Origin of the sequence: Pararhizobium antarcticum, assembly GCF_001885585.1 — a bacterium.
GTDB lineage: Bacteria > Pseudomonadota > Alphaproteobacteria > Rhizobiales > Rhizobiaceae > Pararhizobium > Pararhizobium antarcticum.
The window spans coordinates 1-57,671 of record NZ_LSRP01000001.1 but is presented as its reverse complement, the minus strand read 5'-3'; the positions used below and the strand labels follow the sequence as shown (position 1 = coordinate 57,671).

Genomic DNA, 57,671 nt, shown 5'->3' with positions numbered 1-57,671 from the left:
TCCCGACGAAGGGCGCGTGTCCGCATCGCCTGATAGTGTGAAGAAGCTGAAGACGCTGGGTTTCGACGTTGTCGTTGAAGCGGGCGCAGGACTGCTGTCTCGCGTCCCGGACGCAGCTTTCGAGAGCGCCGGTGCAAGGATTGGCACTGCTGCCGATGCAAAATCTGCCGACGTTGTCTTGCGGGTCCGTCGTCCGGTGGCTGCCGAGACCGCCAGCTACAAGTCCGGTGCCATCGTCATTGCCATCATGGATCCCTACGGGAACGAAGCTGCTCTGGCTGAGATGGCGTCGGCCGGCCTCACTGCCTTTGCGATGGAATTGATGCCGCGCATCACCCGTGCCCAGTCGATGGACGTGCTGTCGAGCCAGGCGAACCTTGCCGGCTACCAGGCGGTGATCGACGCCGCCGCCGAATTCGATCGTGCCATGCCGATGATGATGACGGCGGCCGGCACTGTGCCCGCTGCCAAGGTCTTCGTCATGGGCGCCGGTGTTGCCGGCCTCCAGGCGATCGCAACTGCCCGCCGTCTTGGTGCCGTGGTTACCGCCACGGACGTTCGTCCGGCTTCCAAGGAGCAGGTCGCCTCGCTCGGTGCCAAGTTTATCGCCGTCGAGGACGACGAGTTCAAGGCCGCGGAAACATCGGGCGGCTATGCCAAGCCGATGTCCGAAGCCTATCAGGCCAAGCAGGCTGTGCTGACCGCCGAGCACCTTGCCAAGCAGGATATTGTCATCACCACGGCGCTGATCCCGGGCCGCCCGGCGCCGCGGTTGATCACCCGCGAAATGCTGAAGGCCATGAAGCCAGGTTCGATTGCGGTGGACCTTGCCGTCGAGCGTGGTGGCAATATCGAAGGTGCCGTTGCCGGCTCCGTCGTTGAGGTCGAAGGCGTCAAGGTCGTCGGTTACAACAATGTGCCCGGCCGGATCGCCACCAGCGCCTCGTCGCTCTACGCCAAGAACCTCGTGACCTTCCTCGAGACCATGGTCAGCAAGGAAACCGGCATGCTTGCCCTCAACATCGAGGACGAACTGGTCAAGGCGACGATGCTGACGCATGGCGGCACGGTCGTGCATCCGAATTTTGCGCCGGCGCCGGTCGTAGCAACAGCAACAGCTTAAGAATTTGAAAGGGTGATGTTCGGACTTCGGGGAGAAGTGCGACCGCCCATGGGAGATGTTTGATGGCCAATGACCTACTCGACAAGGCGATCGGCGACCTCGACCGGGCGGTCGAAGCAGTTCGCACGGCAGCCGAATATGTGCCGGAGGCAGCCGGTGCTGCTGTCCACGGGCTGTCCGGCGGCGCCATCGACCCTTTCGTTTTTCAACTGGCGATCTTTGTGCTGTCGATCTTCGTCGGCTACTACGTCGTCTGGTCGGTGACGCCGGCGCTCCACACCCCGCTGATGGCGGTCACCAACGCGATTTCATCGGTCATCGTCGTCGGCGCGCTGCTGGCTGTCGGCATATCGGCCTCCGGTCTTGCCACCGGTTTCGGCTTCGTCGCACTGGTGCTGGCGTCGGTGAATATCTTCGGCGGTTTTCTCGTCACCCAGCGCATGCTTGCCATGTACAAGAAAAAAGAAAAGTGAGGGCTTGAGCCGATGTCACCCAATATCGCAGCCTTCCTCTATCTCATCTCCGGCGTGCTGTTCATCATGGCGCTGCGCGGTCTTTCCCATCCAACCACGTCGCGCCGCGGCAATATTCTCGGCATGACAGGCATGGGCATTGCCATCGTCACGACGTTGCTGCTGGCCATGCCGTCTTTCGGCGGCCTCATGCTGATCCTGCTGGGCCTTGCCATCGGCGGCGGGGCAGGGGCCTATATCGCCCGTTCGATCCCGATGACGTCAATGCCGCAACTGGTTGCCGGCTTTCATTCGCTGGTCGGCCTTGCCGCTGTTCTGGTTGCTGCTTCTGCGCTCTACACACCGTCCTCTTTCGGCATCGGCGAGATCGGTTCGATCCATGCCGTGGCCCTGGTGGAGATGGCGCTTGGCGTGGCCATCGGCGCAATCACCTTTACCGGCTCGATCGTCGCCTTCCTGAAACTCGACGGCCGCATGTCCGGCAAGCCGATCATGCTGCCGTTCCGCCATGCCATCAATATCGCGCTTCTGACCCTGATCGTCATCTTCATCGTCGGACTTGCTGGGTCCGAAAGCCATTTTTCCTTCTGGGCGATTGTCGTGCTGGCGCTTGCGCTCGGCGTTCTTCTGATCGTGCCGATCGGTGGAGCGGACATGCCGGTCGTGGTGTCTATGCTCAATTCCTATTCCGGTTGGGCTGCGGCCGCGCTCGGCTTCACGCTCGGCAATCTGGCACTGATCATCACCGGTGCGCTGGTCGGCTCGTCAGGCGCGATCCTGTCCTACATCATGTGCAAAGGCATGAACCGTTCCTTCATCTCGGTTATCCTGGGTGGTTTCGGCGGTGATGCCGGCGTGGCAACCAGTGATGACGGCGTGCAGCGCACGGTCAAACAGGGCTCGGCAGACGATGCCGCCTTCCTGATGGCCAACGCCTCCAAGGTGATCATCGTGCCCGGATACGGCATGGCGGTGGCGCAGGCACAGCATGCCGTTCGCGAACTTGCCGATGCCCTCAAGAAGAACGGTGTCGAGGTGAAATACGCCATTCATCCGGTTGCCGGCCGCATGCCGGGCCACATGAACGTGCTGCTCGCCGAAGCCAACGTGCCCTATGACGAGGTCTTCGAACTTGAGGACATCAACTCCGAATTCGCGCAGGCCGATGTCGCCTATGTCATCGGTGCCAACGACGTTACCAATCCGGCGGCGCGCGACGACAAGACCTCGCCGATCTATGGCATGCCGATCCTCGACGTCGACAAGGCCAAGACCTGCCTGTTCGTCAAGCGGTCGCTCGGCTCCGGCTATGCCGGCATCGACAACACGCTGTTCTACAAGGATGGCACAATGATGCTGCTCGGGGATGCCAAGAAGATGACCGACGACATCGTCAAGGCCATGGCCCATTAAATACGTGCCGTTCGGCTCATACGAAAACGCCCGCTGGAGTGATCCGGCGGGCGTATTTGTTTGTCTGATTTCGATGGGACGCGTTTGCGTCAACCTGTCGCTTTGACCCGGGCGAGGCCGGCGCGGGCCGGCTCGTATTTGGTGTCGAGCGACAAGGCATGACCATAGGACTTCGCCGCCTTGGCCTTCTCGCCGCGCCGTTCGTAGACCAGCCCCTGGTTGGCCCAGGATTCTGCGATCTTGCCGTTCAGATTGATGGCAGTGTTGAAGTCGGCAAAGGCGTTGTCGTCGTCGCCCTGCGCCACATAGGAAATGCCCCGGCCGTTATAGGGTTCCGGTGAGCTCGGCGAAAGCGAGATCGCGGTCGAGAAATCCTCGATCGCCTGTCCATGCTGGTTGCGGGTCTGATAGATCAGGCCACGATTGTGGTAGGCGCGCGGGTCGGTCGTGTCGAGCTCGATCGCCTTGTTGAAATCGGCAAAGGCCCGGTCGAGCTGGCCTGCCTGCCGATAGAGATTGCCCCGGCCGATATAGGCGACGTCGTAGCGCGGGTTCAACTGAAGCGCCATGTTGTAGTCGTTTGCGGCCTCAGCCTGGTTGCCGATGTTGCGCTGGACCAGCGCGCGGTTGGCATAGGCCTGGTAGAAGCGCGGATTGAGCTGGATCGCCTGGTTGAAGTCCGCCAGCGCCCTGCGGAATTCACCGGCGCGGCCATAGGCAGACCCACGGACATTGTAGCCCTCTGGATCGCTCGGATTGGCGGCAATCACGCTGGTGAGCGAGGCAATGTTTCCTTCGGATCCCTGGGCGCGTTCGACGCGGATCATGTCTTCCGATGTATCGGTCTGGCATCCCGACAGGGTGAGTGCCGCCGCGATGGCAAGCAGCGATGCAAAACCCCGGCCCTGTGTGTTCAGACGGCGCATGCCGTTGCCAATCTGGCTCGATATGCCCGAAGTCGTTGCAGCAAATGTCAAGATTGATCCCTCGATACAGCGATGCGTCCAGGCCGTTTCGGACGCTATAGCATGAATATGCGTTGTTTGCCTGCTCGGAAACGCCTGAGCCACCGAAAGGAAGCACGAGGCGCCGTATATTTTTCGGATCATCTCCGTCCGGTGCCACCGGGCTTTCAGCTTTACGCGGCAGTCGTTGCGTCAAGCTGGAAATGGCGGCAGCGACTGTGTCGCCTCCGCCGGACTATACATCTGAACGAGTCGAAAAAACGACCAATCAGCGTGTAGCAGCTGCTGCAGGGCGGGTAGTAACGATGCCACTTTCGCGCTGGGCGCGCTTGCGGGCCAGCTTGCGAACGCGGCTGACGCCTTCGGCCTTTTCGCGGGCGCGCTTTTCGGACGGCTTCTCGAAGTAGTCGCGCATCCTCATTTCACGGAAAATGCCTTCGCGCTGCATCTTCTTCTTGAGCGCGCGAAGCGCTTGATCAACGTTATTGTCGCGGACTAGTACCTGCACCTGAATTCCGTTCCTTTGTTTCGTGTGCCGGCCCCTGGAGCAAGCTCAACGAGGCAACAGAAATGACGTTCGCGGAGCCATGGGCTTTACGATTGCGGCAGCGCTTAGCAGGTCGCGGCTTCAAAGTCCAGCTGGGAGTTTTCCGGGGCTGCCCGAAATTTGCGTTGCAGGCATGTTTCGTCATGGCTGCACGCTTCAACGTCATTTGGTTCGGCAGCACAGGTGGCGATGCTTTATAGTGTCTGCGACCGGATGCAAGTCGTTCGGTCGATGCAAATTGCGATCATGTCGCAAGTCGTGCAGGTCGCGGCGGATTGCGTCGCAAAAGAAACGTTGCTTCGCTCGGGGATTTGCGATTTCTAGCGGCGACACGGAAGTTCACCGGAATACGGAGTGAAGGCGAATGCGCAAATATTCGGTTTTTGCTGTCGCTCGCGAGGCGATGCGCGGCCACAGGGGATGGGAGGCACAATGGACCTCTCCCGAGCCGCGCAAGGCGTATGATGTCATCATCATCGGCGCCGGCGGTCATGGTCTGGGAACGGCCTATTACCTTGCCAAGGAGCATGGCATCACCAATATCGCGGTGCTTGAAAAAGGCTGGCTCGGTGGGGGCAACACCGGCCGCAACACGACGATTATTCGCTCCAACTATCTCTATGACGAAAGCGCGGGGATCTACGACCACGCGCTGAAGATGTGGGATGGCCTCAGTCAGGACCTCAACTACAACGTCATGTATTCGGCCCGCGGCGTGATGATGCTGTCGCACAACATCCATGACCAGCAGGTGTTCAAGCGCCATATCCATGCCAACCGGCTGAACGGCATTGACAATGAATGGCTGACGCCGGAGCAGGCGCAGGAATTCTGCCCGCCGCTCGATATTTCACGCTCGGCCCGTTACCCGATCAACGGCGCTGCGCTGCAGCGTCGCGGCGGCACGGCGCGCCATGATGCCGTCGCCTGGGGTTATGCCCGTGCGGCTGCGGATCGCGGCGTGCACATCATCCAGAATTGCGAAGTCACTGGTATCCGCCGCAATCCCGACGGTTCCGTCGCCGGTGTCGATACCAATCGCGGCCAGATCAATGCCAAGAAGGTCGGCGTCGTTGCGGCCGGTCATACCTCGGTGCTGATGGAAATGGCCGGCGTGCGCATGCCGCTGGTGAGCTATCCGCTGCAGGCGCTGGTGTCGGAGCCGGTCAAACCGATCTTCCCCTGCGTCGTGATGTCCAATACCGTTCACGCCTATATCTCGCAGTCCGACAAGGGCGAGCTCGTCATCGGCGCCGGAACCGACCAGTATTCGTCCTACTCGCAAACCGGCGGCCTGCAGATCATCACGCATACGCTGGATGCGATCTGCGAGCTCTTCCCGATCTTCCGCCGCATGAAGATGATGCGCTCCTGGGGCGGCATCGTCGACGTGACGCCGGACCGTTCGCCGATCCTCGCAAAGACCCCTGTGCAGGGGCTCTACGTCAATTGCGGCTGGGGCACCGGCGGCTTCAAGGCAACGCCGGGCTCGGCGAATGTCTTCGCGCACACCATCGCCAATGACGCGCCGCACAAGATCAACGCGCCGTTCACGCTGGAACGCTTTCGTTCGGGCCGCCTGATCGACGAAGCGGCCGCTGCCGCCGTCGCGCATTGAAGGGGAAAACAAGATGCTTTTGATCTATTGCCCCTATTGCGAGGAAGAGCGCTCCGAGCTCGAGTTTCGCCAGGCCGGCGACGCCCATATCGCGCGCCCGCGCAACATGACTGAAATGTCGGACGCGGATTTCGAGGCCTTTTTCTTCCTGCGTGACAACGTCAAGGGCCTGACCTTCGAACGCTGGCGCCATCTGAACGGCTGTGGCCGGTTCTTCAATGCCGCCCGCGACACCGTCAGCGACAAGTTCCTGACAACCTACAAGGCCGGCCTGCCGCGCCCGGATATCAGCGCTCTGCGCCCGGCTGCATCGTCGCCTGTCGGAACCGCCCCTGTCGAAACTTATGAAGCCACGGAGGCAGACGCGAAATGAGCGGCGCCAATCGCATTCCCGGTGCAGGCCGTCTCACCCCTGCCAAAACCGCCCGTTTCTTTTTCGACGGCAAGAGTTATGCAGCGCTTGAAGGCGACACGGTTGCCTCGGCGCTGCTGGCCAACGGCGTTCATCTCGTCGGCCGCTCGTTCAAATATCACCGCCCGCGCGGCATTGTTTCCGCCGGTGCCGAAGAGCCGAATGCGCTGATCGGGGTCGAACGTGACGCCGCGCGCAAGCAGCCCAACGTGCGCGCCACCGTGCAGGACGTGTTCGACGGCATGAAGGTCGTGTCGCAGAACCGCTGGCCGTCGCTTGCCTTCGATGTCGGCGCCGTCAACAACCTTCTGGCCCCGTTCTTTGCCGCCGGCTTCTACTACAAGACCTTCATGTGGCCGAAGCAGGCCTGGAAACATGTCTACGAGCCGCAGATCCGCGCGGCCGCCGGCCTCGGCGTTTCCCCGACCGAAGACGATACAGATCATTATTCCAGCCGCTACGCCCATTGCGACGTGCTGGTCATCGGCGCCGGCCTTGCGGGTCTATCGGCAGCCCTTGCTGCGGCCAAGACCGGTGCGCGCGTCATCATCTGCGACGAACAGCCGGAAGTCGGCGGTGCGTTGCACTATGACAAGAGCGTGACCATCGACGGTCTCGACGGCTTTACCTGGGCGCAGGCGACCGCTGCCAACCTCAAGCGCATGACAAACGTCAAGGTTCTGCCGCGCACCACTGCGTTTGGCTATTACGCCCAGAACTTCGTCGGCCTGAACGAGCGCGTCACCGAGCATCTGGCCAAGCCTGACAAGAAGCTGCCGCGCGAACGCCTTTGGCAGGTGCGGGCCAAGCGCGTGATCATTGCCACGGGCGCCATCGAGCGTCACATGGTTTTCGCCAACAATGACCGTCCCGGCATCATGCTGGCCTCGGCGGCGCGCACCTTCCTCAATCATTTCGGTGTCACCGTCGGCAAGAAGATCGGTGTCTACACGGCCAATGATTCCGCCTATGAGGCGGCTTTCGACCTCAAGCGCGCCGGCGTGACGATTGCCGCCATTGTCGACAGCCGCGAAAAGCCCGGCGAGGGGGTTCTCGCTGAGGCGCGCGCGCTCGGCATCGAGGTGCTGACCGGCCATGGCGTTGTCAATACCTCCGGTAATCTGCGGGTGTCCTCCATGTCCGTCGCCCGAAATGGCGGCGGGGCTGCGCGCTCGATCGCGATCGACGCGCTTCTGATGTCGGCCGGGTGGACGCCCTCCGTACACATGTTCTCGCAGTCACGCGGCAAGGTCGCCTATGATACCGAGACGCAGCGCTTCCTGCCCGGCGCCTACGCGCAGGATTGCCTGTCGGTCGGCGCCTGCAACGGCACCAATGATTTGCAGGCCACCATCGAGGAATCGCTGGCGGCCGGCGAACTGACCGCCAGGGCGTCCGGATATTCGGCTTCCGAGAAGCTCGAACTGCAGGGTCACAACGCCTTCAACTGGACCGGCGGCATGGCCGGAGCAGCCGAAGGGGCCGGTCCCGACACGACCGTCAAGGCCTTCATCGATTTCCAGAATGACGTCTGCGCCAAGGATATCCGTCTGGCCGTGCGCGAAGGCATGCACTCGATCGAGCATATCAAGCGCTTCACCACCAATGGCATGGCGACAGACCAGGGCAAGCTGTCCAACATCCATGGACTGGCGATTGCTGCCGAAACGCTCGGCCGCGAAATTCCGAAGGTGGGTCTCACGACCTTCCGCGCACCCTATACGCCGGTGACCTTCGGCACGCTGATCAACCATTCGCGTGGGGAACTGTTCGACCCGACCCGCAAGACACCGATGCACGCATTGGAAGAAGCGCAGGGTGCTGTGTTCGAGGATGTCGGCCAGTGGAAACGCGCCTGGTATTATGCCAGGGCAGGCGAGGACATGCACCAGGCTGTTAACCGCGAGTGCAAGACGGTACGCGATGTCGCCGGCATGTTCGATGCCTCGACGCTCGGCAAGATCGAGGTCGTCGGCCCGGATGCAGCTCAGTTCCTCAACCTGATTTACACCAACAGCTGGGATACGCTGAAGCCTGGCCGCTGCCGCTATGGCATCATGCTGCGCGAAGACGGCTTCGTCTATGATGACGGTGTCGTCGGGCGTCTGGCCGACGACCGCTTCCACGTGACCACGACGACCGGCGGTGCCGCCCGTGTCATGAACCACATGGAAGACTATCTGCAGACCGAATTCCCGCATCTGGACGTCTGGCTGACGTCGGCCACCGAACAATGGGCGGTCATTGCCATCCAGGGTCCGAAGGCCCGCGAGATCATCGCGCCGCTGGTGGACGGCATCGACCTGTCGAACGAGGCCTTCCCGCATATGAGCGTGCGCGAAGGCAAGATCTGCGGCGTGCCGACACGGCTGTTCCGCATGTCGTTCACCGGCGAACTGGGTTTCGAAGTCAACGTTCCCGCCGATTTTGGCCCGGCGGTCTGGGAAGCGATCCGCGCCCAGGCCGAGCCGCTCGGCGCCTGCGCCTACGGCACCGAAACAATGCACGTTCTGCGCGCCGAAAAGGGCTACATCATCGTCGGTCAGGACACGGACGGCACGGTGACGCCTGATGATGCTTCGCTCGGATGGGCTGTCGGCAAGAAGAAGCCGGACTTTGTCGGTATTCGCGGTCTACGCCGTCCGGATCTCGTCGCCGATGGCCGCAAGCAGCTTGTCGGCCTCCTGACCAAGGATCCGAAGGTGGTGCTGGAGGAAGGCGCGCAGATCGTTGCCGATCCGAACCAGACTGTGCCGATGACGATGATCGGTCATGTCACCTCCGCCTACTGGTCGGAAAATTGCGGCCGCTCGATCGCGCTGGCGCTCGTTGCCGGCGGCAAGGCGCGCATCGGTGAAACGCTTTACGTGCCCATGCCGGACCGGACGATTGCCGTCGAAGTCAGCGACATGGTGTTCTTTGACAAGGAAGGAGGACGTCTCCATGTCTGAACTTTTGAGGTCTGAACTTTTGGGGTCTGATCTTTCGCACGCCCGCACGCTGGCTCTCGCGGGCCGTCATGGTGGGTTGGGTGCCGCGGCACTGACGCCGGCCGCACCGGCGACGCGGCTTTCGCTGCGCGCCAAGCCCGATGCCGTCGAGACGCTGTCGGCGGCGCTCGGCATCTCGCTGCCGACCAGGCCAAAGACATCAGCGTCTTCGAACGGCCGTCATGCGCTCTGGCTTGGCCCGGACGAATGGCTTGTGATCGACGAGACCGAGGCCGACCTGATGGCGGCGGCGGCTTCAAGCAATGTGCTGCATTCGGCAACCGACGTGTCCCACCGCAACACCGCCATCCTCGTCAAGGGTTTCGGTGCCGAAGTGGCTGTTAATGGCGGCTGCCCGCAGGACCTGACACTCGCGGCCTTCCCGATCAATGCCTGCTCGCGCACGATTTTCGGCAAGGCCGAGATCGTTCTCCTGCGCACCGCAGACGACGCCTTCCGGATCGAATGCTGGCGCTCGTTCTCGCCTTATGTTTTCGGCTTGCTGAGTGAAGCGGCCGAGGATGCAGGGAACTAAGAGGCGTGGGGCTTGTGGTGTTGGCCTGAGGCTGCTGACAAACCCTGGAATACCCTGTTGACCGATGTCAACTTCAGATGCCGCCTTCCTCGCCCCTGTGGCGGGGACCGAGCGACCCGGCGTGCTTCGGGTCAAAGGGCTCCTTCGCCCAAGGATCTGGGCGGCCGGGTTCCTGTGACAAGCACAGGAATGACGGAGAGCGGGGACGCTCTCTTACCCGAAATGCCTATTTAGAAAAATGAAATGCTGTTGTGGCAAATTGGCCGAATGTGAAGGCTGATTTGCAAATGCGATGCGCGCTGAGTGCTGGTGTCTTTGTTGCAGATCCGTTTCGCCAGGCAATTTGGGAAGGCGGTTCCTTGTTTACGCAGCAGCAATTGAGTTCCATCCTTTCCTCACTTCCCGATCCTGCGTTCATATTGACGCGCAGTGGCCGCTACGCCGCGATATTCGGAGGGAAAGACCTCAGGCATTATCACGATGGGAGTGGTCTTGTCGGACGGACAATGTTTGACGTGCTGAAACAGGAAAAGGCTGAGTGGTTCGCTGCTGAAATTGAAAAAGCGCTGAACAGCGGTGTCCTTCACATCGTCGAATACGAACTCAGCGGTAATGACGTCAAAGGAGCCGGAGAGGGCCCTGGTCATTCCATCTGGTTTGAAGGTCGTGTTCAGGCGCTCAGTTTTGAGGTCGAGGGTGAAGCGGCCGTTGTCTGGGTTGCGAGCAATATCACCAACAAGAATGAGATCCAGCAAGAGCTTCGCCAATTAAGCGAGACGGATGCTCTGACCGGGCTGTACAATCGAAGGAAGCTTATTGAGACCCTGGATCAGCGGTTGGCGATCTTTGAACGGGAGAGGTCGCAGACCTCCATACTCGTCTTTGATGTCGACAATTTCAAACGGCTGAACGACGAGATGGGGCACCATGCAGGCGACAAGGCGCTTGTGGAAATTGCGCGCCTCTGCCGGCAGCATTTGCGCCAAAGCGATGTGATTGCCCGTTTCGGTGGGGACGAATTCGTGGTTGTCATGCCGGGCACGCTTTGTCGCGATGCATTGGAAATCGCCGACAAGCTGCGCGAAAGTGTGCCGACCATCCTCAGGGAAAGCCTGCATTACGAAGCGACGATCAGCGGCGGTGTTAGCCAATTCGGTCAGCCGGATCGCCTTTCCAGCGATATACTCAAACGCGCTGACGAGGGGTTGTATATGTCCAAGAGGGCTGGTCGCAACCGGGTGTCGGCTCTGTAAATACCGGTCGGTAGAAGCGCTGCCAATGGAGAACGCTTTACGCGACAGCACTCACTGCATCAGGCAGAAGTGAACCACTTTCCAGCCTCTTCAAGCATCCTCCGGCCGGTCCTTCGGATCGAACTGGATAATCGTCAGCCAGCTGGCGGTCAGCGCCGGTTTGCGTTCGTTTTCGATGTCGACGGTGACGTCGTAGGTGACCATCAGCATGCCGGCGCCGCGGAAGCGGGCTTGGGCGAGGGTGAAGCGACCGCGGACTTTTGCGCCGCTCTTCACCGGCGTCATGAAGCGCACCTTGTCGAAGCCGTAATTGATCCCCATCGTCTGTTCCCGCACCTTGGGCAGGCAGTTGTAGTTCATGGCCGACAGCAGCGAGAGCGACAGGAAACCGTGGGCAATTGTGCCGCCGAACGGTGTTTCGGCCGCGGCGCGCGCAGGATCGGTGTGGATGAACTGGTGGTCGTCGGTGGCGTCGGCGAAGCTGTCGATGGTGTTTTGCGACACAGTGATCCAGTCGGAGATGCCGATCTCCTGGCCGACCAGATCCTTGACATCAGATAGCGAAATTTCACGCGGCATTCTGTTTCCCCGAAGCTGAAAGACCAAGCCTCCCAGCTTGTTTATAGGCGTGGCAGTCCATAAACGGCAATCGGCAAGCGCCTGGCCATTCAGGATATTTCGACATGGAAGCCCACGGAGCGTGCTGCAAGCATATGCGGGCCTGCATCTGCCGTTTCCAGAAGGCCTTGCCAGCCCTTGCCTTGCGGCAGCCGGACGGGATGCGGCGCATGGCTGCGGTTGATGAGGATGGCAAGCCGCGTCGGTTGACCAGTCTGCCGGTCCGTCGTTGCCAGCAGCATCGCCAGCGTGTCCGTCGCGGGGCTCTCCCAGTCCTGCACGCTCATCGGATGGCCATCCAGCGTCATCCAGGCAATGTCTTTGTCTCCGGTGAAGAAGGCGGACTGGCGGAAGACGTCGAAGCGCTTGCGGATTTCGGCGAGCGCCGCCGTATGGGCGATCAGGCTGTCGTCGAGGGCCGCCCAGTCGACCCAGGTGATGGCATTGTCCTGGCAATAGGCATTGTTGTTGCCGCGCTGGCTGCGCCCGCCCTCGTCTCCGGCCGTCAGCATGATCGCACCACGGGTGGCAAACAGGGTGGACAATAGCCCCATGACGTCGCGGCGACGGGCGTCCAGAACGGCATGGTCCTCGGTCACACCCTCGACGCCGTTGTTCCAGGACTGGTTGTCGCCGTGGCCATCGCGATTGTCTTCGCCATTCGCCTCATTGTGCTTGCCGGCATAGGAAACGAGATCCATCAGCGTAAAGCCATCATGGGCGGCGATGAAGTTGACGCTGCGGGTCGTTTTGCCGTCATGGCGTGAAAAGATGTCGGAGGAACCGGCAAGCGCTGTCGCCAGCGCACCGACGATATGACGGTCGCCGCGCCAGGTGCGGCGCAGGTCGTCGCGGGCGCGGTCGTTCCATTCGAGAAAGGCCAGCGGGAAATTACCGAGTTGATAGCCGCCGGGACCGATGTCCCAAGGTTCGGCGATCAGAATGCGATCGGCAAGCACGGGATCGGCCAGCATCTCCTGCAGCAACAGGGCATCGCGGCTGAAGCCGTTCATGTCGCGCCCGAGGATCGAGCCGAGATCGAAGCGGAAGCCGTCGATACCGGCCACCTGGACGAAATGCTTCAGGCTGTCGAGGATCAACCGGCGCACCACGGGATGGTCGCAGGCAATGGTGTTGCCACAACCGGTGTCGTTGATCAGGTTTCCCGGATGGTCCGTGGCATGGCGATAATAGGTCAGGTTGTCGATGCCGCGCATGGAGACGGTGGCGCCCATCCGGTCGCTCTCGCCGGAATGGTTGAAAACGAGGTCGAGAATGGTTCCGATGCCTTCCTTGTGCAGCGTCGCTACCGTATCGCGCAGTTCGGCAATGCCGCCGGGCACGAGGCGGGGATCAAGCGCCATGAAGGCGATCGGGTTGTAACCCCAGCCATTGGTCAGTCCGAGCGGCGGAAGGTGGCGCTCGTCGATCCAGGCGGTGATCGGCATGAGTTCGACGCAGCTGACGCCGATGCGCTTCAGGTGGGCGATGATCGAGGGGTGTGAAAGGGCGCCGACCGTGCCGCGTGCGGCTTCGGGGATATCGGGATGCAGCATGGTGAAGGGCCGCACGGCGACCTCGTAGATCAGGCCGCTCGTGTCGAAGATCGGTGGGCTCGCGGGCACCGGTGCCGTGGCAACAACGACCGCCTTCGGCACGAGATCGGCCGTATTGACGCCGAAGACGGATAGCTGTGGATCATGGCGGAAGGGGCGGTCGAGCTCCCTTGCATAGGGGTCGACCAGCAGTTTTGCGGGATCGAACCAAAGGCCCTGATCGGGATCATAGAGGCCGTCGGCGCGAAAGCCGTAGCGGGTGCCGACCGGTGCGTCGCTCAGAAGCAGGCTGTGGACATCGCCGCTGCGCACCATCGGCAACCGGCGCAACTGCTCATGTCCCTCGCTGTCGAAGAGGCAAAGGTCGATGCGCGCGGCATGGCGCGACCAGATCGAAAACAGCGTGCCCTGCGGGGTGAGTGTCGCGCCGAGCGAGGGAAGGGTGGAGGACTGCATCAAGAAGGCACCTTTCGGACGGGCGGAGTGTTACTTGAAGGATGAGCGTGTCGTATCAGTCTGGTTTGACAGAGATTTGTCCCTGCTTTGGAATATGTTGCAAGCGGATTGTTTTATCCCCGCCTTGAGATCTTTGATCGCGCAAAAGCGGCTTTGCTTTAAAACGAGCCTGTATCTTTCGCCCGGCGGAACATGCCCGCGCGCCGCGCTTCGTTTAAGGCGAGAGGGAAACAATTTTCTATCCGCCCATCGGGCAAGGGCTTACGTCTATCCCCAACCCGGATGTTTTTTTGACGGAAGGTCAAGGAGGCTGGTCTCCGTGCAGACACTGCGTATCAGCCAATCAGTGCCAATCCACCCTGTCGACCAATGTCTCTCTCGATTTCTCCGACCAAACTATCGAGAGCCGGATTTCGCGACCTGCGTGCCCGCCGTACCACGTAGGCCAAGGATGGCGGAGCAGGCAAACAGTCGTTCAGTATCTGCATCTCGCCTCGGATATGGCGGTCATTCAGCAACGCCACACCCATTGTCGCGTTGACGGCGGAGACAATTCCAGCCGCACTTGAACACTCGAAGACCGTTTCGAGAACGGCGTTGTCCTGGCCGATGTCGAGCGCCCACTGTCGATAGAAACAATCGTCATCAAACGACAAAAAAGGAATTGGTTCACCTTGCCGGATTATCAATTCGGGATGCTTCACCCAGTGAAGATCCTCTCTGTAGAGGACTACGTCGTTGGGTCGCACCTCGTGGCTGAAGACCTGGACGATTGCGGCATCAAGCTCTCCGCGCTCCAACATGGCGCGGAGAACCAGGCTCATGCGGACTTTGGTCCGAACCGCGACATTTGGGTGAAGCCGCCTGAAGCGGCCGAAAATGCGAGCGAGATCGGTACATGCAGTGTCTTCGGTGAGCCCCAGGAGAATTCTTCCCGCGAGCGGCGTTTTCGACAGACTTAACAGCGCCTCGTCGTGCAGCCCCAGGATGCGGCTCGCGTAGTCCAGCAGGTCTTCGCCAGCAGCCGTGAACATGGGTCCGCCCGATTTGCGTCCGAGCAATTCGCAGTCGAGGCTGACTTCGAGCCGCTTGATTTTATGGCTGACGGCGGACTGGGAGAGACCAAGGGCTGCGGCCGCTCTGGTAATTCCGCCATGCTGGCGGATTGCGGAAAGCGCCCGTAGGGCGTCGATTTCGAGGCGGCGGCTGTTCAGCTCGTTCATGGTCATATCCGTCAAATTGTCCTTGGAGCGAACCTGCCACGAACCATGTCGATCATGACAAGGATTTAACAATTTTCATGCCTTCATCGATATTTGTCATGTGCGATTTCTGCGCTTTGCCTTTAGCGGTAGATTCCATTCCGCACGACAGAGCCCAAATGACAGAACCCCTTCGTCCGTCCGTCACAGCCCAACACCATCCTCTGTTGTGGCCATTTCTTGCCACCCTCCTCATCATCGGATGGAGTTCGGGCTTCGTCGGCATCCGCTATGCCAACCAGGAGGCGAGCGTTATGCTTTTGCTGTTCTGGCGGACATTGCTGTCAGGTCTGATCCTCCTGCCATTCGCATTGGCCATCGGACCAAGGATATCGATGCGTGCGGTCAGAGATCAGGCGCTGTTCGGCGTCATGGCCGTTTTCCTTTATCTGGGAGGCTTCGCGCTGGCGATCGAGCAAAAGGTACCGACGGGGCTCGTGGCCCTGATCTCCGACCTTCTTCCGCTGGCCATTGCCGCCCTTTCCCAGCCCGTCCTCGGTGAGCGACTGACGAAACGGCAATGGCTCGGTACCGCGGTTGCCGTCGTTGGCGTCCTGATCGTGTCCTTCGACAGCCTCGGTTTCGGCACCGCTCCTGTCTGGGCCTACGGTTTGACGGTCGGTTCGATGCTGGTTTTCGCCGTCGCCTCGGTCCTGCACAGGAAACGCAAGACGCAGCATATGCCCGTTCACCAGAGCCTTTGCATCCAGACCCTGACGGGTTCGGTTCTCTTCGGCCTATGCGCCCTGACGCAGGGCAGCCTTGCTCCACCGATGACCCGGGACTTTGCGATCGGGATGGTCTGGCTGGTGCTGATCGCAACGTTTCTCGCCTATGCGGTCTACTATACCAGTCTCCGGTTGTTTCCCGTGGCCAAGGTGAGCGCTGCCATCTACCTCAGCCCACCCGTAACGATGCTGTGGGCATGGATGTTGTTTTCGGAGCCTCTGACCGTCGCGATGTTTGCCGGCTTGGCGATAACCCTGGTGGGCGTATGGGTGACGTCACGCGGCTGATGAACCCAGTGGCCACAACCTCTGTAACACGCGCAGAAAAGAACCGCGTGGGCGGGCACATCGGTGATTTTAAATCTCAAGCATTGGTGGCGGTGCGCCCCGAGAGGTTTTCAATCTGGATACTGTAGAAAACGGGATGCATATCCGCGCTTTCGGTCGCGCCAGCATCGGGTTTGTAGGCGCCGGGTTCCCACCAATTGCCATGCTCCTGCAGCAGCGACCAGGCCTGCATATGCTGGCCATGCCATTTTTCGTCGTCAGGCAGTTCCTGAAAAAGCCCTTCAAGCAACACGCTCTGCCATTCCTCGTCCGTTACCAGCGTCTCAAGCTGGACACAGGCGTGCGGGTTTGCGCGAAGGCAATCGATCTTCTTGCCGGGCAGGGAGAAACTGTAGAAGGCTCCGTCGCGGAAGACGTAACGGATCGGAACGACATAGGGCCTGTCTTTGGCGATGCAGCCCAGATGCGCGAAACGGTTGTTCGTCAGCATCCGCTGGCATTCCGCTCTCGTCATGTCCCGAACAATCATCTGGCGCTCCTGTTTCCCGTTCTGGGCAAATGCTCCGGAGATCCGGAGATTTGCAGCGCGGCAGATAGCTTTGCGCCTTCTGGCGGCATCTGGCAAATGCGCAGACGCCGGGATGCGCGATGCTTCCGGCGCAACGGTGATGCCGCGCGCCGGAGGCCGTCGTTGCATCAGGTGATGACGCTGGGTTCCGTGCGTCCGGTCCGCGTCTTGATGCCGGCGATTTCGTCGGCAACGGTGATGAGGTCTGCCAAGGCCGCCTGCGTCTCGAAGTGGTGACGGTCGGCGTCGGGCTCGTAACGCTCGATATAGACGCGCAAGGTGGCACCCGATGTGCCGGTGCCGGACAGGCGGAACACGACACGCGAGCCCCCCTCGAACAGGATGCGGATGCCCTGATTGTTGCTCACCGATTTGTCGACCGGATCGAGGTAGGAAAAGTCGTCGGCGGTCTCGACCGTGAGTGCGCCGAAGCTTTTGCCCGGCAGCGTCGCGAGCTGGTCGCGCAGCGCTGTCATCAGGCCGTTCGCGGCATCCGAATCGACTTCCTCATAGTCATGACGCGAATAGTAGTTGCGGCCATAGGTGGTCCAATGCTGGCGGGCGATGTCGATGACGCTTTCCATGCGCACGGCCAGAATGTTGAGCCAGAGCAGGACTGCCCAGAGGCCGTCCTTTTCGCGCACATGGCTGGAGCCGGTGCCGGCACTTTCCTCGCCGCAGATCGTCACGCGGCCGTCATCCATCAGATTGCCGAAGAATTTCCAGCCGGTCGGCGTTTCATACATGCCGATGCCGAGCTTTTCCGCCACCTTGTCGGCTGCAGCACTTGTTGGCATCGAGCGGGCGATGCCGGCAAGACCCTTGGAATAACCGGGCGCCAGGCTGGCATTGGCGGCGAGCATGGCAAGGCTGTCGGAGGGCGTCACGAAGATGCCCTTGCCGATGATCAGGTTGCGGTCGCCATCACCATCCGAAGCGGCGCCGAAGTCCGGCGCATCCTCGCCCATCATCTCCTCATAGAGGGCGCGGGCATGGACAAGGTTGGGGTCGGGATGATGGCCGCCGAAATCCGGAAGCGGAATGAAATTCAGCACCGAGCCCTTGGCGGCGCCGAGCCGGTTCTCGAGGATTTCCTTGGCATAGGGGCCTGTCACCGCGCTCATGGCGTCGAAGACAATGCGGAAACCGCCGCCGATCAGGTTGCGGATCGCCTTGAAGTCGAACAGCTTTTCCATCAGCTCGGCATAATCGGCGACCGGGTCGATGACCACGACCTCCATGCCGGCAACGTCCTGGCTGCCTTCGCTGTCGAGATTGACGTCGGCAACCACGGCGATCCTGTAGCTGTCGATCGTCTTCGTGCGGGCATAGATCGCATCCGTGACCTTTTCAGGTGCGGGGCCGCCATTGCCGATATTGTACTTGATGCCGAAATCTTCGGTCGGGCCACCGGGATTGTGGCTGGCCGACAGGATGATGCCACCGAAGGCCTTGTACTTGCGGATGACGTTGGACGCAGCCGGCGTCGAGAGGATGCCACCGCGGCCGACCAGCACGCGGCCGAAGCCATTGGCCGCCGCCATCTTGATAACGAGCTGGATGACTTCGCGGTTGTAGTAGCGGCCGTCGCCGCCGACCACGAGGGTTTCGCCGCGAAAGCCTTCGAGGCTGTCGAAGATCGCCTGGATGAAGTTCTCGGCATAATTCGCCTGCTGGAAGACCGGGACCTTTTTTCGAAGGCCCGACGTGCCGGGTTTCTGGTCGCCAAACGGCGTGGTCGCAACGGTTTTGCTCATACTATCAGCCTTTCACAAGAAGTCCGGAATAGAGGGCGGCATAACGCTCGGCGCTCTTGTCCCAGGAAACATCGGATTTCATTCCCTGCGCCTGCAGGCGCGCCCAGGCTTTCGGCTCCTTATAGAGCGCAAAGACACGGCGCAGCGCAAGCCGCAATCCGTCCGCAGTCACCGGGGAAAACTGGAAGCCTGTGGCTACGCGGGCGGCGAGCGCCGCCTCGTTGGCGTCGATGATCGTATCGGCAAGCCCGCCGGTGCGCGCCACCACCGGCACACAGCCATACCGCAGGCCGTAGAGCTGGGTCAGGCCGCAGGGCTCGAAGCGGGACGGAATGAGGATGGCATCGGAACCGGCCTGCAGCAGGTGCGAGAGCGGCTCGTCATAGCCGACCACGATACCGACGCGCCCGGGGTGGCGGGCCGCCGCAGACAGGAATGCATTTTCAAGAACCGGATCGCCGGAGCCGAGCACGGCAAGCTTGCCGCCATTTTCGACAATGTCGTCGATTGCTTCTGCAAGCACGTCCATGCCCTTTTGCCACGTCAGGCGGCTGACGACGCTGAAGATGGGGCCGGGCGCTGCATCGAAGCCAAACCGTTTCGACAAGGCGAGTTTGTTTTCCGCACGACGCTTCATCTTGTCGGCGCTGTAGGGGGCGGCGATATTCGGGTCCGTGCGCGGATCCCAGATGTCGGCGTCGATGCCGTTGACGATGCCCTTCAGGCCGGAAAGCCGGGCGGCAAGCAGGCCTTCGAGCCCCATGCCGAATTCCGGGGTGAGGATTTCCTGGGCATAGGAAGGGCTGACAGTTGTGATCGCGGTTGCAGCCTGCAGGCCGCCCTTGAGAAAGCCGACATCGCCGTAGTATTCGACATAGTCGACGGTGAAGGCTTCCGGCGGCAGAGCCAGTTCCGGAAAGACCGTCGGACCGAACTGTCCCTGGAAGGCAATGTTGTGGATGGTCAGCACGGTCGGCATGCCGGAAGCCGGTCCGAAGCGCATGTAGACCGGCGTCAGCGCCGCCTGCCAGTCATGGACATGCACGAGATCGGGTGTCCAGTCGGGCAGGAGCCCGCCGGCAATTTCGGCGGCGGCCAGCGAGAGTGCCGCGAAGCGTCGAAAATTGTCGGGATAATCTAACCCGGCCTTGTCGACATAGGGACCGCCGTCACGATCGAACAGGGCCGGGGCGTCGAGCACGAGGATGTCGAGGCCGTGATGATCGACGGCGAGGATTGATGCCGGATGCCCGAAGAGATTGTCGAACCCGCCGATCCGCGTCGCCTTGCCGATCTTCTGCAGGACTATGGGATAACCCGGCAACAGCGTTCGCATCCGGATGCCATGGGGTTTCAGTGCCAAGGGAAGGGCGCCCGCCACGTCGGCGAGCCCCCCTGTCTTGATCAGCGGAAAGACCTCGGATGCAACCGACAGGATTTCCATGTCAGAGACCCAGTCTGTCGATCATCTGCTGGGTGATCAGGCAGATACCGTTTTCCGAGCGCCGGAAGCGCTTGGCATCGAACTCCGGATCATCGCCGACGACGAGCCCCTCCGGGATGATGACACGGCTGTCGATGACAACGTTCTTCAACTGAGCATGCCGGCCGATCTTCACGTCCGGCAGGATCACGGCACCGTCGAGGCGGGAATAGGAATTGACCCGCACACCGGTGAACAGAAGGCTGCGGTTGAGCGCTGCACCGGAGATGATGCAATCGCCTGACACAAGTGAGGAGGTCGCGGAACCGCGGCGGTTTTCATCGTCATGGACGAATTTTGCCGGCGGCTTGATCTCGGCAAAGGTCCAGATCGGCCATGTCGAATCGTAGATGTCCAGTTCCGGCGTTACATGGGTCAGGTCGATATTGGCCTGCCAGTAGGCGTCGATGGTGCCGACGTCGCGCCAGTAGGCCTCGCGCTCGAAATCGGAGCGGACGCAGGACTGGGTGAAGCGGTGTGCAACCGCTTTGCCGTGGTCGACGATATAGGGGATGATGTCCTTGCCGAAATCGCGGCTGGAGTTCGGATCTGCGGCGTCGCGGCGCAGAAGTTCCATCAGGAATTTCGTGTGGAAGACATAGATGCCCATCGAGGCGAGCGCCATGTCGGGATTGCCGGGAATGCCGGGCGGATCGGCAGGCTTTTCGACGAAGGCGATGACGCCGTCCTTTTCGTCGACATGCATGACGCCGAAGCCGACAGCCTCCATGCGCGGCACTTCGAGGCAGCCGATGGTGACGTCGGCGCCCGAATCGACGTGCTGCTGCAGCATCAGTTCGTAATCCATCTTGTAGATATGGTCGCCGGCCAGGATCACCATGTATTCGACGCCATAGTCCTCGATGATGTCGATGTTCTGGTAGACCGCGTCGGCTGTGCCTTCATACCACTGGGTCTCGGACACCCGCTGCGAGGCAGGCAGGATGTCGAAGCTTTCATTGCGTTCCGGACGGAAGAAGTTCCAGCCACGCTGCAGGTGGCGGATCAGCGAATGCGCCTTGTACTGCGTCGCCACGCCCATGCGGCGGATGCCGGAATTGAGCGCGTTCGACAGTGCGAAGTCGATGATTCTGGCCTTGCCGCCGAAATGCACGGCCGGTTTGGCACGGCGGTCGGTCAGTTCTTTGAGGCGGCTTCCGCGGCCGCCGGCCAGTACATAGGCCATCGCGTCACGGGCGAGCGGCTGTATTCGTTTTTCCATGGTCTTCCTCCCGATAGAATGTTCCCGAAGCGAAAACGAGGCCGGTCCGGCATCGTTCCGTCCAACGTCTTTTCGCACGTGTCCGTGCCTAGTCCTGTTCCAGCATCAAGGTTGCCAAAGGTGGCAACATGATCGAAGCGGATATGCCCCCCGTACTGTTTCTGCTTGCCTTGACGATGCCTCCATTGCCCTTGCCGCTACCGCCATAGATCTCGGCGTCGCTGTTGAGGATTTCCTTCCACCGCCCCTCCACAGGCAGCGGTATGGAATAGTTCTCGCGATAAACAGGCGTGAAATTGCTGATCACGGCAACCATTTTCTCGCCTGGTGCCTTGCGCAGGAAGGCAAAGACGGAATTCTCGCTGTCGTCTGCGATCAGCCATTCGAAGCCTTCGCCCTCGCAGTCGCGGCCATGCAGAGCGGCCTTGTTGCGGTAGGTGCCGTTGAGGTCGCGCACCAGCCGGCGCATGCCCTCGTGCAGCGGGTATTCGAGCAGGTTCCAGTCGAGCGACCGGTCTTCCGCCCATTCCCGCCACTGGGCGAATTCCTGGCCCATGAACAAAAGCTTCTTGCCCGGATAGCCCCACATGAAGCCGTAATAGGCCCGCAGATTGGCAAATTTCTGCCAGTCGTCGCCGGCCATCTTGGCCACCAGCGAGCCCTTGCCGTGCACCACTTCATCGTGGGAGAGCGGCAGAACGAAATTCTCGCTGAAGGCATAGATCAGCCCGAAGGTCATGTCGCTGTGGTGGTGTTTGCGGTGGATCGGCTCGCGCGCGAAATACTGCAGGGTGTCGTGCATGAAGCCCATGTTCCACTTGAAGCCGAAGCCGAGGCCGCCGGCGTGCACGGGCGCCGATACTTTCGGCCAGGACGTGGATTCCTCGGCGATCGTCAGGATGCCGGGATGGCTGCCATAGACTTCCGTGTTCATGGTCTGCAGGAAGCGCACCGCGTCCAGATTCTCGTTGCCGCCATACTCGTTCGGAACCCATTCGCCATGCTTGCGCGAATAGTCGAGGTAGAGCATCGAAGCGACTGCATCGACGCGCAAACCGTCAAGATGGAATTTTTCGGCCCAGTAGAGGGCGTTGTTGACGAGATAGGAAAACACTTCGGCGCGGCCGAAATTGTAGATCGCGGTGTTCCAGTCCGGGTGGAAACCCTGGCGCGGATCTTCATGCTCGTAGAGCGCCGTACCGTCGAACCATCCCAGGCCATGCGCGTCCGTCGGGAAATGGGCCGGCACCCAGTCGAGGATGACACCGAGGCCGACCTTGTGGGCGCCGTTGACGAAGCGGGCAAAGCCTTCCGGTTCGCCGAAACGGGCTGTCGGTGCATAAAGACCAGTCGTCTGGTAGCCCCAGGACGGATCGAACGGATATTCGGTGATCGGCAGGAATTCGATATGGGTGAAGCCCATGTCGATGCAGTAGGGGATCAGCCGTTCGGCCATTTCATCCCAGGACAGCATGTCGCCATTGTCGCGGCGTTGCCAGGAGGCCGCGTGCACTTCGTAGATGGAGATCGGCTGGCGGCGTGCATCGACACTCGCCCAATGGGCACGGTGCGCCTCGTCCTCCCAGACCTGCGCGATTTCGCCTGTCGTCTTCGAGCCGTTGTTTGGGCGCAGCTCCGAACGGCGTGCGAAGGGATCGGCTTTCAGCGGCAGCAATTCGCCGTTTTTGCCGATGATCTCGTATTTATAGATCATGTCGTCCTGGACGCCAGGCAGGAAGATTTCCCAGATCCCGGTATCGGACCGCAAGCGCATGACATGGCGGCGGCCATCCCACGCGTTGAACTCGCCGACCACGGAGACGCGCTGCGCATTCGGAGCCCAGACGGCGAAATGGAAGCCATCGGCGCCGTCGTGCTTGATGGGATGGGCGCCGAGTTTGTCGAACAGCCGCAGATGCGAGCCTTCGCGGATATAATAGTCGTCCATAGGGCCGAGAACGGGGCCGAAGCTGTAGGGATCGATCACCGTCCATTCGCCACCCTCGTTACGGGCGCGGTAGCGAACCGGCTGGATCTTCTTGAGGGCAACGAGGCCCTCGAAAAACCCGGCATCGTCACGTCTTGTCAAGGCGCCGAGCGCCTTGCCGGACAGTGTTTCCGCCGCCACATCCCAGGCGCCCGGAATGAAGCAGCGCGCGACAAAATCCTTGGCCGTTGCATGCACACCAAGCACCGAAAATGGGTCCGTATGCGCGCCAGACAACACCGTCGCTATTGTTTCGGCCGGAAGGGCTCCAGCCATTTGTTCTGTGGATCCATCTTTTGGTGCTGATGTCATCCGGCTCTCCAGATTTCCCCGGCATACTGCCGGATTGTGCGGTCGGACGAGAACCACCCCATGCGGGCGGTGTTGCGGATCGTCTTCGAATACCAGGAGGACGGGTCTGTCCAAATCGTATCGATTTCGCGCTGGGCCTTGGCATAGGCGTCGAAGTCGGCGGCGACCATGAACCAGTCATGCGAGTAGATGCCATCGACCAGACCGGTGAACCGGTTGCGGTCATCAGGGGAGAAGACACCGGAGGAGATCGCCAGCAGTGCCTGCGACAGTTCCCGCGACTGCTCGATGATCGCACGCGGATTGTGGCCCTCGGCGCGAACCTTGGTGACTTCATCGGCCGTCATGCCGAAGATCTTGATGTTTTCTTCGCCCACCCAATCGCGCATCTCGACATTGGCGCCGTCGAGCGTTCCGATGGTCAACGCTCCATTCAGGGCGAACTTCATGTTGCCGGTGCCGGACGCTTCCATGCCGGCTGTCGAAATCTGTTCGGACAGATCGGCGGAGGGCACGATGATTTCGGCCAGCGAGACGTTGTAGTTGGGCACGAAAACGACCTTGAGCAGCCCGCGCACGGCCGGATCGTTGTTGATGACCTTGGCGACGTCATTGGCCAGCTTGATGATCAGCTTGGCATTGTGATAGCTCGGCGCCGCCTTGCCGGCGAAAAGCTTGACGCGCGGCACCCAGTCCAGTTCCGGATGCGAGCGGATCTGGTCGTAGAGCGCGACCGCCTCGATGATGTTGAGAAGCTGGCGTTTGTATTCGTGGATCCGCTTGATCTGGATATCGAAGATCGCCGAAGGATCGAGTTTGATGCCCATGCGACCCTGCACGAGCTGCGCAAGCTTGACCTTGTTGGATCGTTTGATCGCGGCAAAGGCCTGCTGGAAATCGGGCTTGTCGGCATAGGCGTCGAGCGCCTGCAGCGCTTCCGCATTGTCCATGAAATCGTCGCCGATGGTCTCGCGGATCAGGTTGAACAGGTCCGGATTGCACTGCATCAGCCAGCGGCGAGGGGTGATGCCGTTGGTCTTGTTGTTGATGCGTGTCGGGTAAAGCCGATGCAGATCGGCAAAGACGGTTTCCTTCATGAGTTCTGTATGTAGGGCGGAAACGCCATTGATCGAGTGCGAACCGACAAAAGCGAGATTGCCCATGCGAACGCGGCGGTCGCCGCTTTCGTCGATCAGCGAAATGTTGCGCACTTCCTGGTCGGTGTGGACCTTCTGCTTGCGGGCTTCGAGAAGGATCTTGGCATTGATCGCATAGACGATCTGCATATGCCGCGGCAGCAGGCGCTCGAACAGCGGCACCGGCCAGGTTTCAAGCGCTTCCGGCAAAAGCGTATGGTTGGTGTAGGAGAAGGTCTTGCGGGAAATTTCCCAGGCCTGCTCGAAATCCATGCCGTGGACGTCCATCAAAAGACGGATGAGTTCGGCGATCGATACGGCCGGATGGGTATCGTTGAGCTGGATCGAGACCTTGTCCGGGAGCGAGGAGAAGTCCGGATATTGCTGCAGGTGACGGCGCAGGATGTCCTGCAGCGAGGCAGAGGAGAAGAAAAACTCCTGCCGCAGGCGCAGTTCCTGGCCCGCTGGGGTGGCGTCGGCCGGATAGAGGACACGGGCCAGACTTTCGGCCTTGTTGCTTTCCTTCAGGGCGCCGATGTGGTCGCCGGCATTGAAAGCATCAAGCAGGATCGGATCGATCGGGTGGGCCGACCAGAGACGCAGCGTGTTGACGCGCTTGGCGCGCCAGCCGACGACCGGCGTGTCGCAGGCCGTGGCGATGACGCGCTCTGCCGGCTTCCAGACGTAGCGGGTCAGTTCCTCATCGACATTCACGGTCTCGACGGAGCCCCCGAAGCCTATTTCATAGGAGCTTTCACGACGCTCGAATTCCCAGGGATTGCCATGGGCGAGCCAGGTTTCGGGCAGTTCCACCTGCCAGCCATCGGCCATCTGCTGGCGGAAAAGGCCGTGAACATAGCGGATGCCGTAGCCATAGGCCGGAATATCGACGCTCGCCATCGATTCCATGAAGCAGGCAGCGAGACGGCCGAGACCACCATTGCCGAGTGCCGCGTCCGGTTCCAGAAGGGCAATCACATCAATGTCGACGCCGAGCGATGCCAGAGCCTGACGCAGTTCGTCCATCAGCCCGATATTGGTGACGGCATCGCGCATCAGCCGGCCGATCAGAAACTCGAGTGACAGGTAGTAAACGCGCTTGGCATTCGTCCGGTAGGTCTTGCGGGTGGACTCCATCCAGTTGTCTGTGATCCGGTCGCGGATGACGAGAATGCTGGCGGTCATCCAGTCGTGTGGCTTGGCAACCTTCGGATCCTTGCCGATACGGTAGGTCAGGCGCTCGAGGATTTCCTGTGCAAGAACTTCTGGAGTTGAGGCGCGGGGGGCGGCGCTGAGGAGGTCGGAGTTGGACGGACTGGTCATGGAAACGGACTTACCCTCTTGTCGAGATTTGGGAGACCGGAGGTCGAACACCAACGGGGCGTGGCGCAATTTATGCACCGATACGAAGCGCTTGCAATAAGTGTTTTCAATAAGATGAAAATTGAACGGTTGGCTTTTTAGGGATACCTTTATATCGGCAAAAGCGTAGAGGCGACGGTGTTGCACGCGCAAATCACCCGCCCGGATTGCTCCGGGCGGGTGAAAAACGATGGCGATTTTAGGTTAGCGCGAAAGGCGCGATGTCAGTTCGGATGCCTTTTCGCCGATGTATTTGAAGGCGGCCGTCAATTCGCTGGCGTTTTCTGCCGGGAAATAATGCTTGTCCGACGTGGCGCAATATTTCAGCAGCGCCTGGCCTCTCGTCGGTGCCATGAAGGCCACGCTGAAGACCTCGATCTTGTCGGTGCGGGCCTTATCACAGTATTTTTTCGTTTCGACGTCTGCCGACGTGCTGTTGGATCTGTTGTTGTAGTAGTTGTTGTCGCCATCGGTCATGAAGACAATGTATTTGGTCGGAACCTGGCCGTTCTTGTTTTTGTGCGCTGTGTCTTCGGTATTCGCTGCAAGCTTTGTATAGGCAAGCTTGAACGCCTGGCTGGAATCGGTTCCGCCTGTCGCCGTCAGGGCGCTGACATAGGCAAGTGCCGCGGTTTGTCCCCAGGCGAGGTCGCTCTGGGTTTGCATACGGTCGTTATAGGACACGGCACCCAACCGCACGAGTTGTGCCGTCGGATCAGATGTATTCAATTGCGTCAGCAGATCGGCTGTTGCCTGCTTGAGTGCTGCAATCTTCCTTACATAGTTCGTGGCCGTGCAGGTTTTCGGGACGTATGTCCAGCCGCTATAGTAGCTGCAGTCGTACGTATAGGTCGGACTGGTGCTGTTCACCGTGCTGGTGTTTTCGCCCATCGAGCCGGAGCGATCGAGCACCAGGTACATCGACAGGGCGTTCTTCGACTGGGTCGAGCTCTCGGCCTCTGAAGCGCTGCTGACGGTAACGCTTTCCTTGCCAAGCAAGCGCGTCATCGGATTGAGCGGTACCGGATAGTCGAAAGCGACGGCGACCTTGAAGGATTTGCCGGTGCCGACCGTCGGTGCTTCTGTGATCTCCACCGACGTAGCGTTGGCGATCGCGTCGTCATCGCCAGGGGCTTCACCGCTTGCATCGGCGTCTCCCTCTCCCGGGTCATCCAGGCTCTGTGTGCTTGTGACCTGGGCCTTCAGGAAGTTCAGCGCAATGCGCTTGGCTTCGTTGTGGCTGACGCCCTGGCTTGCCAGGGCCGATGCCGCAGCCAGCGCTGCAGCGTCAGTTGCATCCTGAAGCTTGTTCTTCGTCATCACCATATTGGCCATGTCGATCGCAACACCGCCTGCGGCCAGCAGAACCGGCAAAACGATGGCCGTCATCATGCCGAAATTGCCGGCCCGATCTCGAAGAAGCGATCCTGATTTGCGCAGCATATTGCTCGTCCTGCCCATTTGCCTGTCCTCGGACTTGGTGATGTGATCCATGACAAGACCTTAATCGACAAGTCTTAGGGTTCGGTGGAGGTACGTGCTAAAATTTGAATTAAAGGAAAGAGACGCCGCACGTGTCGGGGTTTGGCGCTTTCCGGCCTGTCTGAAAAAGGGACACCTGCGGTCCCGTTTCGGTTCACCTGACCGGAATGACATCGACGGCCTGTTCCGTCTTATGGCTTCCGTAGCTTTTCAGGACACCGATGACGGGTGCAACGTCGCTGTAGTCACGTCCATGGCCAACGACGATATGGTCCGAACCCGCCAGAATATTGTTTGTCGGATCGAGTTCCATCCACCCGGAGGTGGTGCCGCACCAGAGGCGGACCCAGGCGTGCATGGCATCGGCACCTTCCAGGCGCTCCTTGCCGGCCGGCGGGATGGTGCGCAGGAAGCCGCTGACATAGCCAGCGGGTATCCCCAGGCTGCGCAGCGCGACGATCATCACATGGGTGAAATCCTGGCAGACCCCCCGCCTGATCTTGAATGCCTCGCGCGGGGTCGTGTCCACCGTCGTCGCCTTCGGATCGTAGACGAAGTCCTTGTGGATCCTTTCGCAGATGGCGAGCGCGATCTGCCGGATCGTCATGCCGTCCCTGATCACGCTGCGGGCATAGGCGGCAATGCCCGTATCGTCCGGCAGGCGCGGGCTTGGGCCGATGAAATGATGCGGCGAATTTCCGTCGAGCGCCCAGCAATTGGCGATGTCGGCGGGAAGACAGGCGAGATCAGGCGAAAAATCTGCCGTCAGCGTCGGCGGCTCGACCTGCACCCGTGCCTGCATGCGGATGACGAGTTTCTCATGTGCCTTGCGAAACAGGATCATCGTTGCCGGATTGGCGAAGAAGTCGGTGTTTTCGCGACGCTCTTCCGGTGCCGGCAGGCAGGTCACCGTGCCTGCCACCAGCCTCTGGCGGTCGTTTAGCGAAATCGGCAGGACGCGCACGATGTGCCGGCCCCCGGAAACCGGGGCTTCATAGGCATAGGTGATCTTGAGGTTGATGTCGTACAGCATGGGGGCCCGATCAGCCGAGATAGGTTTGTGCGAGAATATCCGACAGTCGGTAAAGATCCTGCTCCAGCTGCTCGTAGACTTCGACGCTCATTGCTTCCGGAGTCATCACCGCAAGCCCGGCATGCAGGCGCATCGCCTCGCGATAGAAGGGCGACATCTGCCCGTTCGAGAAGGCATTCGGCAATTGTTCGACCTCTGTCTTGATCTCGTTCAACTGGTAGAGGATCGAGCGGGGATTGAGTGGGTCGAGTGCCAGAAGATCGGTGACGGTCAGCGCTGCGGTGTTGACGTTGTAGCGGCGGCGATGCGTCATGACGCTGTCGCCGATTTCCAGCAGCATGTCATAGGCGCCATCAGGCGCATCGGACCGGGACGTATGGCCGAGCAGGCGCGTCATATGCAGGCCGCGCTCGAGATAACGGCCAATCGACAGGAAACGCCAGCCGGTAAAGCGGTACATGTTTTCATGCACGAGACCGGCAAAACCCGCCAGCTTGCGCAAGAGGATCGTCATGGCATGGGTCGCGTCGTCGCCAGCCTGGACGGTCGCCTGGAATTTTCGCGCGGTCTTGGCAAGATCGTTGAGCGCCAGCCAGCCGTCTGCCGAGAAGCGGTCGCGGATATTGCTGGCCGAAAACAGCGCGCTGTTGATATTGGCAAGAAGGCTCGCTGGCACCGGCTCCTTCGTGTCGATGTCCAGCGCTTCCAGATAGTCCGTCACGTCCTTCAAAAGCGGCGTGCCCGGATCGGCGGATTCGGCGAAGCGCCCGTGCCAGGCGCGCAGGATGCGCAGCGCACCTTCGGCCCGCTCGATATAGCGGCCGAGCCAGAAGAGATTGTCGGCCGCCCGGCTTGGCAGGCTGCCAGGCATGTTGCGGGTAAAACTTTCCTCGGGTGGCAGGAGCGTCGTGCGCTCGACCGGCTTGTCGCTGACGATCCAGACGTCTGCCGCCGATCCACCGGCCTGCATGGCGATTGCCGCGGCATCCGCGCCGCTGCCGATGCGGGCAAAGCCGCCCGGCATGATCTTCCAACCGTCCAGCGTGCGCGCAGCGTAGACACGCAGGCTCATCGGTCGGGGCGTCAGCCGGCCGTTGACCCAGGCCGGCGTCGTCGACAGCGTCACGACTTCCTGGCCGACGAGCTTGGCGCCATCGGAGGTCAGCCAGTCGGCAATCGAGGCCTTTGCCGTGTCGCGCAATGACGAGCCGAGCACCGATTGTCCGTTGTCGTCGAAGAAGGGGCGGGTCGAATAGGCCGGGCCGATCACCATCTTTTCAATGTTGTGGGCGACCTGCTCGCGTTCCGGCTGCTGGCCGCACCACCAGGTGGCGATGCTCGGCAAAAGCAGGTCCTGGCCAAGAAGATGCCGGCAGATGGTCGGCATGAAAGCGAGGAAGGCACGGGTTTCCAGAATGCCGGAGCCGAGGGAGTTTACGATCGAAAGCGAGCCGGAACGCAGCGCCTCGACGATGCCGGGCGTGCCGATATGCGATGTCTGGTTCAACTCGAGCGGGTCGGCAAAGGACGCATCGAGACGCCGCCACAAAACGCCGATGGATTTCAGGCCGGCGACGGTGCGCACCATGACGCGGCCATCGACCACCGTCAGATCCTCGCCTTCAAGCAGCATGAAGCCGAGATAACGGGCGATATAGGCGTGCTCGAAATAGGTTTCGTTGGCGACGCCCGGAGTCAGGACAGCAATGCGGTCGTCGGGATGTTTCTTGCGCGACTGCAATTCGTCACGGAAGGCGGCAAAGAAGCCGGCCAACCGGTGCACATGGGTTTCGGCGTAGACATCGGAAAAGGCGCGTGTTGTCGCGACGCGGTTTTCCAGCGCAAATCCGGCACCCGAAGGCGCTTCCGTACGATCGGACAGGACCCACCAGTTGCCATCCGGCCCCCGTCCGATCTCGAACGAACAGAAATGCAGGAAATGTCCGTCCACGGGCTGGACGCCGACCATCGGGCGCAGGAATTCCGGATTGGACGCGACCAGCGAGGGCGGCAGAAAGCCTTCGGCGACGAGACGGTTCGGCCCGTAGATGTCGGCAGCGATGCGCTCCAGCAGTTCGACGCGCTGTATCAGGCCGCGCGATACTGCCTGCCATTCGGCATCGGCGATCAGCACCGGGATGTGCGACAGCGGCCAGCTGCGTTCGGTGCTGTCCTTGGCGCCATAGGCCCGATAGAACACGCCGGCATCCCGCAGGTATCGATCGGCCCGGGCGAAACGGTTGGCGAGTTCAGTTTCGTCCATCCTGCCGATGGTCGCCAGCAGGTGCTGCCAGACAGGACGGACATTGCCATGCGTATCGAGCATTTCGTCGGCGATACCGGGAAGCGCCGCATAGCCGAAGACCGGATCACTTGCGATCCGGTCCCGTGTCTGCTGCGCCTCGGCCGTGCGTTTCTTTGACATTTATACCCCTGGCGGACGCCTCAGATCGAGCGTCAGCGGAAAATCGAATGACGGGTGTTCCGGTTGCAGGGCGTAGCTGCCTGCCGTGTGCCCCCACGGCTCGAAGCGGGCCAGCCTGCGGGCCTCGGCTTCATTGCCGTTGACCGGAAACGTGTCGTAGCTGCGTCCGCCCGGGTGGGCAACATGATAGATGCAGCCACCGATCGAACGCTTGGACCATGTATCATAAATGTCGAATGTAAGCGGTGTGTTAACCGGCAGGTTGGGATGCAATCCCGACGACGGTTGCCAGGCCTTGTAGCGGACGCCGGCAACGGCGACGCCGCTGATTCCGGTCCCCGACAAGGGCACGGCGCGGCCGTTGCAGGCGACGGTGTAACGCTCCGGATTGGCGGTCTGGAGCTTGACCTGCACGCGCTCAACCGAGCTGTCGACATAGCGCACGGTCCCACCCGGCGCGCCTTCTTCGCCCATCACGTGCCACGGCTCGAGCGCCTGCCGCAATTCGAGCTTCGAGCCGAGATACTCGACTTCGCCGCAGAACGGGAAGCGGAATTCGAGCTGCGCCGCAAACCATTCGGGCCTGAGGTCAAAGCCATTGGCGCGCAGGTCGTCGAGCACGTCGAGGAAATCCTGCCAGACATAATGCGACAGCATGAACCGGTCGTGCAAAGCCGTGCCCCAGCGCACCAGCTTGCCTTCGGCCGGGCTTTGCCAGAAGCGGGCGATCAGCGCCCGCACGAGGACCTGCTGTGCAAGGCTCATGCGCGCGTTCGGCGGCATTTCGAAGCCGCGGAACTCGACGAGGCCCAGCCGACCCGTCGGTCCGTCAGGCGAAAACAGCTTGTCGATGCAGATTTCCGACCGGTGGGTATTGCCGGAGGCATCGGTCAGCAGATTGCGGAACAGGCGATCGACCATCCACGGCAGGGGTTGCTGGCCCATGCCGGGCGTCGGCACCTGCGCCATGGCGATTTCGAGTTCGTAGAGCGTATCGTGGCGGGCCTCGTCGATGCGCGGTGCCTGGCTGGTCGGGCCGATGAACATGCCCGAAAACAGATAGGAGAGCGACGGGTGGCGCTGCCAGTGGAGGATCAGGCTTTTCAGCAGGTCCGGGCGGCGCAGGAACGGGCTGTTGTTGGGGCTGTTGCCGCCGACGACCACGTGGTTGCCGCCGCCGGTGCCGGTGTGGCGACCGTCGATCATGAACTTGTCGGCGCCGAGGCGGGTGAGGCGGGCCTCCTCGTAGACGGCGGTGGTGATCGCCACGCAGTCTGCCCAGTTCGAGGCCGGATGAATATTGACCTCGATGACGCCGGGATCGGGCGCGACGCGCATGACGTTGATGCGTTCGTCCTGCGGCGGCGAATAGCCTTCGATGTGGATCGGAAGGCCGAGATCGGCGGCTGCTTTTTCAGCCGCGGCGATCAGCTCGAGATAGTCCTCGATGCGCTCGACCGGCGGCATGAACACACAGAGACGACCATCGCGCGGCTCGACGCTCAGGGCGGTGCGAACGGCGCCGCGAATATCGGCATTGGCGGCGGCGAGTATCTGCTCGACACGCTTCTGGCGCTCTTCGGCTGCGGCCTTGCGGGACGCCTCGGCCAAGGCGCGGGCCGGCGTGCCGTAGTCCGGCAAGTCATCACGCGGGATCGACGGATCGGCTTCGTGAATGAACGGATACTCCGATGGCGGAACGTAGGGCAGGGTGCCGAGCGGCATGCGGTAGCCGATCGGGCTGTCGCCGGGAATGAGGAAGATCTTGCCGCGCCGGGTCTTCCATTTCTCGGAAATCCACTTCTGGCCGCTGGCTTTCGAGTTCCAGGCCTGGACAGGCAGGATATAGCCGGTCGGCGTCGTCAGGCCGCGCTCGAACACCTTGGCGATGCGGGCGCGCTCTTCCGGGCTTTCGAGCTTGGAGTTTGACGGATCGACATTTTCCGGAAGGCTGCCTTCCTTGATGATCCATTCGGCCGGATCCTCGAAGGCCGGGATGATCATTTCCGGTTCGATCTCGAGTTCGGTTGCGATGCCGTTCATCAGCGCTGCGGCTTCTGTGGGAGTGACCTTGGTGTCCTTGCCCTCGGCCGCGATCAGGTCCGGATTATGCCAGATCGGCTTTCCGTCCTTGCGCCAGTAGAGCGAAAAGGTCCAGCGCGGCAGGCTTTCGCCCGGATACCACTTGCCCTGTCCGTAATGCAGGAAGCCACCGGGGGCAAAGCGCTCGCGCAGGCGGCGGATCAGCTCGTCGGCCTTTTCGCGCTTGGTCGGGCCGACGGCAGCGGTGTTCCATTCCTCCGATTCGAAATCATCGATCGAGACGAAGGTCGGTTCGCCACCCATCGTAAGGCGCACGTCGGCGCCGTTCAGCACCTGGTCGACCCGCTCGCCGAGCGCATTCAGCGCATCCCAGCTTTCTTCGGAAAACGGCTTGGTGATGCGCGGGTGCTCGGCAACGCGCGAGACTTTCATGGCGAAGTCGAACGTCGTGTTCGCATCGCCATAGAGGCCGCCGGAAATTGGAGCGGCGTTGCGGTAATGCGGCGTTGCCGCCAGCGGAATATGGCTTTCGCCGGTCAAAAGGCCGGATGTCGGATCGAGACCCACCCAGCCGGCGCCGGGGAGATAGACCTCGCACCAGGCATGCAGGTCGGTGAAGTCGACCTCGGTGCCGGACGGGCCGTCCAGCGCCTTGAGATCCGGTGCAAGCTGGATCAGGTAGCCCGAGACGAAGCGGGCGGCGAGACCGAGATTGCGCAGGATTTCCACCAGCAGCCAGCTCGAATCCCGGCAGGAGCCGAGTGCCAGGTTCAGCGTCTCTTCCGGCGTCTGGACACCGGGTTCCATGCGGATGACGTAATTGACCTTCTGCTGCAGCTTGGCGTTCAGGCCAACGATAAAATCGATGGTGCGCATCGGCGTCCGGTCGATCGTGGCGATGTAGGCGGCCAGTGCCGGGCTCACGGGTTCCGGCTGCATGTAGATCTTCAGATCGTCGCGAATGTCTTCCGGATAGCTGAAGGGGAAGGTCTCGGCCTCCTCCTCGATGAAGAAGTCGAACGGGTTGTAGACCGTCATGTCGGCGACGAGATCGACCTCGATCTTCAACTCGGTGACTGGATCGGGAAACACGTAGCGCGACAGGTAGTTGCCGTAGGGGTCCTGCTGCAGCGTCACGAAGTGATTGGCCGGCGAGACTTTCAGCGAGTGGCTGATCACCTTGGTTTTCGAATGCGCGGCTGGCTTCAGGCGGATGATCTGGGGGCCGAGCCGGACGGGCTTGTCATAGGTGTAATGCGTCAGATGGTAGATGCTGGCTTTGATCGACATGCGGATTTTTATCCCCTCGACGACGGGTCTATGCCGTCATTTGATATGACTTTGTGCAATGCGAAGAGAGATTGCAAGGCTCAATTCCCCACGGGAAGATTCATTTCCTGCGCGTGGTCGCTGTAAACGCCCGAGGTTCGTGTCCCGACGAGCGTTGCCGGTCGCGTCTCGGATCTTCATCCATATCGGCGCGAGCGCTGCAGTGGCGATCAGTGACTTGCCATCTGATGCAGCGTCGCCGTTACCTTGGCGGTGTCGTAGGGCTTGGCGAAAAACACGCTGCGTGCGGGCAGATCCAGATCCGTCATTCGGCGGTGGCCGGACGTGATGATGATTTCAATCGGGGGCCAGCGATCGCGCACGGCCGCTGCCAGCATCATGCCATCGATACTGCCGGGCATGTCGATGTCGGTAAAGACGATGCGGATGTCCGAGCGCATCTCCAGGATGCGGACGGCTTCGTCCGCGTTCGACGCCTCGACAGCCACAAAGCCTGCATCTTCCACAAGATCGACGGCCATCATGCGCAGAAGTGGCTCATCTTCGACGATCAGGACGATCCGTTTGCCGAGTGGTCTGGACTGTGCCATCAAATCACTTCGCGTGCTGGAGTTGGAAAACGATGGCCGTCATTTCGACCCTGTAGCCTGAATGTTGGTAACTCGCTACGACGTCCCCTGTTCCGGAAAGACCCATATTAATCAACCGAGAGCCGAATCCTTTGGTTTGCGGTTGCTGTGCCGGAGGACCACCTTGCTCCGACCAGCGAAAACGAAATGTCGCATTGTCGCCCTGACCCTCGATGGACCAGTCGATCGCCACCCGGCCCGTCGGGTTCGACAGCGCACCGTATTTCAGCGCGTTCGTCGTTAGCTCATGGACGAGCAACGAAAGCGAGAGACTGCTTCTGGGCCCGAACGAAAACACCGGGCCGGAAATATCAAAACGATCCGCAAGACCCAGGGTTTCGATGCTGCCCGTAACCAGTGCCGATACGTCAGCGCCCATCCAGTTCTGTGCGAGAAGCGTGTCATGGGCTCTGCTCAAGGCCTGCAGCCGTTTTTCGAAGTTCAGGACGTGATCGCGCTCGGCAACAGGCCGTAGGGTTTGCGATGCGATTGCCTGGACCATTGCAAAGGTGTTTTTCAGGCGGTGCCCGATTTCCTGGTTGAGCAGGTCCTGGTCTGTTTCGGCCTGCAGGCGCGTCAGGGCGCTCTGGATGCGATTGCCGACGCTGCGAACAAACGACAGTTCCTCGTCGCTCCAGGCGTAGGGCGTGCTGTGGTGAACGAACACCACCAGACTGAATTTGCCGTGATCGAAAATCGGCAGGTTGACCAGCACGCGGACGCCGAGATCGGTCAGCGCCTTGGCGTTCTTCGCAGTCCGCGCATCTGTCAGGACGTCCGTCACGACGACGGTCGCGCCTTCCTTCAAGTCATCAATAAAGCTTCCGTAAGACCGGAAATGATGCAATCCGACGAGGCTATCGACCCCCGGTGCGCACCATTCCGGCTGTATCATCACCGATTCGGACGGCAGGTCGACAATCCCGAACCCGGCGCGGCTGGCGTCCAGCGCTTTGGCCATCAGGTCCGAGGCAACCAGGGCCATTGCCTCGATATCCTCGAGGTCACGGAGGCGATCGCCCAGATCGAGAAGCGCCGCCGATCGGGCGATCGATCGCTTCTGGGCCGTGATGTCCTGCACGGTGCCGAGCATCCGCAACGGCTTGCCATCTGCATCCCGCTCGAATGTCGCATGGCGGCTGATCCACCGGATCCCCCGATCCGGGGTCCCGATGCGGTATTCGACATCGGTCTCGGCATCGCCGGTGCGGCGGCTCTCGCTGTTGGACTGGCGCCCTTGATCCTCGGCCACGATCATCGCCTCGATCGTTGCTGCCGGGTAGCTGTCCGCGTGTGGCAGGCCGAAAATCCGACAGGCCTCGGCCGACACCTTGACGTTGCCGGTTGCAATGTCGATTTCGTAGGTCCCGATCCGGCCCGCCTCCTGGGCGGCCACTGTCTTGATGGCGCTGGTCCGGATCGTGGAGGCGATATTCTTCTGACGGCGAAACAATTCGTCCTTGCGGCGGGACATGCGGCGCGCTTCCAGCAGAAGGATGACCTGTCGGGCCAGCGCCTCCAGTGCCTTCCTCTGCGCATCGTCAAGACCGGCAGGCCGAATTTCCGTATCGATGACGCAGAGCGTGCCGATAACGACGCCGCCGGGCGTTATCAGCGGTGCACCGGCATAGAAACGGATATGCGGGTTCTCCGTTACAAGCGTGTTGTCTCTGGTTCTGGGATCGGTGGTCAGGTCTGGTATGATCAGCGTATCCTGCCGGCCCAGGGCGTGAGCGCAGACCGACTGTCCGATCGGCGTTTCGCAAGCCTCGAAGCCAATGCGCGCCTTGAACCATTGCCGTCCCAGTTCGACCAGGCTGACAAGTGCGACGGGCGTCTTGCACAAGGCTGTGGCCACCAGAACGATATCGTCGAATTCGGGTTCCTGCGGGGTGTCGAGGATATCGTAAGCCTCAAGGGCTTCCAGCCGTTTCTGATGAACGGCTTCGGGTTCTTCAAGCAGGGGAAACAAGGCAATCTCAATCTTGAACGGTGTCAGCGCAGACCCGTGTCGCCCTGTGTATCGGGCGCTTTTCTGCATCCGGTCTGATTTAGCGTCATTTGTCCCGTCTTCAAGATGTCGAGGGTATTGCTGGCGGGGTTTTCGAGTCGATTTTCGGGTGCGACGAGGGGCAAACGACCGAGGCGCCACCCGTGCTGGATGGCGCCTTTTTCTTTTCTGGATGACAGTTCAGCGCTTCATCGAGACCAGATTGAAATGTGCGCCCTGCGGGTCGATGCAGTTGATGATCCAGGAACTGCCCGGTACCTCCATCGGCCCCATGAGAACCTGTCCGCCGTGTGCCTTGACGCGCTCGGCGGCGGCTTCGATCGCGTCGACGGTGAAGTAGTAGCCCCAGTGGGGTGGTGCCGGAATGTCCTTGGGCTTTGTCATCATGCCGCCGAATGCCGGTCCGCCATCGACACCGAAGGTCTGGTAGAGGCCCATGCCGCCCATGTCGACCGCCATGTCCCTGGTCCAGCCGAAGGCGGAGGAATAGAAGCTCCATGCGCTATCGAGATCACCGGCCATCAGCTCGTTCCAGCCGACCTGACCATTGCTGCCCGGCGGGAGTTGCGGCCCCATGTCGCCATCATCGGTGCTGAACAGCGAGAAGACGGCGCCATGCGGATCGGCGATGACGGCAAACCGACCTACGCCTGGGATGTCGCGCGGCTGCTCGATGATGGCCGCGCCTTTTTCGAAGAGGTCCGCAACGGTCCTGTCGATGTCCGCGACGCCGATATAGCCCACCCAACAGGGCGGCATTCCGGGTGGAGCATCCTCCGGCATGCTCATCAGGCCAGCGACGCGCTGTTCGCCCGTATAGACCAGCGTGTAGTCGAAACCGGCCATGCCGCTATCAGCGGCCCGCCAGCCGACCACCTCGGTGTAGAAATTCGTGGCGGCGGTAAGGTCTGTCGTCATCAGTTCGTGCCAAACGAACGTGCTGAATGGTTTGCTCACAATTTTTCCTCCTTGTGCACTTCGGGAGTGTCAATCTCCGGTCAGGTCGCTGCCATGCGCTTGTAGTGCGATGCCATGACAGGATTCCAGCTGCCGTCGGCGTTTTCCATGCGCGAGGAAAAGCGCCGCGTATCCGCGTCGATGATCGTGATGATGTCCCGATAGCGGGCCGTCCGCCCGGCGTCGGTCATGTCCGGCCCCTCGCAATCGAGTGTCAGGATCGTTCCTGTTTCATCGAGCCCGCCATCATAGACCCAAAGGTTGGACATCATCGTGCCGATCGTCGAGCCCACGAAACGGTGCAACGCAGGATCATATCCAAGCGTCATGATCATGGTCGCGGAATTGCCGTCCGGCATCGGGCCGGAAAGCTCGGCAATGCTCCAGAGACCGTCGAGCAATCGCACATCCTCCTGCCAGAGCGGATGGTCCTGCATGTCGAAGGTCACCTGCCACCGCCCTGTCAGCTGTTGCAGCCATCGGTGTTCATTGGTTATTGCAATGTTCATCTTGCCCTCCCGGCATTCCGAATGGTGTCAGGCGCAGCAGGCATGCGCCCGGGGCGCCTGCTCATATTCGTCGTGGCGTTTGACGAAGCTGAGGGTTTCCGTCTCATTGCGGCCTTTCGGGGCACGGTCGAGGATCATCAGCGTCGTCAGGACCTCTTCGCCACCGCGGGCGTAATCCGAATAGGTGTGGTAGATATGGCCGGCCTCATCGCGGATGAATGCGCTCATGCCGGGCAGCTCGTCATTGGCCTGATCGCCGGCCATGTCACGAAAATTGTAGAAGACCGTGCCGCTCTCCAGTTCCTCCTTGGTGAAGGAGACATGGTAGTCGCTGTTGAAGTCGCTTTCGAACGACGAGACCCAGGGGAATTTCCAGCCCATCCTTGCCTTGTAGGCTTCGATCTTGTCGAGCGGTGCGCGCGAGACGCTGACATAGGTCACGTCGTGATTGTTGAGGTGAACCAGCGTGCCGTCGATGTGATCCGACAGGAAGGAGGAGCCGGGGCAGCCCGCGTCCCAGTCTGGTCCGAACATGAAATGATAGATCATCAGCTGGCTGCGACCGTCAAAGAGATCGCCCAGGTTTTTGCGGCCTGTTGGTGTGTCGAAGAGATAGGCCTTGTCGACCTTGACCCACGGCATGGCCAGCCGTTCGGCGCGGATCCTGTCGCGGAGCCGGGTCTCCTCCTTTTCGGTCACCAGCAGCGCACGGCGCGCCTCCAGCCATTCCTCGCGCGTCACAATCTCATGCATCGCCATCGTTCATTCCTCCTCAGAAATCGCGTTTCGTTCCGCTTGACTGAATAGGTTGATATCAACATTATTCAGTTATGTCAAAACCCGTGGTGATTCCTTTTGAAACGACCCTGCTTGTCCGCGATACCTGCCTGTGTCTGCATGTGCAGCGCGCTGCGCGGGCCCTGGCGCGTCGGTTCGACGAGGCGCTGCGGCCTTTTTCGCTGACCAACGGCCAGTTTTCGCTGCTGATGTCGCTCAACCGCCCGGAGCCGCCCGGCATGGGGCCGGTGGCTTCGTTGCTTGCCATGGATCGCACGACGCTGACCGCCGCGTTGAAGCCGCTGGAGCGGCGCGGCCTGGTGGAGTTGCTCGGTGACCCGAGGGATCGCCGTTCGAAACGTCTGCGCCTGACAGAGCGCGGTCATGCAGTGCTGTCGGAAGCGGTACCCGTCTGGAAAAGTACCCATGCGGATGTCGATGCACTGCTTCCGGGGCGCGACGGTCCCGAGCGGCTGCGAGGTGACCTCAGGGCGCTGGCCTGACGATTTCATTGACCCGCGAAGCAAAAACGAAGGAGACTGCCTATGAAGATGATTTTCGTGAACCTGCCGGTGAAGGACCTGGAAAAGTCGAGGGCGTTTTTTGGCGCGCTCGGCTACAGTTTCAATGCGGATTTCTCGGACGAAACCGCCGCCTGCATGATAGTTTCGGAGAGCATCTTCGTCATGCTGCTCACCCATCCGAAGTTCAAGGATTTCATCACCGGCGAAATCAGCGATGCCCACAAGGCGACGGAAGTGCTGACAGCGCTTACCGCCGATAGTCGCGCCGAGGTCGATGACATTCTGGCCAAGGCGCTTGCCGCCGGGGCCAGCCCGTGGAAGCCCAATCTGGATCTCGGTTTCATGTACAGCTGCAGCTTCCAGGACCTAGACGGCCATGTCTGGGAGTATTTTCACATGGCGCAACCGGGCGGTTGAGGTCAGGCTTTCATGATTTCGCGTAGCAGACGGCCTGCAGCTTGTTGCCGTCTGGATCGCGGACATAGGCTGCATAGTAGTCCGGGCCATAATGCGGGCGAAAGCCGGGCGCGCCTTCGTTATTTCCCCCGAGCTTCAAAGCCTGGGCGTGAAACGCATCGACCGCCGCACGGCTTTCGGCGACAAAGGCAATGTGTGTGCCGTTGCCCCATGTTGCGGGCAAACCGTTTTCTGGAGAGTAGATGTAAATCGTTGGCATCTGACCGTCTTTTTCATAGGCCAGGGGCTTTTCGGCAGGCTTGACCAGTCGCACAAACCCGAGGGCGCCGAGCACCAAATCGTAAAAAACTGCAGCGCGTTGCTTGTCGTTGGTCCCAAGCGTGATGTGGCTGATAATCGACATGGTTGTACGTTTCCTGTGGCGCTATTGGCCGCGCAGGAAAGCACGGCTGACGGTGGTGAGTCAGCCGTGTCTGTTCGCAATCAGCAGTTTTATTTACATATTCTCGAATTCGCCAAGGTCGCGCACTGCGCCGCGGGCGGCGGAGGTGGCAAAGGCGGCATAGGCTTTCAGCGCCTGGGTTACCTTGCGCTTGCGCGGCTTGGCCGGCTTCCAGCCCTTGGCATCCTGCTCGGCGCGGCGCGTGGCAAGCTCGCTTTCCGTGACGCGCAGCGAAATCGTCCGGTTCGGGATGTCGATATCGACCATGTCGCCTTCACGCACCAGGCCGATTGTGCCGCCTTCTGCGGCTTCCGGCGAGACGTGGCCGATGGACAGACCCGAGGTGCCGCCGGAGAAGCGGCCATCGGTGATCAGCGCGCAGGCCTTGCCGAGACCCTTGGATTTCAGGTAGCTCGTCGGATAGAGCATTTCCTGCATGCCGGGTCCGCCGCGCGGGCCTTCATAGCGGATGACGAGCACGTCGCCGGCCTTGATCTCGTTGGAAAGCAGCGCCTTGACGGTGTCGTCCTGGCTTTCGAAAACGCGGGCGGGGCCTGAGAATTTCAGAATCGATTCATCGACCCCGGCGGTCTTCACGATGCAGCCGTCGAGCGCGATATTGCCCTTGAGGACCGCAATGCCGCCATCCTTGGAAAACGCGCTTTCGGATGAACGGATCGCACCGGCGTGGCGGTCGAGATCAAGCTCTGCCCAACGGTTCGACTGGCTGAAGGCCTGCGTGGTGCGCACGCCGCCCGGGGCCGCCATGAAGAAGTTGCGGACCATGTCGGAATTGGTGCGGCTGATGTCCCACTTGTCGAGCGCATGGGCCATCGATGCCGCATGAACCGTCGGTTCGTCGCGGTTGATCAGGCCGGCACGGTCGAGCTGGCCGAGGATCGACATGATGCCGCCGGCGCGATGCACGTCTTCCATGTGCACGTCACTCTTGGCAGGCGCGACCTTGCAGAGCACAGGCACCCTGCGCGAGAGCGCGTCGATGTCGTCCATGGTGAAGTCGATGCCGCCCTCATGGGCCGCAGCCAGAATGTGCAGAACAGTATTGGTCGAGCCGCCCATGGCGATGTCGAGCGCCATCGCATTTTCGAAGGCCTTCTTCGTGGCGATCGAGCGGGGCAGTGCCGTTTCATCGTCCTGCTCGTAATAGCGGCGGGCCAGATCGACGATCAGGTGGCCGGCCTCGACGAACAGGCGCTTGCGGTCGGAATGAGTGGCGAGCGTCGAGCCGTTGCCGGGCAGCGACAGGCCGAGCGCTTCCGTCAGACAGTTCATGGAATTGGCCGTGAACATGCCGGAGCAGGAGCCGCAGGTGGGGCATGCCGCCTCTTCGACGGCCTGGACTTCCTCGTCGGTGTATTGATCGTCGGCCGCCATGACCATGGCATCGACCAGATCGAGTGCCTGCAGCTTGCCCTTGAGCATCGCCTTGCCGGCTTCCATCGGGCCGCCGGAAACAAAGATGACCGGGATGTTGATGCGCATCGCAGCGTTCAGCATGCCGGGGGTGATCTTGTCGCAATTGGAGATGCAGACCATGGCATCGGCGCAATGGGCGTTGACCATGTATTCGACGCTGTCGGCAATCAGGTCGCGCGACGGCAGCGAATAGAGCATGCCGTCATGGCCCATGGCGATGCCGTCATCGACCGCGATCGTGTTGAATTCCTTGGCGACGCCACCGGCGGCCTCGATTTCGCGCGCAACGAGCTGGCCGAGATCCTTGAGGTGGACATGGCCGGGCACGAACTGCGTGAAGGAATTGACCACGGCGATAATCGGCTTGCCGAAGTCGCCGTCCTTCATGCCGGTTGCGCGCCAAAGGCCGCGGGCGCCGGCCATGTTGCGGCCGTGGGTGGTGGTGCGGGAGCGATAGACTGGCATCGGGGTCTTCCTTGCGCGCGTTGGTGGATAGCGGTCCAGATAGGAGCGGCCGCCTCGCGTTTGCAGGGGGTCCTAGCGCAAATCTCACCGCCCGTCACTGTCACTCTAGCACGAAACCGTCCATTCCTGGCGTCTCGATGGCTAAAAATCACGCTTTTTGCCTCGTGCAGGGCGATACGACACCGCCGGGATGGACAGCTGGCTGATAGGCTTTCGGGTCTACCGAGGGATCGGCGCCTTGTGTGTCACCCCTGTTCTGTCGACACGCTGTTCTGGAGTTGTCGCTTGCCAATAACCCTCACGATGAAAATCCGGGTCGGGCTGAGTTGCGTGATCGCCTTGCTTGCCCTCGCCGGTGCGGCGCACGCGGCGTTGATCTATGCCAGCAATAATTTTGCCGTCGTCATTCCCGGCGAGTTGTATCGCTCCGCTCAGCCAGACGCGACGCTGCTGGCCGAATACCGGTCGCGTTACCACATTCAGACGGTCATCAACCTGCGCGGTCGCCAGGACGAAGGCTGGTACCGGGAGGAGCGGCGTGCATCGGTGGCACTGGGGCTCGATCAGATCGATTTCCGCATGGCCAGCAGCAGGGAGCTTTCACGCGCCGACGCCGACAGGTTGATCGCGGTCATGCGACATGCACACAAGCCGCTTCTCATCCATTGCAAAGCAGGCGCTGACCGCACCGGCCTTGCCTCGGCGCTTTATCTCGCGGCCTTGGCCGGCGCAGGTGAGGCGCAGGCAGAAGCGCAGTTGTCGATTCGCTACGGACATTTTTCCGTGCCATATCTGAGCAGTGCCTATCCGATGGATGACAGTTTCGAGCAGATGGAGCCAGCCCTGGGTTTTGGCGATTGATCCATCCTGTATTGATCCATACTTGTCTCTGGTCGCAAAAGTATAAATCCCGAATATCGAAATAAGATTATCGGCCAAGAGAATAAAGAAACACTGCAGATCGTCCTTCTGCATAGGCGTGCTGAAGTCATGGTGTGGCCAATCCCGCGACGACACATGATGGTATCTGCCTTCATGAAAGGAGCGACTATGTTTAGGATTTTCAAAGCCTTCGGTGCTGCAGTCATTGCATTCGGCATCGGTTTCACTGCCGCTGTTCCGGCAATGGCAGCCCCGCTGATGCCTGTGCAGATCGAAACGAAATCGGGCATCCATGCGATCGGCCATCGTGGCAAATGGCATCGCCGGCAGTATTATCGACATGGCTATGAGCGGCCTCGTCACCGCAATTCCGGCTATCGCCGCCATCACCGGAACGGTGACAACTGGACGGGCAGCTACGGCCGTCGCACCTTTGGTCACCATCGGCGTCACAACGGCCATCTGCGGTTCGGCATCTATTTCAACTGAAGGCATAGCGTTTCGCCGGCGACGGGCGTGACGGCGTTCGCCGCGTTTGGCCTGACGCTGGCAGCCTGCCCTAAAAGACGTTCGCCACAGCGGGCCGGCGTGTCTCCGGCCTCTCTGCGCAGCGTTCACCGACCGCGATTTTATTGCGGGTGACGGGACGAGCGCAGTCTGTCTTCAAGATTCAAGGTTTTCGTGGGGCTGAGATGACAAGAGAACCACTTTTCCGATTGGGTGATTTCATAATCTGGTCTTTTATTTTGGGAAGCGTCATCGGCTACCAACTCTGGGCCCGGGAGACTTCCAGGCCGATGACGACCGTCCCTGCTGTCGTGGGCGGCGTGACGGGCTGAACCTGCCGCTGCTACTTTTCCTTCAAGACAAAGCCGCTTGCACAAAAGCAAAGGGCTCAGCGATTTCTCGCTAAGCCCTTGAAAAAAGGATGGTGGGCGTAACAGGGATTGAACCTGTGACCCCTACGATGTCAACGTAGTGCTCTCCCGCTGAGCTATACGCCCATCCGATGTCGGCGCATAGATCACAAAACCTCTTATGGCGTCAATAGGCTTTTATCGGCTTTTTGACAGGAAGTTTCGCGACCGTCCGGACGCCTTGTAGAGCAGGCTATGCAGCCAGCATTTTGTTGACTTCATCCACGAGGTCACGCAGGTGGAAGGGCTTGGAAAGGACCTTTGCGTCCTTCGGAGCCTTCGAATCAGGGTTCAGTGCAACGGCGGCAAAGCCGGTAATGAACATGACCTTCAGGTCCGGATCCAGTTCCGTCGCGCGGCGGGCCAGCTCGATGCCGTCCATTTCCGGCATGACGATGTCGGTCAGGAGCAGGGAGAAGGGTTCTTCGCGCAGCCGGTCATAGGCACTGGCGCCATTGTCGTACGACATCACCTTGTAGCCAGCCTTTTCAAGGGCCTTCACGAGAAAGCGGCGCATGTCGTTGTCGTCTTCGGCAAGGAGGATTTTTGGACTCATGGGTTCAGCCGTTGCTACTTCCATCTGAATGTTGGGAATTGCGGAGCCTTCATGAAACCGCATGTGGGTAAATATCCGGTGAAGACTTGCGTTCAAGCCCTGCCACCCGTCTGCAACGACTATGGACACAGATGCCACCAACTGGCAACATACACGAAGCACCCAGTTTATGACATGGTAAAAAAGGGCTCAGATGGCGGACGATGTCTGCGAAACCGACCTGTTCGAGGTCCTGGAGCCGGAAACGCAGCGCATCCCCTTCGTTTTCAATTCTCCCCATAGCGGCAGGACTTATCCACCGGAATTTCTCAGCCAGTCGCGGCTCGACGCCATGTCCATCCGCCGGTCGGAAGATCACTATGTCGACGAACTGTTCCATTTCGTGACGGATCTCGGCGCACCGCTTCTCATGGCGCATTTCCCCCGCGCCTTTCTCGACGTCAATCGCGAGCCCTACGAACTCGATCCGCGCATGTTTGATGGCGCATTGCCGTCCCATGCCAATATCGGCTCCCTGCGGGTGGCCGGCGGCCTTGGAACAGTGCCGCGGCTGGTGGCGGAAAACATGGAAATCTACGGACGCCGTATCCCGGTGGCGGATGCACTCGAGCGGATCGAGCAGATCTACAAGCCCTATCATGCCTGCCTGCGCCGCCTGATCGCGCGAACCCATGTGCAGTTCGGCCTGTCGGTGCTGATCGACTGCCATTCCATGCCGGGCAATATCCGTGTGGCCGGCAGCACCCAACGCCCGGATTTCATTGTCGGCGATCGCTATGGAACCAGTGCGTCTGCGGAATTGTCGCGGACGGCCGTGACGATTCTGGAGGAGCTCGGTTTTTCCGTCGCCCGCAACAAGCCCTATGCCGGCGGCTTCATCACCGAGCATTACGGACGCCCGGCCCGAGGACTGCATGCTCTGCAGATCGAGATCAACCGCGGACTTTATGTCGATGAGGCAACGCTGCGTAAGAAGCCGGGTTTTGCAAACCTGGCGCAGGCGATCGCGATGTTCGTTTCGCAGCTTGCCCTGCATGTCGGAACCTATCCCGAAAATACAGCGCTTGCCGCCGAATAGACCATTCCAGGCGTTTTGGAAGAAAAAGCGTAGGTGGGGAACCTGCCGGGTGGCGTGACGCTGCCTGTGGCAAAATGACCTTGTCTGCACGCAGCAGGAGGTCAAAAAAAACCGCGCCTGTGGCGCGGCTAAGTCTAGGGAGGAAACACCCAAGGAGGGTATTTACAGCCACAAGTGACTGTAAGGAAAAATTAATATTGCGACGCACCATTGTCAAGCGGAAAACCGTTTTCGTTTCGCAGTGCGGCAAATCCGGGCGTGGGCATTTTTCCTGTTTTTGAGCAAAAACCCGCGTTTTTGATGCCGGTTGCCTGACGTAGATCTGGATTCGCTTCGTGTTTGGCGCCGTACCTGGCGTAAGTGCGTTATTTCTTCGTTTTTGACGCGATTGTTTTTCTTTTCAAAAAAAATGGTCTAAGCAGGCTCGACGCCCCTCCCTGCTTCAGAATGAGGTTTCCATGCTGCCGGATCGTGACTTTTTCAATCGTCTCGCGGATGCCGCGAAGGCGGAGACCCTGCCGCGCTTCCGCACAGGAACCAGCGTTGCCAACAAGGAGGCCGGCGGTTTCGATCCGGTCACGGAAGGCGATCGTGGCGCCGAGGCGGCGATCCGGGCGATGATCGAGACGCATTTCCCCGATCACGGCATTCTCGGCGAGGAGTTCGGCAATGTCGGTCTCGACCGCGATCATGTCTGGGTCATTGATCCAATCGACGGAACGCGCGCGTTCATCTCCGGCCTGCCGGTCTGGGGAACGTTGATCGGCCTCTATCACAAGGGCGAGGCCATCATGGGCCTGATGGATCAGCCGTTTACCGGCGAGCGTTTTTTTGCCGATGGCAGGCAGTCGCATTTCAGCGGGCCGGGCGGTGACAAGGTCATTTCCACTCGCCCGTGCAAGGATCTTTCGGAAGCCATCCTGTTCACCACGTCGCCGCATCTCTACAAGGGCGACATCAAAACCCGTTTTGAGGCGGTACAGGACAAGGTGCAACTCGCCCGCTATGGCTGCGATTGCTACGCCTTTGCGCTGCTTGCCTCCGGGCATATCGATCTTGTCGTCGAATGCGGGCTGAAACCCTATGATGTCGGCGGCCTTATTCCGCTCATCGAGCAGGCGGGTGGCATCATTACCGACTGGAATGGCGGCCCCGCCGAAATGGGTGGCGAGATTATCGCAGCCGGCAGCGCCGAGGTGCACGCCCAGGCCCTGGCAATCCTGAAGACCTGATCTTTCCGGAAGAGCCCTTTATTCCGCCGCACCGGCGAGATCGGCCATATCCGCGTCGCTGCCCGGGATGAAGGCCTCGATGGCGGCGATCGCCTGGGCGCGATAGTGGTCTGCCTCCTGCAGCAACTCATGGCGCGCACCGTCGACCGGGATCATGTGTCCGGCCCGAAAATTGCGGGCGAGGTTTTCAACGGCCAGATGCGGCACCAGCCTGTCCTGCGTCGGGGCGAGTACGATCGTCGGTACGCGGATCGTCGTCAGGTGCTCGCGTCGTGTGACACGGCGGATCGCCTTGAAGGTTTCGTGCAGCCAGCGCGCCGTCGGGGGACCCATCGCCAGCCGTGGTTGCGCCGCGGTCAGGCCCATGTTGCGGGCAAAACGCCTGCTGTCGCTGGTTAAAAGGTTGTTCGCGAAGGGCAAGGATCCGCGATCCCGCTTTAGCGGCAGAAAACCGAGACCCACTGCACTCACCGCGGCGGCCAGAAGGCCGATCAGCCCCTGGCCTATCGGTTGCGCGCCGAGCGCCACGAAGGGGGCGCAGACGACGAGGCGGTCGATGCGATTGGTCATCAGCGGCGCATGCGACAACGCAATCAGCGCACCCATGGAATGCGCGACCATGAAGAAGGGCAGGCGCGTATCCGGCAAAACGATCTGCTCGAGAAAAGTCGAGAGATCCTTTTCGTAGTCGGTAAAACGCCGGACATGGCCGCGCCGCGCTTGCTTCAGCATCCGATCCGAGCCGCCCTGGCCGCGCCAGTCGAAGGTGGCGACCCAAAGACCCCGGGCCGTAAACTCGGAAATCGTCTCGTAATATTTCTCGATGGATTCGTTGCGGCCCTGCAAAAGCACAACGGTGCCTCGTGCAACCGGCGCATCGCTGCGGAAGATCGCATAGCGGATCTGCTTGCCGTCGACACCCGTGAAATATCCGGCAGTCGTGCTGCCAGACGTATTGCCGGACATGTGGCCCGGCATGGGATTATCGATCGAGGAGTGGAGGATGTCTGTCATTGGCAGGGATCGTCCGCACGTCTGGCTGGCAAGGGGCAATGCTCAAGGGATAGGCCGTGGTTTCGATCGCGTCAAAGAAAAACGCCATAAAGAAAAAAGGCCGGAAACGGTGGGCAAGCCCGCTGCCGTTCCGGCCTCGAAAAGCTGAAGGAGAAGGGACATTCACTTCAGCGCCGGGACATTTGCGCCCCGATGCCTGCTGTTGTAGCGAGGCAAGGCTGAATGCTGACCGAACCGGCTGTTCATCGGCGGTTAATATGCCTTGCAATGCGTTTGCTCGGAACCGGATCAAAACCTCTTGAAGCGACGAAAAACAATTCCCATCTGTTCTTCACGGTCGCCGATCAAGGGACCGTACCACCGGTTCTGCCACAGCCTTCGAATGGGGTGGCAGGGCTCCACACGCAAACCCGTTGCTCTCAAGAGGACATCATGCGTCACGTTGATTTTACCCCCCTGTATCGTTCCACTGTTGGATTCGACCGTCTTTTCACCATGCTCGACAGTCTCGGCCAGCCGGAGCAGGCGCAGACCTATCCGCCCTACAATATCGAGCGGACCGGCGATAACACCTATCGCATCACCATGGCCGTTGCCGGCTTCGACGAAAGCGAACTTTCGATCGAGGCGCGCGAGCACACGCTGACGGTCAAGGGCGAAAAGAGCGAGGAAGCCGCCACCGAGAATCAGTTTCTCTATCGTGGCATCGCCAAGCGCGCCTTCGAGCGCCGCTTCCAGCTCGCCGAATATGTCGAAATCCAGTCGGCTTCGCTGAAGCACGGTCTGCTCCATATCGACCTCCTGCGCGAAATCCCGGAAGCGGCCAAACCGCGCCGGATCGATATCGTCGCGGCCCAGTCGGCACCGAAGCAGATTGCCGCCACGCAGATCGAAGCCAGCGCTCACTGAACGCTTGATGCGTTTATGACCGAAGAGGCGGCGTCCGAAAGGGCGCCGTTTCTGTTTTGAGGCTGTGTCGCGACGGCCGCCTCTGCGTCCAGCCGGCGTCCGCGCTCTGCATATTTCTGGGCAATGACGGCGCAGACCATCAACTGGATCTGGTGGAACAGCATCAGCGGCAGGACGATGCTGCCAATGCTCTGGCCGGCGAAGATGACGTTGGCCATGGGAACGCCGCTGGCGAGGCTCTTCTTCGAGCCGCAGAAGGTGATGGTGATCTGATCCTCCCTTGAAAACCCGAGTTGCCGGCTTCCGAGCATGGTGACAAGCAAAACGATCGCCAGAAGCAGGATGTCGAGACCAATGACGACGGTCAGGTCGCGGATTGAAAAAGTGTGCCAGAGACCGCCCGTGACGGCATCGCTGAAGGCGAGATAGACGATCATCAGGATCGAGCCGCGATCAACCGGCATCAGCAGCCTTTTGCGCGCGCGGATGTAGTCGCCAATCCAGGGCTGCAGGATCTGGCCGAGGATGAAGGGCGCCAGAAGCTGCAAAAGGATCTGCTCGAGCGCAGCGAGGGAAAAGCCGCGCTGACCACTCGCCGTGAACAGAAGCCCGACGAGCAGCGGCGTCAGGAACATGCCGAAGATATTGGAAGCCGATGCGGCGCAGATCGCTGCCGGCACATTGCCTCCGGATATCGAGGTGAATGCGATCGACGATTGTACCGTCGACGGCAACACGCACAGGAACAGGATGCCGGTATAGAGCGCTGGCGGGAGCAGCCATGCGGGAATGAAGCCGGCGGCAAGACCGAGCAGGGGAAAGAGGCCGAAGGTCGCGGCCAGGATCGCCAGATGCAGCCGCCAGTGAAGGATGCCCGCGACAACGACATCCCGCGAAAGCCGGGCTCCGTGCAGGAAGAACAGCATGCCGATGGCAACCTTCGTCGCCAGCGCGAACCATTCCGCCGCAACGCCGGATATCGGCAGCAGCGAAGCGAGACCGACGGTGAGAACCAGGAGGATGGTGAATGTATCAGGCAGGAAGCGGCGCATCGTTGCTCTTCGATCTTATTGTGCGCCGCAACCTTTCAGCCGGGAACGCGCTTAGCAAGTCGCCAGAAATTGCCCCACATCATCCTGCGTCGTCGCAAAGCTGGTGACGAGGCGGTAGAGGCCTTCGTCGCTGTCCATGGTCGCCGCGACTTCCTGCGGTGCGGGCCAGTCGTAGAAGACCGCGCCCTTGTCCTGAAGGGTCTTTGCAGTTTCAGCGTTCAGGATGACGAAGAGCTCGTTGGAGCCCGAAGGCCAGGCAAGGCGTGCCGAGTTCGATCGCGCGATGCCTTCGGCAAGCTTTGCGGCCATCGCATTGGCGTGACGGGCAAGGTCAAGCCAGAGTTCGTCCTGCAGGTAGGCGTCGAACTGGGCGGCGATGAAGCGGGATTTCGAGAAGAGCTGGGCCGAGCGCTTGCGCAAATAGCTCATCTCGCGGGCTTTTGCGGTGTCGAACAGGATCAGCGCCTCGGCGCACCAGCAGCCGTTCTTGGTGCCACCGAAGGACAGAAGGTCGATGCCGCTCATCCAGGTCATTTCCGCCGGCGTCGCGCCGAGCGTCACCAGCGCATTGGCAAACCGTGCACCGTCCATATGCAGCGGCAGATCGTTCGATCTCGCGATCGCGGAGATCGCCTGGATCTCATCCAGCGAGTAGACCGTGCCGGCTTCAGTTGCCTGGGTCAGTGTGATCGCCATCGGCTGGCCACCGTGCACACCCCCGCTTTGCGTGCGGCGGATAGCGGTCTTCAAATGTTCCGGATCCATCCGGCCAAGCAGGCCGTCAACAGGGGCAAGTCGGCTACCATGCGCAAAAAATTCCGGTGCGCCACACTCGTCGGCATTCACATGGGCATGGGTGTGGCAAAATGTGTGTCCACCGGGCCGGTTGGCGCTGGCGATGGCGAGCGAATTGGCCGCAGTGCCCGTGCCGACGAAAAAGACCGCGACCTCGCGTTCGAAAACCTCCGACAGCTTTTTCTCCACCGCCTTGTCGAGGTCGCTGGTGCCATAGGCCGAGGCATAGCCGCTGGCCGCCTTGACGAGGCTTTCGGCAATCAACGGATGGGCGCCGGCCCAATTGTCGGAGGAAAAAATCATCGTCTTGTCCTGCTGTTTTGTGACGCAAACCGCGTCGTCCGGGTGGGTGGCAGGACAATAATGCTCTGCGCGGCGCGGTCAAAGCGGGAACACGTCAACAGCTTATTTCCAGACCATTTTGAAACCAAATAGACGATTTCTCCGCGTTTTTGAAATATAATTACAAAACAAGGTAATTATCCGCAATCTTGCGAAAAACACTTTGATTATTTTGTGGCGGCGGCCTTGCAGGGAGAACGGCTTTCTGGCATAGAACCTATGAAATAGGACAGTCTTGCTGTCCTATTTCGGTCTTAAGACCGGAAATCGCCGGAACAGCCCCGCTCATTGCCGGGTGGTCCGGCCGTAACCCGGCGCCGTCTGCGGGTGCTTTTCATCTGTCTGATAACGCCGGTGCGTACAAAAGGTCGCGGACATTCTTGCCGGCAGCAGCCATGCTTCATTTGCGACCGGATCAGGATCATGCAACGATAATGCCAGTTCGGGCTATCATGGGCGCACGCCCACGAAAGCAGATGCCGACTGCGGGACTGCCCGGATGAGCCGGGCATAACAGGAGGGAAGACGATGACGGACTTTACGCCATCCCACGATGCAGAACTCGACCTCGTGCGCCAGACGGCGACGGTCGCACGCACCCCTGAATTCCGCGGCATGCCGAAGAAACAAGGCCTTTACGATCCGCGCAACGAGCATGATGCCTGCGGCGTCGGCTTCGTCGCGCATATGAAGGGACAGAAGTCGCACCAGATCGTCACCGATGGTCTGTTCATACTCGAGAACCTGACGCATCGCGGTGCTGTTGGTGCCGACCCGCTGATGGGCGATGGCGCCGGCATTCTGGTGCAGATTCCCGACCGCTTCTTCCGCGAGGAAATGGCGGCGCAGGGCGTGACCCTGCCGCCGGCTGGCGACTATGCTGTCGGCTATCTGTTTATGCCGCGGGACGAAGCCCAAATCGCGCATTTCAAGAGTGTGATCGCCACGGTTGTGGCCGAGGAAGGGCAGGTCCTGCTCGGCTTCCGCGACGTGCCCGTCGACAACGCCTCGTTGTCGAAGGCTGCCGACATTGCTGCGACCGAACCGCACCACGTTCAGGTTTTCATCGGTGCCGGTCGCGATGCCGCCACCAATGCCGAGTTCGAGCGCCGGCTGTTCACCCTGCGCAAGGTGATATCGAACCGCATTTACGACGCTTTCCAGGGCGCCGATACCGGGTTTTATCCGGTCTCTCTGTCGACCAAAACCATCGTCTACAAGGGCATGTTCCTTGCCTATCAGGTCGCGGCCTATTTCAAGGACCTGTCGGATCCGCGCTTTGAATCGGCGGTCGCGCTCGTGCACCAGCGGTTCTCGACCAACACCTTCCCGTCCTGGAAGCTGGCGCATCCCTACCGCATGGTCGCCCATAACGGCGAAATCAACACGTTGCGCGCTAACGTCAACTGGATGGCAGCCCGTCAGGCCTCCGTGTCTTCGCCGCTGTTCGGTGCCGATATCTCCAAGCTCTGGCCGATTTCCTATGAAGGCCAGTCGGATACGGCCTGCTTCGACAACGCACTGGAATTCCTCGTGCAGGGTGGCTACCCGCTGTCGCATGCGGTCATGATGCTGATCCCCGAAGCCTGGGCCGGCAATCAGCTGATGAACCCGCAGCGCAAGGCATTCTACGAGTATCACGCTGCCCTGATGGAGCCATGGGACGGTCCGGCCGCCGTGTGTTTCACCGATGGCAAGCAGATTGGCGCGACGCTCGACCGCAACGGTCTGCGTCCGGCGCGTTATATCGTCACCGACGACGACCGGGTGATTCTCGCCTCCGAAGCCGGCACGCTGCCGGTGCCGGAGGAGCGCATCGTCAAGAAGTGGCGCCTGCAGCCGGGCAAGATGCTTCTGATCGACATGGAAGAGGGCCGCATCATCTCCGACGAGGAGTTGAAGTCGACGCTCGCCAACCAGCATCCCTATCGCCAGTGGCTCGACAACACCCAGCTTATCCTCGAGGAACTGAAGCCCGTCGAACCGCGGGCGCTGCGCCGCGACGTCTCGCTGCTCGATCGCCAGCAGGCTTTTGGCTACACCCAGGAAGACACGCGCATCCTGATGTCACCGATGGCGACAACCGGTCAGGAAGCCATCGGCTCGATGGGCACCGATACGCCGATTTCGGCCATGTCGGACAAGGCCAAGCTGCTCTATACCTATTTCAAGCAGAATTTCGCGCAGGTTACCAACCCGCCGATCGATCCGATCCGCGAAGAGCTGGTGATGAGCCTTGTCTCCTTCATCGGCCCGCGTCCGAACCTGCTCGATCATGCCGGCATGGCGCATGCCAAGCGCCTGGAAGTGCGCCAGCCGATCCTGACCAATGGCGATCTCGAAAAGATCCGCTCCATCGGCCATACGGAAGACCGTTTCGACACCAAGACGCTCGACTTCACCTATGCGGTTGAGCGTGGCGCCGAAGGCATGCCTGACATTCTCGACCGGCTCTGCGAGCGGGCGGAAGCCGCCGTCAAGGGCGGCTACAACATCATCGTGCTCTCCGACCGGCAGATCGGCCCGGATCGCGTGGCGATCCCCGCACTTCTGGCAACGGCGGCCGTGCATCACCACCTGATCCGCAAGGGGCTGCGTACCTCGGTCGGCCTCGTCGTGGAATCGGGCGAGCCGCGCGAAATCCACCATTTCTGCCTTCTGGCGGGCTATGGCGCCGAGGCGATCAACCCCTATCTCGCCTTCGATACGCTGACCGACATGCACAAGCGCGGCGAATTCCCGAAGGAAGTCGACGGCAGCGAGGTCGTCTACCGCTACATCAAGGCGGTCGGCAAGGGCATCCTCAAGGTCATGTCGAAGATGGGCATTTCGACCTACCAGTCCTATTGCGGTGGCCAGATCTTCGACGCGGTCGGTCTTTCCTCCGAACTGGTGGACAAGTATTTCTTCGGCACGGCGACCCAGATCGAAGGCATCGGTCTCGAAACCATCGCCAAGGAAACGGTCTCCCGTCACAGCGCGGCTTTCGGGAACGATCCGATCCTGAGCAACACGCTCGAGATCGGCGGCGAATATGCCTATCGCATGCGCGGCGAAGGCCATGCCTGGTCTCCGGATGCCGTTGCTTCGCTGCAGCATGCCGTGCGCGGCAATGCCGTGGACCGCTACCGCGAATTTGCCGAGATGGTGAATGGTGCGGCTTTGCGCATGAACACCATTCGCGGCCTGTTCTCGATCAAGGGCGCGGAAACCATCGGCCGCACGCCTATTGCCCTCGACGAGGTGGAGCCGGCGGTCGATATCGTCAAACGCTTCTCGACCGGGGCCATGTCGTTCGGATCGATCAGCCGCGAAGCGCATACGACGCTTGCCATCGCCATGAACCAAATCGGCGGGAAGTCGAACACGGGTGAAGGCGGCGAGGAGGCGGATCGCTACCTGCCGCGTCATGATGGTTCGAAGAACCCGGAACGCTCGGCGATCAAGCAGATCGCGTCCGGCCGCTTCGGGGTGACGACCGAATATCTCGTCAACGCCGACATGTTGCAGATCAAGGTTGCGCAGGGTGCCAAGCCCGGCGAAGGCGGCCAGCTGCCCGGCCACAAGGTCGATGCGACCGTTGCCAAGACCCGGCATTCGACACCGGGTGTCGGCCTGATTTCGCCGCCGCCGCACCATGACATCTATTCGATCGAGGATCTGGCGCAGCTGATCTACGACCTGAAGAACGTCAATCCGGAAGCCGATATCTCGGTCAAGCTCGTGTCCGAAGTCGGTGTCGGCACGGTTGCGGCCGGCGTTGCCAAGGCGCGCGCCGACCACATTACCGTCTCCGGCTATGATGGCGGCACCGGCGCGTCGCCGCTGACATCGCTGAAGCATGCCGGTTCACCCTGGGAAATCGGCCTTGCCGAAACCCATCAGACGCTGGTGCTCAACGGGCTTCGCTCGCGCATCGCCCTGCAGGTCGATGGTGGCCTGAAGACCGGCCGCGACGTCATCATCGGTGCGCTGCTGGGGGCCGACGAGTTCGGCTTCTCGACGGCGCCGCTGATTGCCGCCGGCTGCATCATGATGCGCAAGTGCCACCTGAACACCTGTCCGGTGGGCGTGGCAACGCAGGATCCTGTCCTGCGCAAGCGCTTCAAGGGGGCCCCGGAACATGTCATCAACTACTTCTTCTTCGTGGCGGAAGAGGTGCGCGAAATCCTGGCATCGCTCGGCGCCAAGCGTTTCGACGACATTATCGGCCTGTCCGAACTGCTCGAGAAGGATGCGATGATCTCGCACTGGAAGGCCAATGGCCTCGACTTCAGCCGTATCTTCCACAAGATCGATGCGCCCAAGGAAAAGACCTACTGGACCGAAAAGCAGAACCACCCGATCTATGACATTCTCGATCGCCAGCTGATCGAAAAGGCCATGCCGGCGCTGGAATCGAAGACGCCTGTTGCCTTCGAAGTGCCGATCAAGAACGTCGACCGCTCTGCCGGCGCCATGCTGTCAGGCGAAGTCGCCAAGCGTTATCGCCACAGGGGCCTGAAGGACGATACGATTACCGTCACCCTGCGCGGCACGGCCGGCCAGTCCTTCGGGGCCTTCCTGGCGCGGGGCATCACCTTTGATCTCATCGGTGACGGCAATGACTATGTCGGCAAGGGCCTTTCGGGAGGACGCATCGTCGTGCGTCCGCCGGAAAATTCAAGGATCGTCGCCAAGAACTCGATCATTGTCGGCAACACGGTTCTCTACGGCGCGATTTCCGGCGAGTGCTATTTCAACGGCGTTGCCGGCGAACGTTTTGCCGTGCGCAACTCCGGGGCCATCGCGGTCGTCGAAGGCGTGGGTGATCATGGCTGCGAGTACATGACCGGCGGTGTTGTCGTCGTTCTCGGCCAGACCGGCCGCAACTTTGCAGCCGGCATGTCGGGCGGTGTCGCCTATGTGCTTGATGAAAGCGACGACTTCCCTATGCGCTGCAACATGGCGATGGTCGAACTCGAGCCGGTTCCGGAAGAGGACGATATGCTGGAAAAGCTGCACCATCACGGCGGCGATCTGATGCACAAGGGCAGGGTGGATGTCTCCGGCGACATGACGCGCCATGACGACGAGCGGCTGTACCAGCTGATCTCCAACCACCTGCACTACACCGGTTCGCCCCGCGCCAAGGAAATTCTCGACCACTGGGTCGAGTTCCGTCCGAAATTCCGCAAGGTCATGCCGGTCGAGTACCGGCGTGCGCTGGAGGAAATGGAACGGATGCGCATGGGCGTTGCGGCTGAATAGGCCGAATCTGTTTGATACCGTGCTTCCGGCGTCGGGCCGGGAGCATCTCATGCGCGCTTCGATAGCGTCCATTCAATGAGAAGATGTCAGGAAATACGATGGGCAAGGTAACTGGATTTCTGGAAATCGACCGCCAGCTGGCGAAGTATCAGCCGGCCTCCGACCGCATTCGCCATTTTCGCGAATTCACCATTCCGATGTCGGAACCGGAAGTGCAGAAACAGGCGGCCCGCTGCATGGACTGTGGCATTCCCTATTGCCACGGCCCGACCGGCTGCCCGGTGCACAACCAGATCCCCGACTGGAACGATCTCGTCTACAATGGCAACTGGGACGAGGCGATCCGCAACCTGCATTCGACCAACAATTTTCCGGAATTTACCGGCCGCATCTGCCCCGCCCCTTGCGAGGAAGCCTGCACGCTCAATCTTGAAGATGCGCCTGTAACCATCAAGACTGTCGAGCAGGCGATTGCCGACAAGGCCTATGAGATGGGCTATATCGTGCCGCAGCCGGCCACCACCAAGACCGGCAAGTCCGTCGCCATCATCGGCTCCGGTCCGGCCGGCATGGCAGCGGCCCAGCAACTGGCACGCGCCGGCCATGCGGTGCATGTCTACGAGCGCGAAAGCAAGCCGGGCGGCCTGCTGCGTTATGGTATTCCGGACTTCAAGATGGAGAAGAACTTCATCGACCGGCGCATCGAACAGATGAAGGGCGAGGGCGTCACGTTCCATTGCGGCGTCAATGTCGGTGTCGACAGGACGATCGAAACCCTGCAGGCAGAGCATGATGCCGTGCTGTTTTGCGGTGGCGCCGAAAAGCCGCGCGATGCCGGTATCCCGGGTGTCGAATTTCACGGCGTGCATGATGCCATGCCCTATCTGGTCCAGCAGAACCGGCGGGTCGGTCGTGAAACCATCGACAGCGTCGGCTGGCCGTCCGATCCGATCCTGGCCGGCGGCAAGCATATCGTCGTCGTCGGTGGTGGCGATACCGCGTCCGACTGCGTCGGCACCGCGTTCCGCCAGGGCGCCGTCAAGGTCACCCAGCTCGACATTCGCCCGCAGCCGCCGGAAAAGGAAGACAAGCTGTCCGTATGGCCGTTCTGGGCGACGAAGATGCGGACATCCTCGAGC

45 protein-coding genes and 1 tRNA gene (1 of these 46 running past the window's edge) are annotated in these 57,671 nt (G+C 60.8%); 19 read left to right on the top strand and 27 right to left on the bottom strand.

Annotated features, from left to right (window positions below):
* The 3 genes from AX760_RS00225 to AX760_RS00215 form a co-directional block, all read left to right on the top strand.
* Positions 1 to 1,123: the 3' portion of a Re/Si-specific NAD(P)(+) transhydrogenase subunit alpha gene (locus AX760_RS00225; protein ID WP_071830813.1), read on the top strand. 35 nt of this gene lie to the left of the window's left edge; 1,123 of the gene's 1,158 nt are visible here — the last part of the coding sequence; the start codon falls outside the window, past its left edge; the stop codon is at positions 1,121 to 1,123.
* A gap of 62 nt (positions 1,124 to 1,185) precedes the next feature.
* Positions 1,186 to 1,596 carry a proton-translocating transhydrogenase family protein gene (locus tag AX760_RS00220; RefSeq protein ID WP_071830812.1) on the top strand — a complete coding sequence of 137 codons (411 nt, stop codon included), beginning with the start codon at positions 1,186 to 1,188 and terminating at the stop codon, positions 1,594 to 1,596.
* A 12-nt stretch (positions 1,597 to 1,608) separates the two neighbouring features.
* Complete coding sequence (locus tag AX760_RS00215; RefSeq protein WP_071830811.1) at positions 1,609 to 3,009, top strand: NAD(P)(+) transhydrogenase (Re/Si-specific) subunit beta; 1,401 nt, start codon at positions 1,609 to 1,611, stop codon at positions 3,007 to 3,009.
* 89 nt (positions 3,010 to 3,098) lie between these two features.
* Here AX760_RS00215 and AX760_RS00210 read toward each other — a convergent pair whose 3' ends face one another.
* The gene (locus AX760_RS00210) at positions 3,099 to 3,935 is read right to left on the bottom strand and encodes a tetratricopeptide repeat protein (protein WP_071831023.1); all 837 of its coding nucleotides are present in this window, start codon (positions 3,933 to 3,935) and stop codon (positions 3,099 to 3,101) included.
* Between the two features lie 307 nt (positions 3,936 to 4,242).
* Positions 4,243 to 4,482, bottom strand: coding sequence for a 30S ribosomal protein S21 (gene rpsU, locus AX760_RS00205; protein WP_071830810.1), 240 nt, complete (start codon positions 4,480 to 4,482; stop codon positions 4,243 to 4,245).
* A 403-nt stretch (positions 4,483 to 4,885) separates the two neighbouring features.
* Between rpsU and AX760_RS00200 the strand changes: the two genes are divergently transcribed.
* The 5 genes from AX760_RS00200 to AX760_RS00180 all read left to right on the top strand — a co-directional run bounded on the left by AX760_RS00200 (position 4,886) and on the right by AX760_RS00180 (position 11,329).
* A complete protein-coding gene (locus tag AX760_RS00200; RefSeq protein WP_071830809.1) occupies positions 4,886 to 6,139 on the top strand; it encodes a sarcosine oxidase subunit beta family protein in 1,254 nt (417 codons plus the stop codon).
* Between the two features lie 13 nt (positions 6,140 to 6,152).
* Complete coding sequence (locus AX760_RS00195) at positions 6,153 to 6,512, top strand: sarcosine oxidase subunit delta (protein WP_071830808.1); 360 nt, start codon at positions 6,153 to 6,155, stop codon at positions 6,510 to 6,512.
* Complete coding sequence (locus AX760_RS00190) at positions 6,509 to 9,502, top strand: sarcosine oxidase subunit alpha (RefSeq protein WP_071830807.1); 2,994 nt, start codon at positions 6,509 to 6,511, stop codon at positions 9,500 to 9,502. Before AX760_RS00195 ends, AX760_RS00190 begins: the two co-directional genes overlap by 4 nt.
* Positions 9,495 to 10,076 carry a sarcosine oxidase subunit gamma family protein gene (gene soxG, locus AX760_RS00185; protein ID WP_071830806.1) on the top strand — a complete coding sequence of 194 codons (582 nt, stop codon included), beginning with the start codon at positions 9,495 to 9,497 and terminating at the stop codon, positions 10,074 to 10,076. Before AX760_RS00190 ends, soxG begins: the two co-directional genes overlap by 8 nt.
* 251 nt (positions 10,077 to 10,327) lie before the next feature.
* Positions 10,328 to 11,329: a sensor domain-containing diguanylate cyclase gene (locus AX760_RS00180; RefSeq protein WP_245294897.1), complete on the top strand. Its 1,002-nt coding sequence runs from the start codon at positions 10,328 to 10,330 to the stop codon at positions 11,327 to 11,329.
* A gap of 90 nt (positions 11,330 to 11,419) precedes the next feature.
* Here AX760_RS00180 and AX760_RS00175 read toward each other — a convergent pair whose 3' ends face one another.
* From AX760_RS00175 to AX760_RS00165, 3 genes are all read right to left on the bottom strand, one after another.
* Positions 11,420 to 11,908: a MaoC family dehydratase gene (locus tag AX760_RS00175; protein WP_071830805.1), complete on the bottom strand. Its 489-nt coding sequence runs from the start codon at positions 11,906 to 11,908 to the stop codon at positions 11,420 to 11,422.
* 89 nt (positions 11,909 to 11,997) lie between these two features.
* On the bottom strand, positions 11,998 to 13,959 hold the full coding sequence (gene glgX / locus AX760_RS00170; RefSeq protein WP_071830804.1) for a glycogen debranching protein GlgX: 1,962 nt from the start codon (positions 13,957 to 13,959) through the stop codon (positions 11,998 to 12,000).
* 335 nt (positions 13,960 to 14,294) lie between these two features.
* A complete protein-coding gene (locus AX760_RS00165; RefSeq protein ID WP_071831021.1) occupies positions 14,295 to 15,182 on the bottom strand; it encodes a LysR family transcriptional regulator in 888 nt (295 codons plus the stop codon).
* Positions 15,183 to 15,340: 158 nt separating this feature from the next.
* Between AX760_RS00165 and AX760_RS00160 the strand changes: the two genes are divergently transcribed.
* A complete protein-coding gene (locus AX760_RS00160) occupies positions 15,341 to 16,237 on the top strand; it encodes a DMT family transporter (RefSeq protein ID WP_071830803.1) in 897 nt (298 codons plus the stop codon).
* Between the two features lie 76 nt (positions 16,238 to 16,313).
* Here AX760_RS00160 and AX760_RS00155 read toward each other — a convergent pair whose 3' ends face one another.
* The 15 genes from AX760_RS00155 to AX760_RS00085 form a co-directional block, all read right to left on the bottom strand.
* Entirely contained in the window at positions 16,314 to 16,766 is a 453-nt protein-coding gene (locus tag AX760_RS00155; protein ID WP_245294896.1) for a pyridoxamine 5'-phosphate oxidase family protein, read from the bottom strand.
* A 167-nt stretch (positions 16,767 to 16,933) separates the two neighbouring features.
* Entirely contained in the window at positions 16,934 to 18,562 is a 1,629-nt protein-coding gene (locus AX760_RS00150; RefSeq protein WP_071830802.1) for an alpha-D-glucose phosphate-specific phosphoglucomutase, read from the bottom strand.
* A gap of 4 nt (positions 18,563 to 18,566) precedes the next feature.
* Positions 18,567 to 20,006 (bottom strand): glycogen synthase GlgA, encoded by a 1,440-nt coding sequence (glgA, locus tag AX760_RS00145; RefSeq protein ID WP_071830801.1) that lies wholly within the window; start codon positions 20,004 to 20,006, stop codon positions 18,567 to 18,569.
* 1 nt (position 20,007) lies between these two features.
* Complete coding sequence (gene glgC / locus AX760_RS00140) at positions 20,008 to 21,267, bottom strand: glucose-1-phosphate adenylyltransferase (RefSeq protein WP_071830800.1); 1,260 nt, start codon at positions 21,265 to 21,267, stop codon at positions 20,008 to 20,010.
* Between the two features lie 88 nt (positions 21,268 to 21,355).
* Positions 21,356 to 23,530, bottom strand: a complete 2,175-nt coding sequence (glgB, locus tag AX760_RS00135) for a 1,4-alpha-glucan branching protein GlgB (protein WP_425348794.1) — start codon at positions 23,528 to 23,530, stop codon at positions 21,356 to 21,358.
* A gap of 32 nt (positions 23,531 to 23,562) precedes the next feature.
* Complete coding sequence (locus AX760_RS00130; protein ID WP_071830798.1) at positions 23,563 to 26,025, bottom strand: glycogen/starch/alpha-glucan phosphorylase; 2,463 nt, start codon at positions 26,023 to 26,025, stop codon at positions 23,563 to 23,565.
* Positions 26,026 to 26,268: 243 nt separating this feature from the next.
* A complete protein-coding gene (locus tag AX760_RS00125; protein WP_071830797.1) occupies positions 26,269 to 27,525 on the bottom strand; it encodes a pilus assembly protein in 1,257 nt (418 codons plus the stop codon).
* A 175-nt stretch (positions 27,526 to 27,700) separates the two neighbouring features.
* Entirely contained in the window at positions 27,701 to 28,579 is an 879-nt protein-coding gene (locus tag AX760_RS00120; protein ID WP_071830796.1) for a transglutaminase family protein, read from the bottom strand.
* Positions 28,580 to 28,589: 10 nt separating this feature from the next.
* Entirely contained in the window at positions 28,590 to 31,004 is a 2,415-nt protein-coding gene (locus tag AX760_RS00115; RefSeq protein WP_071830795.1) for a circularly permuted type 2 ATP-grasp protein, read from the bottom strand.
* On the bottom strand, positions 31,005 to 34,337 hold the full coding sequence (locus AX760_RS00110; RefSeq protein WP_071830794.1) for a transglutaminase family protein: 3,333 nt from the start codon (positions 34,335 to 34,337) through the stop codon (positions 31,005 to 31,007).
* 209 nt (positions 34,338 to 34,546) lie between these two features.
* The gene (locus AX760_RS00105) at positions 34,547 to 34,927 is read right to left on the bottom strand and encodes a response regulator (RefSeq protein ID WP_071830793.1); all 381 of its coding nucleotides are present in this window, start codon (positions 34,925 to 34,927) and stop codon (positions 34,547 to 34,549) included.
* A gap of 4 nt (positions 34,928 to 34,931) precedes the next feature.
* Positions 34,932 to 36,938 (bottom strand): GAF domain-containing protein, encoded by a 2,007-nt coding sequence (locus tag AX760_RS00100; RefSeq protein WP_071831019.1) that lies wholly within the window; start codon positions 36,936 to 36,938, stop codon positions 34,932 to 34,934.
* A gap of 219 nt (positions 36,939 to 37,157) precedes the next feature.
* The gene (locus tag AX760_RS00095) at positions 37,158 to 37,895 is read right to left on the bottom strand and encodes a VOC family protein (protein ID WP_071831018.1); all 738 of its coding nucleotides are present in this window, start codon (positions 37,893 to 37,895) and stop codon (positions 37,158 to 37,160) included.
* A gap of 80 nt (positions 37,896 to 37,975) precedes the next feature.
* On the bottom strand, positions 37,976 to 38,443 hold the full coding sequence (locus tag AX760_RS00090) for a DUF1579 domain-containing protein (protein WP_071830792.1): 468 nt from the start codon (positions 38,441 to 38,443) through the stop codon (positions 37,976 to 37,978).
* Between the two features lie 27 nt (positions 38,444 to 38,470).
* Positions 38,471 to 39,196: a DUF899 domain-containing protein gene (locus AX760_RS00085; RefSeq protein WP_071831017.1), complete on the bottom strand. Its 726-nt coding sequence runs from the start codon at positions 39,194 to 39,196 to the stop codon at positions 38,471 to 38,473.
* Positions 39,197 to 39,273: 77 nt separating this feature from the next.
* Between AX760_RS00085 and AX760_RS00080 the strand changes: the two genes are divergently transcribed.
* Positions 39,274 to 39,723, top strand: coding sequence for a MarR family winged helix-turn-helix transcriptional regulator (locus tag AX760_RS00080; RefSeq protein WP_071830791.1), 450 nt, complete (start codon positions 39,274 to 39,276; stop codon positions 39,721 to 39,723).
* A gap of 42 nt (positions 39,724 to 39,765) precedes the next feature.
* The gene (locus tag AX760_RS00075; RefSeq protein ID WP_071830790.1) at positions 39,766 to 40,161 is read left to right on the top strand and encodes a VOC family protein; all 396 of its coding nucleotides are present in this window, start codon (positions 39,766 to 39,768) and stop codon (positions 40,159 to 40,161) included.
* 10 nt (positions 40,162 to 40,171) lie between these two features.
* Here the strand turns inward: AX760_RS00075 and AX760_RS00070 are convergent, their stop codons facing one another.
* Together AX760_RS00070 and ilvD are read right to left on the bottom strand one after the other, a co-directional pair.
* On the bottom strand, positions 40,172 to 40,564 hold the full coding sequence (locus AX760_RS00070; protein WP_175551985.1) for a VOC family protein: 393 nt from the start codon (positions 40,562 to 40,564) through the stop codon (positions 40,172 to 40,174).
* A 93-nt stretch (positions 40,565 to 40,657) separates the two neighbouring features.
* Positions 40,658 to 42,505: a dihydroxy-acid dehydratase gene (gene ilvD / locus AX760_RS00065; RefSeq protein ID WP_071830789.1), complete on the bottom strand. Its 1,848-nt coding sequence runs from the start codon at positions 42,503 to 42,505 to the stop codon at positions 40,658 to 40,660.
* A gap of 285 nt (positions 42,506 to 42,790) precedes the next feature.
* Between ilvD and AX760_RS00060 the strand changes: the two genes are divergently transcribed.
* On the top strand, positions 42,791 to 43,366 hold the full coding sequence (locus tag AX760_RS00060; RefSeq protein ID WP_245294895.1) for a tyrosine-protein phosphatase: 576 nt from the start codon (positions 42,791 to 42,793) through the stop codon (positions 43,364 to 43,366).
* 189 nt (positions 43,367 to 43,555) lie between these two features.
* Entirely contained in the window at positions 43,556 to 43,876 is a 321-nt protein-coding gene (locus AX760_RS00055; RefSeq protein WP_071830787.1) for a hypothetical protein, read from the top strand.
* A 440-nt stretch (positions 43,877 to 44,316) separates the two neighbouring features.
* Here AX760_RS00055 and AX760_RS00050 read toward each other — a convergent pair.
* Both AX760_RS00050 and cpdR1 read right to left on the bottom strand, forming a co-directional pair.
* A tRNA-Val gene (locus AX760_RS00050) sits at positions 44,317 to 44,391 on the bottom strand.
* 106 nt (positions 44,392 to 44,497) lie between these two features.
* On the bottom strand, positions 44,498 to 44,860 hold the full coding sequence (gene cpdR1 / locus AX760_RS00045) for a response regulator CpdR1 (RefSeq protein WP_071831015.1): 363 nt from the start codon (positions 44,858 to 44,860) through the stop codon (positions 44,498 to 44,500).
* Positions 44,861 to 45,053: 193 nt separating this feature from the next.
* On the opposite strand from cpdR1, the gene AX760_RS00040 reads away from it, so the two are divergent.
* Together AX760_RS00040 and hisN are read left to right on the top strand one after the other, a co-directional pair.
* Positions 45,054 to 45,938, top strand: coding sequence for an N-formylglutamate amidohydrolase (locus tag AX760_RS00040; RefSeq protein WP_071830786.1), 885 nt, complete (start codon positions 45,054 to 45,056; stop codon positions 45,936 to 45,938).
* A 458-nt stretch (positions 45,939 to 46,396) separates the two neighbouring features.
* Complete coding sequence (hisN, locus tag AX760_RS00035; protein ID WP_071830785.1) at positions 46,397 to 47,170, top strand: histidinol-phosphatase; 774 nt, start codon at positions 46,397 to 46,399, stop codon at positions 47,168 to 47,170.
* Positions 47,171 to 47,188: 18 nt separating this feature from the next.
* Here the strand turns inward: hisN and AX760_RS00030 are convergent, their stop codons facing one another.
* Positions 47,189 to 48,184 carry an alpha/beta fold hydrolase gene (locus tag AX760_RS00030; protein WP_071830784.1) on the bottom strand — a complete coding sequence of 332 codons (996 nt, stop codon included), beginning with the start codon at positions 48,182 to 48,184 and terminating at the stop codon, positions 47,189 to 47,191.
* Between AX760_RS00030 and AX760_RS26960 the strand changes: the two genes are divergently transcribed.
* Complete coding sequence (locus AX760_RS26960) at positions 48,174 to 48,332, top strand: hypothetical protein (RefSeq protein WP_175551984.1); 159 nt, start codon at positions 48,174 to 48,176, stop codon at positions 48,330 to 48,332. The genes AX760_RS00030 and AX760_RS26960 overlap by 11 nt on opposite strands.
* Positions 48,333 to 48,616: 284 nt before the next feature.
* A complete protein-coding gene (locus AX760_RS00025) occupies positions 48,617 to 49,093 on the top strand; it encodes an Hsp20 family protein (protein ID WP_071830783.1) in 477 nt (158 codons plus the stop codon).
* On the opposite strand, the gene AX760_RS00020 is transcribed toward AX760_RS00025, so the two are convergent.
* On the bottom strand, positions 49,087 to 50,145 hold the full coding sequence (locus AX760_RS00020) for a bile acid:sodium symporter family protein (RefSeq protein ID WP_083531016.1): 1,059 nt from the start codon (positions 50,143 to 50,145) through the stop codon (positions 49,087 to 49,089). The two genes, AX760_RS00025 and AX760_RS00020, sit on opposite strands and share 7 nt — an antisense overlap.
* A 51-nt stretch (positions 50,146 to 50,196) precedes the next feature.
* A complete protein-coding gene (locus AX760_RS00015; RefSeq protein ID WP_071830782.1) occupies positions 50,197 to 51,243 on the bottom strand; it encodes a threonine aldolase family protein in 1,047 nt (348 codons plus the stop codon).
* Between the two features lie 567 nt (positions 51,244 to 51,810).
* Here AX760_RS00015 and gltB point away from each other — a divergent pair.
* Both gltB and AX760_RS00005 read left to right on the top strand, forming a co-directional pair.
* A complete protein-coding gene (gene gltB / locus AX760_RS00010) occupies positions 51,811 to 56,532 on the top strand; it encodes a glutamate synthase large subunit (protein ID WP_071830781.1) in 4,722 nt (1,573 codons plus the stop codon).
* Positions 56,533 to 56,630: 98 nt separating this feature from the next.
* Positions 56,631 to 57,671 (top strand): glutamate synthase subunit beta (locus AX760_RS00005; RefSeq protein ID WP_071830780.1); only part of this gene is annotated, 1,041 nt, incomplete at its 3' end.

Coding starts and splice junctions, on each gene's coding strand:
- AX760_RS00220 (WP_071830812.1), top strand. CDS start 1,186: ATGGCCAATGACCTACTCGACAAGGCGATCGGCGACCTCGACCGGGCG.
- AX760_RS00215 (WP_071830811.1), top strand. CDS start 1,609: ATGTCACCCAATATCGCAGCCTTCCTCTATCTCATCTCCGGCGTGCTG.
- AX760_RS00210 (WP_071831023.1), bottom strand. CDS start 3,935: ATGCGCCGTCTGAACACACAGGGCCGGGGTTTTGCATCGCTGCTTGCC.
- AX760_RS00200 (WP_071830809.1), top strand. CDS start 4,886: ATGCGCAAATATTCGGTTTTTGCTGTCGCTCGCGAGGCGATGCGCGGC.
- AX760_RS00195 (WP_071830808.1), top strand. CDS start 6,153: ATGCTTTTGATCTATTGCCCCTATTGCGAGGAAGAGCGCTCCGAGCTC.
- AX760_RS00190 (WP_071830807.1), top strand. CDS start 6,509: ATGAGCGGCGCCAATCGCATTCCCGGTGCAGGCCGTCTCACCCCTGCC.
- soxG (WP_071830806.1), top strand. CDS start 9,495: ATGTCTGAACTTTTGAGGTCTGAACTTTTGGGGTCTGATCTTTCGCAC.
- AX760_RS00175 (WP_071830805.1), bottom strand. CDS start 11,908: ATGCCGCGTGAAATTTCGCTATCTGATGTCAAGGATCTGGTCGGCCAG.
- glgX (WP_071830804.1), bottom strand. CDS start 13,959: ATGCAGTCCTCCACCCTTCCCTCGCTCGGCGCGACACTCACCCCGCAG.
- AX760_RS00165 (WP_071831021.1), bottom strand. CDS start 15,182: ATGAACGAGCTGAACAGCCGCCGCCTCGAAATCGACGCCCTACGGGCG.
- AX760_RS00160 (WP_071830803.1), top strand. CDS start 15,341: ATGACAGAACCCCTTCGTCCGTCCGTCACAGCCCAACACCATCCTCTG.
- AX760_RS00155 (WP_245294896.1), bottom strand. CDS start 16,766: ATGATTGTTCGGGACATGACGAGAGCGGAATGCCAGCGGATGCTGACG.
- AX760_RS00150 (WP_071830802.1), bottom strand. CDS start 18,562: ATGAGCAAAACCGTTGCGACCACGCCGTTTGGCGACCAGAAACCCGGC.
- glgA (WP_071830801.1), bottom strand. CDS start 20,006: ATGGAAATCCTGTCGGTTGCATCCGAGGTCTTTCCGCTGATCAAGACA.
- glgC (WP_071830800.1), bottom strand. CDS start 21,267: ATGGAAAAACGAATACAGCCGCTCGCCCGTGACGCGATGGCCTATGTA.
- glgB (WP_425348794.1), bottom strand. CDS start 23,530: ATGGCTGGAGCCCTTCCGGCCGAAACAATAGCGACGGTGTTGTCTGGC.
- AX760_RS00130 (WP_071830798.1), bottom strand. CDS start 26,025: ATGACCAGTCCGTCCAACTCCGACCTCCTCAGCGCCGCCCCCCGCGCC.
- AX760_RS00125 (WP_071830797.1), bottom strand. CDS start 27,525: ATGGGCAGGACGAGCAATATGCTGCGCAAATCAGGATCGCTTCTTCGA.
- AX760_RS00120 (WP_071830796.1), bottom strand. CDS start 28,579: ATGCTGTACGACATCAACCTCAAGATCACCTATGCCTATGAAGCCCCG.
- AX760_RS00115 (WP_071830795.1), bottom strand. CDS start 31,004: ATGTCAAAGAAACGCACGGCCGAGGCGCAGCAGACACGGGACCGGATC.
- AX760_RS00110 (WP_071830794.1), bottom strand. CDS start 34,337: ATGTCGATCAAAGCCAGCATCTACCATCTGACGCATTACACCTATGAC.
- AX760_RS00105 (WP_071830793.1), bottom strand. CDS start 34,927: ATGGCACAGTCCAGACCACTCGGCAAACGGATCGTCCTGATCGTCGAA.
- AX760_RS00095 (WP_071831018.1), bottom strand. CDS start 37,895: ATGACGACAGACCTTACCGCCGCCACGAATTTCTACACCGAGGTGGTC.
- AX760_RS00090 (WP_071830792.1), bottom strand. CDS start 38,443: ATGAACATTGCAATAACCAATGAACACCGATGGCTGCAACAGCTGACA.
- AX760_RS00085 (WP_071831017.1), bottom strand. CDS start 39,196: ATGCATGAGATTGTGACGCGCGAGGAATGGCTGGAGGCGCGCCGTGCG.
- AX760_RS00080 (WP_071830791.1), top strand. CDS start 39,274: ATGTCAAAACCCGTGGTGATTCCTTTTGAAACGACCCTGCTTGTCCGC.
- AX760_RS00075 (WP_071830790.1), top strand. CDS start 39,766: ATGAAGATGATTTTCGTGAACCTGCCGGTGAAGGACCTGGAAAAGTCG.
- AX760_RS00070 (WP_175551985.1), bottom strand. CDS start 40,564: ATGTCGATTATCAGCCACATCACGCTTGGGACCAACGACAAGCAACGC.
- ilvD (WP_071830789.1), bottom strand. CDS start 42,505: ATGCCAGTCTATCGCTCCCGCACCACCACCCACGGCCGCAACATGGCC.
- AX760_RS00055 (WP_071830787.1), top strand. CDS start 43,556: ATGTTTAGGATTTTCAAAGCCTTCGGTGCTGCAGTCATTGCATTCGGC.
- cpdR1 (WP_071831015.1), bottom strand. CDS start 44,860: ATGAGTCCAAAAATCCTCCTTGCCGAAGACGACAACGACATGCGCCGC.
- AX760_RS00040 (WP_071830786.1), top strand. CDS start 45,054: ATGGCGGACGATGTCTGCGAAACCGACCTGTTCGAGGTCCTGGAGCCG.
- hisN (WP_071830785.1), top strand. CDS start 46,397: ATGCTGCCGGATCGTGACTTTTTCAATCGTCTCGCGGATGCCGCGAAG.
- AX760_RS26960 (WP_175551984.1), top strand. CDS start 48,174: ATGTCTGTCATTGGCAGGGATCGTCCGCACGTCTGGCTGGCAAGGGGC.
- AX760_RS00030 (WP_071830784.1), bottom strand. CDS start 48,184: ATGACAGACATCCTCCACTCCTCGATCGATAATCCCATGCCGGGCCAC.
- AX760_RS00025 (WP_071830783.1), top strand. CDS start 48,617: ATGCGTCACGTTGATTTTACCCCCCTGTATCGTTCCACTGTTGGATTC.
- AX760_RS00020 (WP_083531016.1), bottom strand. CDS start 50,145: ATGCGCCGCTTCCTGCCTGATACATTCACCATCCTCCTGGTTCTCACC.
- AX760_RS00015 (WP_071830782.1), bottom strand. CDS start 51,243: ATGATTTTTTCCTCCGACAATTGGGCCGGCGCCCATCCGTTGATTGCC.
- gltB (WP_071830781.1), top strand. CDS start 51,811: ATGACGGACTTTACGCCATCCCACGATGCAGAACTCGACCTCGTGCGC.